At 64.1% G+C, this 56424-nt stretch carries 55 protein-coding genes (2 of these 55 running past the window's edge); 33 read left to right on the top strand and 22 right to left on the bottom strand.

What is annotated here, in order from left to right; all coding sequences use genetic code 11:
• The 6 genes from D0B32_RS05990 to D0B32_RS05965 form a co-directional block, all read left to right on the top strand.
• Nucleotides 1–142 carry the 3' portion of an ATP-grasp domain-containing protein gene (locus D0B32_RS05990; protein ID WP_259294891.1) on the top strand. 1286 nt of this gene lie to the left of the window's left edge, so 142 of the gene's 1428 nt are visible here — the last part of the coding sequence; the start codon falls outside the window, past its left edge; the stop codon is at nt 140–142.
• Complete coding sequence (gene mch, locus D0B32_RS05985) at nt 117–1148, top strand: methenyltetrahydromethanopterin cyclohydrolase (RefSeq protein WP_117332719.1); 1032 nt, start codon at nt 117–119, stop codon at nt 1146–1148. Before D0B32_RS05990 ends, mch begins: the two co-directional genes overlap by 26 nt.
• Nucleotides 1145–2182, top strand: coding sequence for a RimK family alpha-L-glutamate ligase (locus tag D0B32_RS05980; RefSeq protein ID WP_117332718.1), 1038 nt, complete (start codon nt 1145–1147; stop codon nt 2180–2182). Before mch ends, D0B32_RS05980 begins: the two co-directional genes overlap by 4 nt.
• Nucleotides 2175–3077 (top strand): triphosphoribosyl-dephospho-CoA synthase, encoded by a 903-nt coding sequence (locus D0B32_RS05975; RefSeq protein WP_117332717.1) that lies wholly within the window; start codon nt 2175–2177, stop codon nt 3075–3077. The genes D0B32_RS05980 and D0B32_RS05975 overlap by 8 nt, the downstream gene beginning before the upstream one ends.
• 184 nt (nt 3078–3261) lie before the next feature.
• Nucleotides 3262–3771: a formaldehyde-activating enzyme gene (fae, locus tag D0B32_RS05970; RefSeq protein ID WP_117332716.1), complete on the top strand. Its 510-nt coding sequence runs from the start codon at nt 3262–3264 to the stop codon at nt 3769–3771.
• 100 nt (nt 3772–3871) lie between these two features.
• On the top strand, nt 3872–4291 hold the full coding sequence (locus tag D0B32_RS05965) for a hypothetical protein (protein ID WP_117332715.1): 420 nt from the start codon (nt 3872–3874) through the stop codon (nt 4289–4291).
• A 172-nt stretch (nt 4292–4463) separates the two neighbouring features.
• On the opposite strand, the gene D0B32_RS05960 is transcribed toward D0B32_RS05965, so the two are convergent.
• The gene (locus D0B32_RS05960; protein WP_117332714.1) at nt 4464–5000 is read right to left on the bottom strand and encodes a dihydroneopterin aldolase; all 537 of its coding nucleotides are present in this window, start codon (nt 4998–5000) and stop codon (nt 4464–4466) included.
• A gap of 566 nt (nt 5001–5566) precedes the next feature.
• Between D0B32_RS05960 and D0B32_RS05955 the strand changes: the two genes are divergently transcribed.
• The 3 genes from D0B32_RS05955 to D0B32_RS05945 all read left to right on the top strand — a co-directional run bounded on the left by D0B32_RS05955 (nt 5567) and on the right by D0B32_RS05945 (nt 9729).
• Nucleotides 5567–7660: a sigma-54-dependent Fis family transcriptional regulator gene (locus tag D0B32_RS05955; RefSeq protein WP_117332713.1), complete on the top strand. Its 2094-nt coding sequence runs from the start codon at nt 5567–5569 to the stop codon at nt 7658–7660.
• Nucleotides 7657–8235 (top strand): flavoprotein, encoded by a 579-nt coding sequence (locus D0B32_RS05950; RefSeq protein WP_117332712.1) that lies wholly within the window; start codon nt 7657–7659, stop codon nt 8233–8235. The genes D0B32_RS05955 and D0B32_RS05950 overlap by 4 nt, the downstream gene beginning before the upstream one ends.
• Before the next feature lie 114 nt (nt 8236–8349).
• On the top strand, nt 8350–9729 hold the full coding sequence (locus D0B32_RS05945; protein ID WP_117332711.1) for a DUF6513 domain-containing protein: 1380 nt from the start codon (nt 8350–8352) through the stop codon (nt 9727–9729).
• Between the two features lie 22 nt (nt 9730–9751).
• On the opposite strand, the gene rpe is transcribed toward D0B32_RS05945, so the two are convergent.
• The 7 genes from rpe to D0B32_RS05910 all read right to left on the bottom strand — a co-directional run bounded on the left by rpe (nt 9752) and on the right by D0B32_RS05910 (nt 16863).
• Nucleotides 9752–10471 carry a ribulose-phosphate 3-epimerase gene (gene rpe / locus D0B32_RS05940; protein WP_117332710.1) on the bottom strand — a complete coding sequence of 240 codons (720 nt, stop codon included), beginning with the start codon at nt 10469–10471 and terminating at the stop codon, nt 9752–9754.
• 44 nt (nt 10472–10515) lie between these two features.
• Nucleotides 10516–11553 carry a class II fructose-bisphosphate aldolase gene (gene fba, locus D0B32_RS05935; RefSeq protein ID WP_117332709.1) on the bottom strand — a complete coding sequence of 346 codons (1038 nt, stop codon included), beginning with the start codon at nt 11551–11553 and terminating at the stop codon, nt 10516–10518.
• A gap of 47 nt (nt 11554–11600) precedes the next feature.
• Entirely contained in the window at nt 11601–12473 is an 873-nt protein-coding gene (locus D0B32_RS05930; RefSeq protein WP_117332708.1) for a phosphoribulokinase, read from the bottom strand.
• Nucleotides 12474–12551: 78 nt separating this feature from the next.
• On the bottom strand, nt 12552–13679 hold the full coding sequence (locus D0B32_RS05925) for a class 1 fructose-bisphosphatase (protein WP_117332707.1): 1128 nt from the start codon (nt 13677–13679) through the stop codon (nt 12552–12554).
• Between the two features lie 28 nt (nt 13680–13707).
• Nucleotides 13708–14733 carry a CbbX protein gene (cbbX, locus tag D0B32_RS05920; RefSeq protein WP_181969725.1) on the bottom strand — a complete coding sequence of 342 codons (1026 nt, stop codon included), beginning with the start codon at nt 14731–14733 and terminating at the stop codon, nt 13708–13710.
• A 71-nt stretch (nt 14734–14804) separates the two neighbouring features.
• Nucleotides 14805–15233 (bottom strand): ribulose bisphosphate carboxylase small subunit, encoded by a 429-nt coding sequence (locus D0B32_RS05915; RefSeq protein WP_117332706.1) that lies wholly within the window; start codon nt 15231–15233, stop codon nt 14805–14807.
• Between the two features lie 136 nt (nt 15234–15369).
• The gene (locus D0B32_RS05910) at nt 15370–16863 is read right to left on the bottom strand and encodes a form I ribulose bisphosphate carboxylase large subunit (RefSeq protein WP_117332705.1); all 1494 of its coding nucleotides are present in this window, start codon (nt 16861–16863) and stop codon (nt 15370–15372) included.
• A gap of 519 nt (nt 16864–17382) precedes the next feature.
• Between D0B32_RS05910 and pqqA the strand changes: the two genes are divergently transcribed.
• The 3 genes from pqqA to D0B32_RS05895 all read left to right on the top strand — a co-directional run bounded on the left by pqqA (nt 17383) and on the right by D0B32_RS05895 (nt 18945).
• Nucleotides 17383–17457 carry a pyrroloquinoline quinone precursor peptide PqqA gene (gene pqqA / locus D0B32_RS05905; protein WP_013342881.1) on the top strand — a complete coding sequence of 25 codons (75 nt, stop codon included), beginning with the start codon at nt 17383–17385 and terminating at the stop codon, nt 17455–17457.
• 101 nt (nt 17458–17558) lie between these two features.
• A complete protein-coding gene (locus D0B32_RS05900) occupies nt 17559–18158 on the top strand; it encodes a DUF447 domain-containing protein (RefSeq protein WP_117332704.1) in 600 nt (199 codons plus the stop codon).
• Nucleotides 18159–18201: 43 nt separating this feature from the next.
• Entirely contained in the window at nt 18202–18945 is a 744-nt protein-coding gene (locus D0B32_RS05895) for a (5-formylfuran-3-yl)methyl phosphate synthase (protein ID WP_117332703.1), read from the top strand.
• Between the two features lie 29 nt (nt 18946–18974).
• Here the strand turns inward: D0B32_RS05895 and D0B32_RS05890 are convergent, their stop codons facing one another.
• The 3 genes from D0B32_RS05890 to D0B32_RS05880 all read right to left on the bottom strand — a co-directional run bounded on the left by D0B32_RS05890 (nt 18975) and on the right by D0B32_RS05880 (nt 21940).
• Entirely contained in the window at nt 18975–19565 is a 591-nt protein-coding gene (locus D0B32_RS05890; protein WP_117332702.1) for an aspartate kinase, read from the bottom strand.
• Between the two features lie 84 nt (nt 19566–19649).
• A complete protein-coding gene (locus D0B32_RS05885; RefSeq protein WP_117333477.1) occupies nt 19650–20795 on the bottom strand; it encodes a hydantoinase/oxoprolinase family protein in 1146 nt (381 codons plus the stop codon).
• 50 nt (nt 20796–20845) lie between these two features.
• Nucleotides 20846–21940, bottom strand: a complete 1095-nt coding sequence (locus tag D0B32_RS05880) for an ATP-grasp domain-containing protein (RefSeq protein ID WP_117332701.1) — start codon at nt 21938–21940, stop codon at nt 20846–20848.
• 14 nt (nt 21941–21954) lie between these two features.
• Here D0B32_RS05880 and D0B32_RS05875 point away from each other — a divergent pair, with 14 nt between their 5' ends.
• The 12 genes from D0B32_RS05875 (at nt 21955) to D0B32_RS05820 (ending at nt 33674) form a co-directional block, all read left to right on the top strand.
• Complete coding sequence (locus D0B32_RS05875) at nt 21955–22728, top strand: HisA/HisF-related TIM barrel protein (RefSeq protein ID WP_117332700.1); 774 nt, start codon at nt 21955–21957, stop codon at nt 22726–22728.
• Between the two features lie 316 nt (nt 22729–23044).
• On the top strand, nt 23045–24397 hold the full coding sequence (locus tag D0B32_RS05870) for a formylmethanofuran dehydrogenase (RefSeq protein ID WP_117333476.1): 1353 nt from the start codon (nt 23045–23047) through the stop codon (nt 24395–24397).
• Nucleotides 24394–26106 (top strand): formylmethanofuran dehydrogenase subunit A, encoded by a 1713-nt coding sequence (locus D0B32_RS05865; protein ID WP_117332699.1) that lies wholly within the window; start codon nt 24394–24396, stop codon nt 26104–26106. Before D0B32_RS05870 ends, D0B32_RS05865 begins: the two co-directional genes overlap by 4 nt.
• Before the next feature lie 99 nt (nt 26107–26205).
• On the top strand, nt 26206–27177 hold the full coding sequence (gene fhcD / locus D0B32_RS05860) for a formylmethanofuran--tetrahydromethanopterin N-formyltransferase (protein WP_117332698.1): 972 nt from the start codon (nt 26206–26208) through the stop codon (nt 27175–27177).
• A complete protein-coding gene (locus D0B32_RS05855) occupies nt 27174–28019 on the top strand; it encodes a formylmethanofuran dehydrogenase subunit C (protein ID WP_117332697.1) in 846 nt (281 codons plus the stop codon). Before fhcD ends, D0B32_RS05855 begins: the two co-directional genes overlap by 4 nt.
• 85 nt (nt 28020–28104) lie before the next feature.
• Complete coding sequence (locus D0B32_RS05850) at nt 28105–28677, top strand: cytochrome b (protein WP_117332696.1); 573 nt, start codon at nt 28105–28107, stop codon at nt 28675–28677.
• Complete coding sequence (locus D0B32_RS05845; protein WP_117332695.1) at nt 28674–29672, top strand: alpha/beta fold hydrolase; 999 nt, start codon at nt 28674–28676, stop codon at nt 29670–29672. The genes D0B32_RS05850 and D0B32_RS05845 overlap by 4 nt, the downstream gene beginning before the upstream one ends.
• Nucleotides 29669–30580: a pyrroloquinoline quinone biosynthesis protein PqqB gene (pqqB, locus tag D0B32_RS05840; protein WP_117332694.1), complete on the top strand. Its 912-nt coding sequence runs from the start codon at nt 29669–29671 to the stop codon at nt 30578–30580. The genes D0B32_RS05845 and pqqB overlap by 4 nt, the downstream gene beginning before the upstream one ends.
• A gap of 137 nt (nt 30581–30717) precedes the next feature.
• Nucleotides 30718–31488 carry a pyrroloquinoline-quinone synthase PqqC gene (gene pqqC / locus D0B32_RS05835; RefSeq protein WP_117332693.1) on the top strand — a complete coding sequence of 257 codons (771 nt, stop codon included), beginning with the start codon at nt 30718–30720 and terminating at the stop codon, nt 31486–31488.
• Nucleotides 31485–31775, top strand: coding sequence for a pyrroloquinoline quinone biosynthesis peptide chaperone PqqD (pqqD, locus tag D0B32_RS05830; RefSeq protein WP_117332692.1), 291 nt, complete (start codon nt 31485–31487; stop codon nt 31773–31775). The genes pqqC and pqqD overlap by 4 nt, the downstream gene beginning before the upstream one ends.
• A gap of 4 nt (nt 31776–31779) precedes the next feature.
• Entirely contained in the window at nt 31780–33000 is a 1221-nt protein-coding gene (gene pqqE, locus D0B32_RS05825) for a pyrroloquinoline quinone biosynthesis protein PqqE (RefSeq protein ID WP_117332691.1), read from the top strand.
• Nucleotides 33001–33011: 11 nt separating this feature from the next.
• Complete coding sequence (locus D0B32_RS05820; protein WP_117332690.1) at nt 33012–33674, top strand: response regulator transcription factor; 663 nt, start codon at nt 33012–33014, stop codon at nt 33672–33674.
• On the opposite strand, the gene D0B32_RS05815 is transcribed toward D0B32_RS05820, so the two are convergent.
• Entirely contained in the window at nt 33644–34672 is a 1029-nt protein-coding gene (locus tag D0B32_RS05815) for a histidine kinase (protein WP_117332689.1), read from the bottom strand. The genes D0B32_RS05820 and D0B32_RS05815 overlap by 31 nt on opposite strands.
• 227 nt (nt 34673–34899) lie before the next feature.
• Here D0B32_RS05815 and D0B32_RS05810 point away from each other — a divergent pair, with 227 nt between their 5' ends.
• Nucleotides 34900–37296 (top strand): TonB-dependent receptor, encoded by a 2397-nt coding sequence (locus D0B32_RS05810; RefSeq protein WP_117332688.1) that lies wholly within the window; start codon nt 34900–34902, stop codon nt 37294–37296.
• Nucleotides 37297–37336: 40 nt separating this feature from the next.
• Here the strand turns inward: D0B32_RS05810 and D0B32_RS05805 are convergent, their stop codons facing one another.
• Nucleotides 37337–38503 carry a beta-propeller fold lactonase family protein gene (locus D0B32_RS05805; RefSeq protein WP_117332687.1) on the bottom strand — a complete coding sequence of 389 codons (1167 nt, stop codon included), beginning with the start codon at nt 38501–38503 and terminating at the stop codon, nt 37337–37339.
• A gap of 215 nt (nt 38504–38718) precedes the next feature.
• On the opposite strand from D0B32_RS05805, the gene D0B32_RS05800 reads away from it, so the two are divergent.
• The 5 genes from D0B32_RS05800 (at nt 38719) to gph (ending at nt 42397) form a co-directional block, all read left to right on the top strand.
• Nucleotides 38719–39486, top strand: a complete 768-nt coding sequence (locus D0B32_RS05800; RefSeq protein WP_181969724.1) for a TonB family protein — start codon at nt 38719–38721, stop codon at nt 39484–39486.
• 26 nt (nt 39487–39512) lie between these two features.
• A complete protein-coding gene (locus D0B32_RS05795; RefSeq protein WP_117332685.1) occupies nt 39513–40346 on the top strand; it encodes a MotA/TolQ/ExbB proton channel family protein in 834 nt (277 codons plus the stop codon).
• A complete protein-coding gene (locus tag D0B32_RS05790; RefSeq protein WP_117332684.1) occupies nt 40337–40759 on the top strand; it encodes a biopolymer transporter ExbD in 423 nt (140 codons plus the stop codon). The genes D0B32_RS05795 and D0B32_RS05790 overlap by 10 nt, the downstream gene beginning before the upstream one ends.
• A gap of 124 nt (nt 40760–40883) precedes the next feature.
• On the top strand, nt 40884–41666 hold the full coding sequence (locus tag D0B32_RS05785) for an HAD family hydrolase (protein ID WP_117332683.1): 783 nt from the start codon (nt 40884–40886) through the stop codon (nt 41664–41666).
• Nucleotides 41663–42397, top strand: a complete 735-nt coding sequence (gene gph / locus D0B32_RS05780) for a phosphoglycolate phosphatase (RefSeq protein WP_259294890.1) — start codon at nt 41663–41665, stop codon at nt 42395–42397. The genes D0B32_RS05785 and gph overlap by 4 nt, the downstream gene beginning before the upstream one ends.
• Before the next feature lie 16 nt (nt 42398–42413).
• On the opposite strand, the gene D0B32_RS05775 is transcribed toward gph, so the two are convergent.
• The 3 genes from D0B32_RS05775 to D0B32_RS05765 form a co-directional block, all read right to left on the bottom strand.
• On the bottom strand, nt 42414–44270 hold the full coding sequence (locus D0B32_RS05775; protein ID WP_117332682.1) for a PQQ-binding-like beta-propeller repeat protein: 1857 nt from the start codon (nt 44268–44270) through the stop codon (nt 42414–42416).
• Between the two features lie 205 nt (nt 44271–44475).
• On the bottom strand, nt 44476–45552 hold the full coding sequence (locus tag D0B32_RS05770) for a lipoprotein signal peptide (RefSeq protein WP_117332681.1): 1077 nt from the start codon (nt 45550–45552) through the stop codon (nt 44476–44478).
• A 91-nt stretch (nt 45553–45643) separates the two neighbouring features.
• Nucleotides 45644–47152 carry an MFS transporter gene (locus D0B32_RS05765; RefSeq protein WP_117332680.1) on the bottom strand — a complete coding sequence of 503 codons (1509 nt, stop codon included), beginning with the start codon at nt 47150–47152 and terminating at the stop codon, nt 45644–45646.
• Nucleotides 47153–47440: 288 nt separating this feature from the next.
• Here D0B32_RS05765 and D0B32_RS05760 point away from each other — a divergent pair, with 288 nt between their 5' ends.
• On the top strand, nt 47441–48580 hold the full coding sequence (locus tag D0B32_RS05760; protein WP_117332679.1) for a porin: 1140 nt from the start codon (nt 47441–47443) through the stop codon (nt 48578–48580).
• Nucleotides 48581–48721: 141 nt separating this feature from the next.
• On the opposite strand, the gene D0B32_RS05755 is transcribed toward D0B32_RS05760, so the two are convergent.
• A complete protein-coding gene (locus tag D0B32_RS05755; RefSeq protein WP_181969723.1) occupies nt 48722–49696 on the bottom strand; it encodes a DUF3667 domain-containing protein in 975 nt (324 codons plus the stop codon).
• Nucleotides 49697–50070: 374 nt separating this feature from the next.
• Between D0B32_RS05755 and D0B32_RS05745 the strand changes: the two genes are divergently transcribed.
• Complete coding sequence (locus D0B32_RS05745) at nt 50071–50580, top strand: hypothetical protein (protein ID WP_147329499.1); 510 nt, start codon at nt 50071–50073, stop codon at nt 50578–50580.
• Here D0B32_RS05745 and D0B32_RS05740 read toward each other — a convergent pair.
• Nucleotides 50577–51227 carry a peroxiredoxin-like family protein gene (locus D0B32_RS05740; RefSeq protein ID WP_117332675.1) on the bottom strand — a complete coding sequence of 217 codons (651 nt, stop codon included), beginning with the start codon at nt 51225–51227 and terminating at the stop codon, nt 50577–50579. The genes D0B32_RS05745 and D0B32_RS05740 overlap by 4 nt on opposite strands.
• 106 nt (nt 51228–51333) lie before the next feature.
• On the opposite strand from D0B32_RS05740, the gene D0B32_RS05735 reads away from it, so the two are divergent.
• Nucleotides 51334–52218: a LysR family transcriptional regulator gene (locus D0B32_RS05735; protein ID WP_117332674.1), complete on the top strand. Its 885-nt coding sequence runs from the start codon at nt 51334–51336 to the stop codon at nt 52216–52218.
• Between the two features lie 48 nt (nt 52219–52266).
• On the opposite strand, the gene D0B32_RS05730 is transcribed toward D0B32_RS05735, so the two are convergent.
• The 4 genes from D0B32_RS05730 to D0B32_RS05715 form a co-directional block, all read right to left on the bottom strand.
• A complete protein-coding gene (locus tag D0B32_RS05730) occupies nt 52267–53478 on the bottom strand; it encodes an MFS transporter (RefSeq protein WP_117332673.1) in 1212 nt (403 codons plus the stop codon).
• Between the two features lie 119 nt (nt 53479–53597).
• Nucleotides 53598–54587 carry a zinc-dependent alcohol dehydrogenase family protein gene (locus D0B32_RS05725; protein ID WP_117332672.1) on the bottom strand — a complete coding sequence of 330 codons (990 nt, stop codon included), beginning with the start codon at nt 54585–54587 and terminating at the stop codon, nt 53598–53600.
• Between the two features lie 42 nt (nt 54588–54629).
• Complete coding sequence (locus D0B32_RS05720) at nt 54630–55733, bottom strand: alkene reductase (RefSeq protein ID WP_117332671.1); 1104 nt, start codon at nt 55731–55733, stop codon at nt 54630–54632.
• A gap of 389 nt (nt 55734–56122) precedes the next feature.
• Nucleotides 56123–56424, bottom strand: partial view of an alkene reductase gene (locus D0B32_RS05715; protein ID WP_117332670.1) — the final stretch only. The gene runs 841 nt beyond the window's last position; the window shows 302 of its 1143 coding nt (coding positions 842–1143); its start codon lies beyond the right edge, outside the window; it ends in the stop codon at nt 56123–56125.

Raw genomic sequence — 56424 nt, 5'->3', positions numbered from 1 at the left:
GCAACCGGTCTGCACGCTGCTCGTGCGCGCCGCTTCGCTTGACGCCGTGCGACAGGCGCTCGCCGCGCAGCGCGTGCTCGTCCTGCAACGCATCGAAACCTGCCATGAGCCCGACTATGCCTTCATCCAGTGCCACTCCTGATGCTTCGTCAACGCCACCGGCCGAAGCGGCCGCGCTGAGCGTCAACGCCCTCAGCGAGCGTCTCGTCACGCGGCTGGTAGAGGACGCCGCGCGCTTCGGCGCCAGCGTCAGTCACACGGATGCCGGCACCGTGCTGGTGGACGCGGGCGTCGCGGCACCCGGCAGCGTTGCGGCCGGCGTGCTGATCGCCCGCATCTGCATGGGCGGCCTCGGCCATGTGACGGTGCGCGAGAGTCTGGATATGCAGGCCCTGTGGCCCAGCATGATCGAGGTGCGGACGTCGTGGCCGGTGCTCGCTTGCCTCGGCAGCCAGTACGCCGGGTGGAGTCTGTCCGCGACCAAAGAGCAGACCGGCGGCAAGAAGTTTTTCTCGCTCGGCTCCGGTCCGGCACGGGCGCTCGCCGTCAAAGAGCCCCTCTTCGCCGAGCTGAATTATCACGACAGTCACACACGTGGCGCGCTGGTGCTGGAAGTGGACCGTCTGCCGCCGCAGGTGGTGATCGACAAGGTGCTGTTCGACTGCAACCTCTCTCCCGCGCGGCTGACACTCGTCACCACACCGACACACTCTGTCGCGGGAACGGTACAGGTGGTGGCGCGCGTCGTCGAAGTGGCGTTGCACAAGACGCATGTGCTCGGCGTGCCGCTCAGCGAAGTGGTGGAAGGCGGCGGCTCGGCGCCCTTGCCGCCGCCCGCGCCGGACGGCATTCAGGCGATGGGCCGTACCAACGACGCGATTCTTTACGGCGGCCGCGTGCATCTCACGGTGAAGCACGACGCGGCAGCCAAACAGCTCGCCGCCGAGTTGCCCGCTTCCACCTCGCGCGACTACGGCCGGCCCTTCGCGGACATTTTCACGGCCTTTAACTACGACTTCTATCAGATCGACCCCGCGCTGTTCGCGCCCGCCGAGGTCTGGGTGAGCAGCCTGGAAAGCGGCAAGACCTGGCACGGCGGCCGCGTCGACGCGGCCTTGCTGCACGATCAATGGAATGCCCAGCCATGAACCTGCCGCTGCCTGACGTGGACCCTGCCGGCCTGCGACCTGCGCTACGCGTGGCGATCATGACCGACGAGACCGGCTGGCATACGGGCCGTCTCAAGCGGGCGTTTCGCGCCCGCGGCGTGGAGGCGCGCTGTGTCGATCTGGCCGATTGCCGCATCGACACCACGTGGCAGCCGCATGGCCTGATGCTGCCCGGCTACGGCCATACGCTGCCCGATGCGGTGTTCGTGCGCGGCATCGCGGGCGGAACCTTCGAACAGGTCACCTTGCGGCTCGGCATCCTGCACGCGCTGCGTGAATCCGGCGTGCCGGTCTACAACGACGCGCGGGCGATCGAGCGCAGCGTCGACAAATCGATGACGAGCTTTCTGCTGCATCGCAACGGCGTGCCCACCCCGCCCACCTGGGCCGGGGAATCCGCCGCTTTCGCGCAGCGCGTGGTGATGCGCGAGGCGGCGGCGGGACGTCAGGTGGTGCTCAAGCCGCTGTTCGGCTCGCAGGGACAGGGGCTCAAGCGGCTCGGTGCGGGTGGAGCGCGCGGTGCGGGCGCACTCACGCCGCTGCCTTCGCTCGAGCCGTATCAGCAGGTGGCTTACCTGCAGCGCTTTATCGACGGCGCGCAACCCGGCTTCGACTGGCGCGTGCTCGTGATTGGTGGACGGGCGGTCGCGGCGATGCGGCGCGTCGGCGGCAATGGCTGGATCCACAACTTCGCGCAGGGTGCCGTGTGCAAAGCGGCGGACCTCGATCTACCGCTCGCCCAGACCGCCGTGCGCGCCACCCAGGCGCTCGGCCTCGATTACGCCGGGGTCGATCTGATTCCCGATCCCCACGACGCGAGCCGCCCGCTGGTGCTCGAAGTCAACGGCGTGGCGGCGTGGCGCGGCCTGCAATCGGTCACCGCGGTCGATCTGGCGGCGGCGCTTGTCGACGATCTGCTGCAACGCAAGCTGCCGGCGTCCCGCCAGGCTGCCGCCGAACGCGCAGCAACCGGCGACGGCGCCGTCGTGCCGCTCTACGGACGTCATGGCTGAGGCCGCCTGCTTCCTGACGTCCGCGCAGGTTCGCGGCGCGTTCCTCACGGCCTGCCGGCTCGACGTGGAAACCGCCAAGCCGGGCAACGTCAGCGTGCAAAGCGCCGGGCACGGCATGCAGGCCGACCAGTTCATCGCCAGCGCGGAAGCGGCCGCCGCCGCGCTGCTGAGGCGCGGCGCACCGGTCGGACAACGTGTGCTCGATGCAGTCACGCACACGCGCGATGCCGTGGGCTGCAATACGAATCTTGGCATCCTGCTGCTCGTCGCGCCGCTTGCCGCGGCGCTGGATGACCTCACGGAACCGCTGACGGCGCAACGCTGGCGCGCGGCAACGCAAGCCGTCCTCGAACGGCTCGATCTCGACGACGCGCGTCTCGCCTACCGCGCCATCGCGCTTGCCAACCCGGGCGGTCTGGGCGAGGCGCCCGAGCAGTCGGTTCACACTGCACCCACCGTCGACCTGCGCGCGGCGATGACGCTTGCCGCCGGGCGCGACAGCATCGCCCGTCAATACGCGGACGGCTTTCACGACATCTTCGGTAGTGGACTCGCCGCGTTCCGCGAAGCCCCCGTTGCTCAACCGCACGTCGCCACCCTGAATGTGTTTCTCACCTTCCTCGCCGGTTGGCCCGACTCTCACATTGTGCGTAAGCAGGGTCCGGCCGTGGCGCAAAGTGTCACGCTTGCGGCACGTGAACGGCACACGCCATGGCGCACGCAATGCCTTCATGCGCCCGCACAAAATCCGCTGGACGCGGCTGTCCAAAGGTTGAATGCATGGGATGCCGAACTGAAAGCTCAGGGCATCAACCCCGGAACCAGCGCGGACCTGACTGTCGCGACACTATTCGTCGGCATCTGTCTCGGCTTTGCCGCAGCGCACGCGCATTAGTGCGTTCTCTTCGCCGAGCCTCGCTCTCCACCTGCCGCGCTGGCGAGCAAACGTGCATTGGCACGGTTCCTGTTAGTCAATGCCACTGCGCATCAACCGCCGCGCGGCGTTCGTACAAACAGGAGCGTCGCCGCAGCATGTCAGTCAGTCGTGCAGTCACTATTCCACTCATCGGAGGAACAGAATGGCCAAGATCAATCGCGTCCTGATAGGAGAGTCGCTCGTCGGCGACGGCAATGAGGTCGCACACATCGACTTGCTGATCGGACCGCGCGGTTCGGCTGCGGAAATCGCCTTCTGCAATGCGCTCACCAATAATAAGGACGGCTTCACGTCGCTACTGGCGGTGGTCGCCCCCAACCTGCTCACCAAACCGAACACGATTCTGTTCAACAAGGTGACCATCAAGGGCGCCAAGCAGGCCGTGCAGATGTTCGGCCCCGCGCAACATGCGGTCGCACTCGCGGTAGCGGACAGCGTCGAGGACGGCACGATTCCGCAGGACGAAGCCGACGACCTGTTTCTGTGCGTGGGCGTGTTCATTCACTGGCAGGCCGACGACGACAAGAAGATTCAGGAGTACAACTACAAGGCGACGCGCGAAGCGATCAAGCGCGCCGTGGCTGGCGAACCCAGCGCCGCGGAAGTGGTGTCGAAAAAGAGCAGCGTGGCGCATCCGTTCGCGGCGAACTGATGACGCATGGGTGCGTCTGAATGCGGCGAGGGTACGCTGTCACAGCGGCCCTTCGCTGTCACACGCACCCTCTCATAGAAAGATGAGATAGAGAGATGAGATGACCATACGATGTCGAGTGCTGGCGGCCTGCGCCTGCGTGGCGCTTGCCGCGCCGCTCGCCTGGGCGGAAGGCGACGCGCCCATCACACCGGCGACCGCGCCGGCGCCAGCGGGCGGCTATAACTATCCCACCCAGGGACGCGTCGAATACGTGTTGAGCTGCATGGACGACAACGGCCACGATTTCGCCAACGTCTACAAATGCTCGTGCGTGATCGACAAGATGGCGACCACGCTGTCCTACGAGGATTTCGTCGATCAGTCGACCTTCTCCAAGTACGCCACGCTAGGCGGCGAAGGCGGTTCGGAGTTTCGGGTCGATCAGGCTAAAGCGCAGACGAAGAAATTCCGCACGCTGCAGGCCGAGGCCTATCACAGTTGCGGACTGGGGCACGACAAGACGGCGTCGGCGAAGTGAGTCGCCCGTGATGAACGGCTTGATGACCTGCTTGATGGCTGCTTGACGAGCGGCTGACGAGGCCTTGTTAGGGGCAAGTTGAGTGGCCAGATGCGCGCCAGGATTCGCGCCCAAAAGAGCGGGGCTCGGCCCGCTTGACCGGCGCGGTCCGCCCCGATCATCAGCCCGATCGTCAGCCCGGGATCATCCCCGCCCCGAGCGACGCGTAACCCGCGAGTCCCGCCGTGGCCTGCGGGACGTCACCGCGTTGCCGCTCGATCTGCACGCCCACCGCCGACACATCGTCGAACTTCGCAGGCTTGGCAAGCGCCACCCGCACCCAATGCGCGCCGAACTCCGTGATGAGCAAACGCGCCACCGCCTCCGCGAGGGCTTCGAGCAGACGCACACCGTGCGACGCAAGCAACGCATGCAATGCGCTGCGCACCGCTGCGTAGTCGATGGTGTCTTCGATGCGATCGGTCGTGCACGCACGAATCGCCGGCACGCCGATGGCGAGATTCATCCGCACCGGTTGCGGATCATGCAGTTCGCTGCTGTCGATGCCGATGATGGTCTGGCCGACAAAGTTCTCGATGAACACCACGTCCATCCGCACGGACCGCATGCCGGCAGACGGCGCGTCGAACGGCGCAGCGGTGCCCGCGCCGTCGGCCTCGGTACTGGCAGCGGAAAAACGGGCGAGGCGAACAGCGTCGATACGATCCATGATGAACTCCGCCGCAGTGCGGCAAATAATTAGCTAAACCAGTAGCGAATGAAAGCCAAGCAAAGAAAGCCAACCAAAACCAGGTGAATGACTAATGCGTCACGAATAAAAAAGGCCAGTGAATTAACCAGCGCACGCAAAGACATGCAAACGCGGCATTCGGGTAAACGCAAAGCGGACAGCCTGCAATCGCACGCGAAACTACACTCCGGCGGGCCGGCACAGCCGGCGCAAACAAGCGGCACAGTCTGCGCCAAACCCGGCACACGCTGTTCGCTGCTTCAGGCAAATAAAATTCGAAACGGCGTGGGTGACATAAAAGCAAAAATCGGGCGCAGCCAGTAGGGTTATTGCGACTACTTATTGAACCTGGGCGACATCCGGCGTAGAGTTTTAAGCCACTGCCTGATATAAGGGTGGTCACTCGGTGCGCATACGGACCCAGAAACCGCGGCGCCAGGGGAAGACCCTATCGAAAAAGCGACACTCGTACGGGCATGGTCGAGCAAAGCACCCAATGCAATGCGAACCGGCTGGCGCGAACTGCCGCAACGGAGACAAACCCCATGTCGTTGCTCACTGACAGCTCTTTGCACGTCCGTGAAGTTCTGAACGTCGTCAATCATCAATTGGCGACTCGCCCGACCAGCGAGCCCGTAGCGCAATCGTGGGCACGCTGCATGAACGAATTCCAGCTCGACCCGTCCCGTTTCGTCGCTCCGCCGGTCCTGACGGACTACGAACTAAGTGCGCGTCGCGAAGCCATGGGCGACCTGATTGCGTGCTCGAAGCTCGAAATGACCACGCTGTATCAGCAGCTCGCCGACCCCGAACTCGCGGTAGTGCTGGTCGACGCCGGCGGCATGATCGTCCATCAGGTATCGTCCGTGCCGTTTGCCGAAGCGGTCGCCGCCGATGGCTTTCGCGTGGGCGCCCTGTGGAGCGAGCGCGAAGCCGGCACCAACGGCATGGGAACGTGCCTCGCCGAACGCGACTGCATCGCCGTGTGCCAGCACGAGCATTTCTATCCACGCTATACGTCGCTCACCTGCTCCGCCGCGCCGATCTTCGACGACAGCGGCGAAATTGCCGGCGTACTGGATGTGACGAGCCGCTCCAAGCTGCTGCAACAGCATTCGCTGGTGCTGGTCGGCATGTCGCGGCAGATGATCGAAAACCGCCTGCTGGATGCGCGTTACCGGCACGCGAACATGATCCACTTTCATAGCCGCCCGGAATTCGTCGGCACCCTGCACGGCGGCAAACTCGCGGTGGCCGACGACAGCACCGTGCTCGCCGCGAATCGCAGCGCCCTCTTTCAGCTCGGCTTTCGCAGCCTGAGCGAATTGCGCGGACGGCGCATCGAGGAAGCCTTCAACGCGTCGCTCGAAGACATGATCGCGCGCAGCATTCGCGGCTCGTTCCATCCGGTCACGGTGTACAGCACCAACGCGACCAACCGCTTCTTCCTCGTTGCGCAGACGCCGCAAAACAGCGCGGAACGCGGCACCCGTATCGCCGTGAGCGCACCCGCGCCGCGCGCCGCGGTTGCCGAAAAACGACCGGCACCGGCGCGGCTCGACCAGATCGCGCATCTGGAGTTCGGCGATCCACGTATGGCCTCGCAGATCCAGCTTGCCGCACGCGTCGTGCAGCGCAAGATTCCGATCGTGCTCCGCGGACAAACGGGCACCGGCAAGGAAGTGTTCGCGCAGGCCCTGCACAGCATCAGCCCGCATGCGTCCGGTCCGTTCGTGCCGGTGAATTGCGCGTCCCTGCCGGAAAACCTGATCGAGAGCGAACTGTTCGGTTATCGCGCGGGCGCCTTCACCGGCGCGCAGCGCGAAGGACGGCGCGGCAAGATCGTGCAGGCCAACAGCGGCACGCTGTTTCTCGACGAAATCGGCGACATGCCGCTCGCCTTGCAGGCGCGTCTGCTGCGCGTGATCGAGGAACACGAGGTCACGCCGCTCGGCGCGGAAACCACCATCAAGGTCGACTTTCAGCTCATCAGCGCGAGTCACCGCAATCTGCTCGAACTCGTGCATAGCGGACAGTTCCGCGAGGATCTGTACTATCGCCTGAAGGGCGTCGAACTGAATCTGCCGCCGCTCAGCGAACGGGTGGACAAGCTCGCGCTGATTCATCATCTGCTCGAAAACGAAACCAATAACGACCCGCCCGATCTGAGCGCCGAGGCCGAGCACGCGCTGCTCACGTACGCGTGGCCCGGCAATATTCGCCAGTTGCGCCACGTATTGCAGATGGCCGTCGCGCTTTGCGATGGCCAACCTATTCGCTGCGAGCATCTGCCCATCGAAATTACCCAGCGCAGCCCGGAGAGCAGTGCCACCGCCGCCCTGCGTGCAGCGGTGCTCGATCTCGATCCGCATCCCGCGGACGAAGCGGACCTCTCCGCGCTCAATGCGATCCAGTTGAACGAACGCGGCACCGTGCTCACGTTGCTCGACGAACATCGCTGGAACGTCAGCAACGTGGCGAAGGCGCTCGGCATCAGCCGCAATACGCTTTACCGCAAGATGCGCCGGCTGCACATCCGTCTTTCACACGACGGCAGCGCGCTCGACGGCGAGCCTTCCGACGAGATGTCGTCCAACGATTCGCCTAACGAAACATCGCCGCCCATCACGCACGCATGACCCAGGCGCCTGCCCGTCGTCTCGAGGATTTCAAGCCCGATGCGCGCTTTGCGTGGTGCGTGACGGGCTCGGGTCATCTGCTCGACGAGTGCGTCGCGCTCGCGCTCGAGATTCCGCGCGTCGACCTGTTCCTCTCCGCCGCTGCCGAAGAAGTCCTGCCGCTGTACGGTTGGCCGTTGCCGAAGCTGCGCAAACACTTCCGCGTGTTGCGCGACAACAGCGCGAGCGGCGTGCCGGTCGGCATGCTCTATCACGGCATGTATCACACGGTGGTGATTGCGCCGGCCACCAGCAACACGGTGGCGAAATGCGCGTTCGGCATCTCCGATACGCTGCCCACCAATATGTATGCGCAGGCCGGCAAGCAATGCATCCCAGGCATTGTCTTTGCATGCGACACGGAGCCGACCGTGGTCACGCAAAGTCCGAACGAATGGGTCGAACTGCGGCCGCGCGCCATTGAACTCGAGAACGTCGAGCGGCTCGCGCGCTTCGAATACACGACACTGGTGCGCTCGCTGGATGAACTCAAGGCCGCGCTCGGTGAGCGGCTGGCGACGCTGCCCGTGCCATGAGACGGTGGTTCTGCTTGTTTCGATCGTTGCGCTGCCTCGGTTCGTTGTTTTAATGGTGTTCCTTAAGTTCGTCGCGCACGTTGCGCGCGTTGCAGCCGCTGCCTGCGTACTGACATGGACCATATCGTCTTCCTGACTGGCCGGCTCGCCGAAAAGAACCTGATCCGCGTGCTCGAAGGCATGGCGCCCACGCCCTTCAGTTGGGAAATCCGCGAGATCGGCCTGCAGGTGGCGGCATTGATGACCGCCGACATGATTCGCCGCCGCGTGCCCGCGCCGCTCGCGGCACAACGCGTGATCGTGCCGGGCCGCTGCCGTGGCGATCTCGACGCGCTTTCCGAACACTACGGCGCGCGTTTCGAACGCGGTCCGGAAGAGGTGAAGGATCTGCCGCAATTCTTCGGCCGCGAGACGCAGCCCTTCGATCTGTCGCGCTACGAGACCGAGATTTTTGCCGAGATCGTCGACGCGCCGCGCCTCGATCTCGACGGCATCGCGAGGCGTGCGCGCGAGTATGTGGCGCAGGGCGCCGATGTGATCGACATTGGCTGTTTGCCCGAAACACCGTTTCCGCACCTCGAAGATGCGGTGCGCCGGTTGAAGGCCGAAGGCTTTCGCGTGAGTGTCGATTCGATGCGCAGCGAAGAACTGCTGCGTGGCGGCCAGGCGGGTGCCGACTATCTGATGAGCCTGAATCTCGATACGCTGTGGATCGCCGATGAAGTGCCCGCCACGCCGATCCTGGTGGCGCGCGAACCGGGCGACCCCGCCTCGCTCGACGCCGCGATCGACACGCTCGTTGCACGTGGCCGCGCATTTCTCGCCGACCCGATCCTCGATCCGATTCCGTTCGGGCTTGCCGCATCCGTCGCACGCTATGTGCGTCTGCGCGAACGCTATCCGTCCATCGGCATCATGATGGGCGTTGGCAATGTGACCGAGCTGACCGAGGCCGACACCAGCGGCATCAACGCGGTGTTGCTCGGCATGGCCGCGGAGTTGCGCGTGAATGCGGTGCTGACCACCTCGGTCAGTCTGCATGCACGGCGTGCGATTCGCGAAGCCGATGTCGCACGCCGCGTGATGCACGCCGCCCGCGAGGCGCATGTCCTGCCGAAGGGCATCAATGGCGATCTTGCTACGGTGCATGTGAAGCGTCCGTTTCCGTATAGCGCGGCCGAAATCGACGACGTGGCGCGCGGCGTGCGCGACCCGAACTTTCGCGTTCAGGTGAGCGCCGAGGGCATCCACGTCTATAACCGTGACGGTCACCAGGTGGCGGGCGATCCGTTCGCGCTCTACCCGCAACTGCATCTCGAAGCCGATGGCGGCCATGCGTTCTATATGGGCGTGCAACTCGCACGCGCGGAGATTGCGTGGAAGCTCGGCAAGCGCTTCGATCAGGATCAGCCGCTCGATTGGGGTTGCGCGGCTGACCGGCCGGAACAGGATCTGATGGTGTGGTGCGCGCCGGGCGAGACCAAGAAGCGGTGAAAGGCGAACGCGGCATACGTCTTCAGCGCATCAGATCCAGCGCTGCAGTGAGTTCCGTGGCTTCCCCTACCTGTTCAAGCTCGTCGCGCATGGCCCTGATCGCCAGCGCGTAATCCTGCGCACCGAATACCGCGGAGCCCGCCACGAACACGTCCGCACCTGCCTGCGCAATCTGCGCGATGTTCGACGCCTTCACGCCGCCGTCCACTTCGATCTGCAACGGGCGGCCCGTGCGCTCCACCGTTGCGTCGACCCATTCGCGCAAGGTTCGCAGTTTGTCCAGCGTCTCCGGAATGAACGCCTGGCCGCCGAAGCCCGGATTGACCGACATCACGAGTATCACGTCGAGCCGTTCGATGACGTGGTCGAGCACCGAGAGCGGCGTGGCCGGATTGAGCGCGAGTCCCACCCGTGCGCCGCTCTTCTTGATGAGTTCGATGGTGCGATGCACGTGCAACGAGGCCTCGGGATGAAAGCTGATGGTGTTCGCGCCCGCCTCCGCAAAGCTCGTCACCAGCGCATCGACGGGCATGGTCATCAGATGCACGTCGATCGGCACGGACGTGTGCGGCCGGATCGCGGCGCACACGAGCGGGCCGACCGTGAGGTTGGGCACGTAGTGATTGTCCATCACGTCCAGGTGAATCCAGTCCGCGCCCGCCGCGGTGACGTCGCGAATCTCGTCAGCAAGACGAGCGAAATCTGCCGACAGCAGCGAAGGGGCAATCAGGAAGTCGCGCATGGGCGTCTCCTCGTGAACAGGTTGATGGCGTGCCGATGCAGAGCCTAGTGATAACGGTGGGCCATTGCATCGAGCGGCAGCGGTTTGATGCGTGCGGCCTGTCCGGCGCAACCGAAAGCTTCGAAGCGTTCAACGCACAGCGCGCTGGCCGCCGCCGTGGCCGCTTTCAACGCGGCGCGCGGATCGAATTCGGAGCGCGCGCTTGCCAGCGACTTGCGCATCGCGCCGCTCATGGCGAGGCGGATATCGGTGTCGATATTCACCTTGCGCACGCCATGCCTGATGCCGCGTTGTATCTCTTCGACGGGCACGCCGTAGGTGGTGGGAATCTCGCCGCCATATTCGCGGATCACCGCGAGCCACTCCTGCGGCACCGACGACGAACCGTGCATGACGAGATGCGTATTCGGAATACGCGCGTGAATCTCGACGATGCGGTCGATGGCGAGGATATCGCCGGTGGGCTGACGGCTGAATTTATACGCGCCGTGCGAGGTGCCGATCGCAATGGCGAGCGCATCCACGCCGGTTGCCTCGACGAAAATCTGCGCCTCGCGCGGATCGGTGAGCAGGTCGTCGCGCGTGAGCTGTCCTTGCGCGCCGACGCCGTCCTCCTCGCCCGCCGTACCCGTTTCGAGCGACCCGAGGCATCCCAGTTCACCTTCCACGGACACGCCCACGGCGTGCGCCGCATCCACCACGCGACGGCTCACGTCGACGTTGTACTCGTAGGCCGCCGGCGTTTTCTGGTCCGGCAGCAACGAGCCGTCCATCATCACCGACGTAAAGCCCGAACGGATGGCCTGCTGGCACACCGCCGGGCTCGCGCCATGATCCTGATGCAAGACGAGAGGGATATCCGGATGCGCTTCGAGTGCCGCCAGCACGAGGTGACGCAGATACGGCTCGCCCGCATATTTGCGCGCGCCCGCCGAGGCCTGCAGGATCACCGGACTGGCGGTGGCTTCCGCGGCCCGCATGATGGCCTGGATCTGCTCCATGTTGTTGACGTTGAACGCGGGCACGCCGTAGTCGTGCTCGGCCGCGTGATCCAGCAATTGCCGCAAGGCGATGAAGGCCATGACACACTCCTCGAAGTCGAAACGAATCGGGTCATCAGCGCAGCGCTTCAGGCGCGCGCACGCCGGTCGATCAGTTGCAGGATCATCGGCGTGAAAATCAGTTGCATGGCGAGGCCCATCTTGCCGCCTGGCACGACGATCACATTCGGGCGCGACATGAACGAATCGTGCAGCATGGTCAGCAGATACTGGAAGTCGATCCCCTTCGGCCGCGCAAAGCGGATCACCACGAAGCTCTCGTCCGGCTGCGGGATTTCGCGAGCCGTAAACGGGTTCGAGGTATCCACGGTCGGCACGCGCTGGAAGTTCACGTGCGTGCGCGAGAACTGCGGGCAGATGTAGTTCACGTAGTCCGGCATGCGCCGCAGGATCGTATCCACCACCGCCTCATGCGAATAGCCGCGCATGTTCTGGTCGCGATGCAGCTTCTGGATCCATTCGAGGTTGATGATCGGCACGACGCCGATCAACAGATCGGCGTGGCGCGCAATGTCGATGCTGTCCGTCACGGCCGCGCCATGCAGGCCTTCGTAGAACATCAGGTCGGTGTCCGGCGTTACGTCCTCCCACGGCGTGAAGGTGCCGGCATCCTGCTTGTAGAGGCGCGTCTCGCCTTCATCGTGCACGTAGTGACGCAACCGGCCAGTGCCGTTTTCCGCGTAACGCGCAAACAGCGTTTCGAGTTCTTCCAGCAAGTTGGCTTGCGGACCGAAATGGCTGAAGTTGGTGATGCCGTCGCGCTCATGCTGTTTCATCGCCTCGCGCATGCCGTTGCGGTCGTAGCGGTGAAAGGCGTCGCCCTCCACGATCTGCGCCTTGATTTTTTCGCGCCGGAAAATATGGGTAAAACTCTTCATCACGGTCGTGGTGCCGGCGCCGCTCGAACCGGTCACCGCGATGATCGGGTGTTTGACTGACATGCGCTTGTCTCCGGATAAGATGTTCTGATCGGGCCATGACGCTGAAAGGTCATTGCGCTGCCAAGGCGCGCGGGCCGCTCAAGCCGTGAATCCAGGCAGAAACAGCGAACGCCGGCTAAACAGTGGCGACGTAAACGGCTGATCTTCGCCGCGGTCGTATTCGCCGTGATAGCGGCCAATGCGCTCCACCTCGTGCCTCGAACCGAGAATGACCGGCACCCGTCCGTGCAGCGAGCGAGGCATCACATCGAGAATGCGTTCGCGCCCGGTAATCGAAAGACCGCCCGCCTGTTCCACCAGAAAACTCATCGGATTGGCTTCGTATAGCAACCGCAACCGCCCTTCCATAGCCGGCGTCTTCGAGTCGCGCGGATACATGAAGACGCCGCCGCGCATCAGGATGCGATGTACTTCGGCCACCATCGAAGCGATCCAGCGCATGTTGAAATCATCGGCGCGGCAACCGCTGCGTCCGTCCTTGCATTCCTGCACATAGCGGCGCACCGGCGGTTCCCAGAAGCGTTCGTTCGATGCGTTGATCGCGAACTCGACGGTGTCCTCCGGAATGCGGATATTCGAATGCGTGAGCACGAAGTTGCCGATCTCACGATCCAGCGTGAAGCCATGCGTGCCGGTGCCGACGGAGAGCACCAGCATCGTCGACGGTCCATACACCGCGTAGCCGGCCGCGACCTGTTCACGGCCGGGCCGCAGAAACGCGGATTCACCAACCGCTTCATGCGCCTCGTCCGGATTGGCGTGGCTGCTGCCTTCCACGTTGCGCAGCACCGAAAAGATCGAGCCCACTACGCCGTTGATGTCGATATTCGACGACCCGTCCAGCGGATCGAAGGCCAGCAGATAGTCGCCGCGCGGGAAGCCCTGCGGAATCGCATACACGTGCTCCATTTCCTCGGACACCATCGCGGCAAGCAGGCCGTCCCATTCGCATTGCTGCACGAAAATCTCGTTGCTCGCGACATCGAACTTCTTCTGTTGCTCACCGTGTACGTTGATGCTTTGCGCGTTGCCGTAATGGCCGCCCAGCGCACCCTTGGTGAGCATCGAGGAGATTGCCTTGATAGCCGCTGCCACGTCGATCAGAAGCGCCGACAGGCCGGCGTTTTGTACCGTTCCCGCGGAACCAGGCTGGCGGTCGAGCGTGTCGATCAGAAACTTCGAGAGGGTCGTACGTCCGTCTTGCATGGCGATCTCCTGAGGGATTGGGATTCGTTCAGCCTGGTGGCGCCAGCACGGCACGCCTTGCGTGAGGGGACGTGGGCCCGCCGTCCGCGGTGGCGAGCGCTTCGGTGAACACGCGGCTCGCGCGCACATCGGCGGCGTCGATCAGCGTGAGCGCCGCGCCGTCGATGGGGGCGCCGCCCTGCATCGCCGTGGCAAACAGGCGATTGGCCTGGCGCAGCCGCGAGCGGTCGAGCGCGTTGCGCACCGAGCGGGCGTTGGCAAAATTCGGCTGGCGCGTGCGCAGCGCCAGATACTCCGCGAAGGCGCGCCGCGAGTCGGCATCGAAACGGTAATGCATCGTGGCGAGCATGCGCTCGGCAATGTCGAGCAGTTCCGCGCCGTCGTAATCGGGAAACGTGATGTGATGCGCGATTCGCGAACGAAACCCCGGATTGCTCTCGAAGAACACCTCCATGCGCGCCGCGTAGCCCGCCAGAATCACCACCAGATCGTCGCGCTGGTTCTCCATGGTTTGCAGCAGGATTTCAATGGACTCCTGACCATAATCGCGCTCGTTCTCCGGGCGGTACAGGTAGTAGGCTTCGTCGATGAAGAGCACGCCGCCCATCGCACGTTTCAACACCTCGCGCGTTTTCGGCGCGGTGTGGCCAATGTACTGGCCCACCAGATCGTCACGCGTCACCGAAACCAGGTGATTGCGGCGTATATAGCCAAGCCGGTGCAATACTTCGGCCATGCGTAACGCCACGGTGGTCTTGCCGGTGCCGGGATTGCCGGAGAAGCACATATGCAGGGTCGGCGCGCCGCCGGCGAAGCCGAGCGAAGCGCGGGCGCGCTCCACCAGCAGATGCGCCGCCACTTCGCGAATCCGCGTTTTGACCGGCGCGAGCCCGACCAGATCGCGGTCGAGTTCGGCGAGCACCTCGCCAATGCCGGAGTCGCGATAGAGCGCCGCCAGATCCACCTGCGGCGCAGGCGCGGCTTGCCCGTGCGCAGTTAGCGGCGGCGTATCAGCCGGTGGTGCATTCACGTCCATGACGACAGCTTCGCTCATGACCTCTTCCTCTCTCGCGCAGCGTTGCATCGAACTGCGAACTTCCAGCACGCCAAACGACGTGCCGCCGCTCAACGCGCGGGCGTATAGCGCTCGCCGGATGGCCGATCACCCGCGTAACTCGCGAGGCCGTAGCGCTGCACCCGTCCTGGGCCGTCCTGACGTGAGAGGCGAAAGCCCGGCTCCACGTCCGGACGATTGACGATGAACGACAGGCGCATCGTCTCGAAGCCGCGCACCGAGTCGAACGCGTTGACCTTGATGTAGTGCTGCGGCCACGTTGCGCGACACGCTTTCACTTCCTGCAACACGCCGGCCGCGTCGTGCAGATCGAACATCGGCAGACCCCACATCTCCCAATACGTGTTGCGTGGATGCGGGTCGTCGGTGTATTCGACCGAGCAGGCCCAGCCCTGGCGCAACGCATAGTCGATCTGCAGGCTGATCTCCTCGTCGGTCAATTCCGGCAAGAAGGAAAACGTCCCTTGAGTAATACGCATGACGTACCTCGTCGATAAATGCTGTGACCGAAACCCGCACAGGAAACAGCGAGAAAACCGGCACAACGAAATTCCGCGCAGTGCGACCGCACTGCCGCTCTTCCTGCCTTGAACGTCCTCAGAAGCCGCCCGCCCCTCACACCGCGGTGGGCGTTGCAGCGAAATCCGGCGTGTCGGTGGACGCGTAATTGAAGGTCACGTCCCGCCATGTATCGAGTGCCTGCTTGAGCGGAGTACACCAGCGCGCGGCGGCTTCGAGCACGTCCGGTCCCTCGTGCACGAGATCGCGGCCCTCATTGCGCGCTTTCACCATTGCTTCGAGTGCCACGCGATTGGCCACCGCGCCCGCCTGAATCCCCGCCGGATGGCCGATGGTGCCGCCGCCGAACTGCAGGATCGCGTCGTCGCCGAACAGGTCCAGCAGTTGATGCATCTGTCCCGCGTGGATGCCGCCCGAAGCCACCGGCATCACCTTGCGCAAACCCGCCCACGGTTGGTCGAAGAAAATGCCGCGTGACAGATCGACCTCGTTGCGCGCTTCGCGGCACACGTTGTAATAGCCCTGCACGGAGAGCGGATCGCCTTCGAGCTTGCCCACCGCCGTACCCGCATGCGCATGATCGACACCCGCCATGCGCAGCCACTTCGCGATCACGCGAAACGAAATGCCATGATTGCGTTGCCGCGTGTACGTGCCGTGCCCCGCGCGATGCAGATGCAGGATCATGTCGTTGCGGCGCGCCCAGCGTCCCATCGACTGGATCGCGGTCCAGCCGATCACCAGATCGATCATCACGATGCACGAACCCAGTTGCTTCGCGAATTCGGCGCGTTCATACATTTCCTCCATCGTGCCTGCCGTGACGTTCATGTAATGGCCCTTCACCTCGCCGGTCTCGGCCTGCGCGCGGCTCACCGCTTCCATCGCAAACAGAAAGCGGTCGCGCCAGTGCATGAACGCCTGCGAATTGATGTTCTCGTCGTCCTTCAGAAAATCGAGGCCGCCGCGCAAGCCCTCATACACCACGCGGCCATAGTTCTTGCCCGACAGGCCGAGTTTCGGCTTGACAGTGGCGCCGAGCAGCGGCCGTCCATATTTATCGAGGCGTTCGCGCTCGACCACGATGCCGGTGGGCGGCCCCTGGAAAGTCTTCAGATAAGCAACAGGTATGCGCATGTCTTCGAGACGCAGCGCCTTGACCGGTTTGAAGCCGAACACATTGCCGATGATCGACGCCGTGAGGTTCGCCACCGAACCCTCTTCGAACAGATCGAGTTCATAGGCGATGTAGGCGAAGTACTGCGGCTCGCTCGCGGACGGCACCGGCTCGACGCGGTACGCCTTGGCGCGGTACATGTCGCATGCGGTCAGGCGGTCGGTCCACACCACAGTCCAGGTGGCCGTGGACGATTCGCCCGCCACGGCCGCCGCTGCTTCTTCCGGCTCGACGCCCGGTTGTGGCGTGATGCGAAAGAGCGCGATGATGTCAGTGTCTTTCGGTGTGTAATCCGGCTGCCAGTAGCCCATCTCGCGATACTTCATGACGCCCGCGGCGTATCGTTCACGCGGGTTCGCCGCATCGCGCGGCTTGTGTATGGCGTCGATCACCGGTTGACTGAAATCGTTCATGACGTATCCTCGAATGTGAACGGGCGCGCTGAACAACGAAGCGCTTGGTTGCACTGTAGGCATGAACGCAGCCATTGAAAATTCACGATTTTATTTGGCAGACTTAATCGATCCTTTATCAATCCCTTCGCAGTCAAGAGAACGGCAAGCGGATGCGTACACTGGTAAACCACGAATCACGAAACGTGAAGCGAATTTTCCACACAGACACTTTCGTTCAGTGGAGAATGGGTTGTAGGGCAATCGTGAGCGACGTGTGACAGATAGCCGGAACCCGGCAGATACGCTTGACACACTTTGCTGCATTCCCGGAACACTGCCCGGCGCGGCTCATCGCGTCGCGCGAACCGTCTGCGCCAGCGCAATTCGGCAAACGCTGTATTGCGGCGCGGCAATACGCAACCCACGCTGCGGCATGCAAATCCCGGCATGGAGCTTGCATAGATTCTTTCGCCAATGAAGTCCGGCACCACGCTGGGCCGACGGCGCAACGCTGTACTGACACAGGAGGAAGCACCTATGCAGTGGACCACTCCGAGCTACACCGATATGCGTTTTGGTTTTGAAATCACGATGTATATCGCTACGCGTTAAGCCCGCGCGGGCCGCGCCACGCGGCCCTTCTGCGGATTCCTGTATTAATCGCTAGTTGAACGGCCGGCCTTTCGGCGCTGCCAGGACACGCGTTCCCATCCATGATTCACGAAACGATCGTCACCACGGCAGCGTGCGATGGCCGTCCTCATATCGCGCCGATGGGAGCCCGCTACGAAGAGGATTGCGTCATCCTCTCGCCTTTTCGTCCGTCCGTGACGCTCGACAATATCCTCGCATCGCATTGCGCGGTGCTGAACTTCACCACCGACGTGCGCGTCTTCGCCGGTTGCGTCACGCATTGCGCCAGTGAGTGGCCGACCCTTGCGGCGAGCCGCGTCGCGGGCGTGCGGCTCGCTGCGTCGCTCGCGCACGCCGAGTATGAACTCGTCGACGTGCGCGACGACAAGGAGCGCCCGGTGCTGCGCCTGCAATGCGTGCACCGCGAAACCCATGCGCCATTCGCGGGTTTCAATCGTGCTCAGGCCGCCGTGGTGGAAGGCGCGATTCTGGTGAGCCGTCTTTTCATGCTGCCGCCGGAAAAGGTAGACCGCGAAATGGCCTACCTGCAGATCGCCATCGACAAAACCGCCGGCGAAGCCGAACGCATCGCCTGGGGGTGGCTCACCGCCGCCATTGCGCGGTATCGCGAGGGCCTCGGTTCTGCCGGCGGCTCGAGCGCCGAACTCGTTTCGCACTAGTCTGTCCTCTCTGTAGTCTGTCCCGTCTTTTCGGAGAATCTCCATGACCGCATTGCTCGCGAGCGTCCGCTCGGACGACGAGGCATTCGACGCCGCCCAGGCCGGCGCCGAACTGATCGACCTGAAGGAGCCAAACGAAGGCGCGCTCGGCGCCCTCTCCATTAGCGACATGACACGGATTGCCCGGCAGTTGCGCGCACGTTATCCGGTCAAGCCGATCAGCGCGACGATTGGCGACGTCGCGGCGGACGCGCACGATGAGATCGCCGCACGCGTCATCGAAGTGAGCGATGCCGGGGTGGACTACGTGAAGGTGGGGGTCATGCCCGGCCCTTCGGCGCGGCGCTGCCTCGAACAACTGGCCAATCTGCCGGCGGCGGTCGTGCCGGTGCTGCTGTGCGACGGTGGGATGGATGGCGAACTAGTGGCCTATGCGGCCACGCTCGGCTTCGTGGGCATCATGTTCGACACCGCCGGCAAGGACGGCAGCAATCTGTTCGATCACGTGGATAGCGGCACGCTCGCGCAATGGCTGCGGCTCACGCGGGCGCGGGGCGGCATGAGCGGCATCGCAGGGTCACTCGGCTGGGCACAGTTCGAGCAGATCCGCGCGCTCGCCCCGGACGTGGCGGGTTTTCGCACTGCCCTGTGCGTGGATGGACGTCGCTCGCGGCTCGATCCGCAGCGCGTCACGCAATGGGCCGCTGCGCTGCATGGTCCAGCGCGTTCTTTGGGCAGCGTGGCCGGCGCGGCAGATGCAGCCGGCGCGGGAGCGGCGCGTATTTGAAGCCTCGCGGTAAAGCAGAAGCAACGCCGCTACGTGACCGGCATATTCAATAGCCGGTCACGCATCGACGCGACATTGTCCTTGTTGAACAGCTCGACCACGTAGTTGGCTTCACTCACGTAGTCGACGAAACGGCGATCGACCACGCCCGCTGCTGCCAGGGTTTCGAGCCGCTCGTTCTCGGGAATCGGGCAGGACTTCACCACGATCAGGCGCTCGGCGTTGAGCATGGTGGAAAGCCACGCGGCAAGGCTGTCCGAGGTGGTGTCCCAGTTGCTCATCGCATCCGGCGTGTCGCGCATCAGCGCAGTGGGCACCCAGACTGCGATGTGACCGTCACGCAGCGCGCGGCGGATTTTCGCCTCACTCGACGCCAGCACGAGTTCAGGCACGATGCCCTGCATGAGAATCGCGTACTGCGTCATGGCGAGCAGACACATGTTGTGCGCGGCGAGGTCGTCGAAGCGCCACTCGCTCTGGTATTGGCGCACCTTGTCCGCAAAATCGCCGCCACCGGGCACGATGACGATGCGTCCGCCGCCCACTTCGCACAACTCGGTGAGCCATTGCCGCAACATCGGCTCGTGACTCAGGCTGCCCCCGATCTTGACCACCCACATGATCGTTGTCCTCATGTCCGCTCGTTGCAGTGCGCGTTCCGCACACGCCTTGACGCCTGGTAGCGCGGCCTCGAATCTGGCGCCTCAAGCTGCCCGTGCTGCTGCACTTGCTCCCGCGCTGCGTACCTCGCCATGACCAGCCGCAGCAAGCAACGCAACCGCGACACTCGGCGCACATGTCGCAGCCCAATCCTGCTGACTTGCGGGCACGCCGGCCAGCACGCCGAAATCAATGTACTCGCACGCCTCCACATTCTCCGCATTCTGTCCCAATGCGCCCGCCAATGCCGCCACGAGGAAGCGCCCACAGCCCGCGCCGACCAGCGGCGCACCGGCAAGCTCAGGATGCGCCGCCACGACGCGTGCGAGATTCACGCCAATCTCGTGCAACTGCAAGGCGCGCCAACGTTGCGCAAACGCGCGCCACGCTTGAGCGCTCGCCTCGTGCGCATCGCGGCCAATCATGCGCGCGATCCGCGTGCGGCTTGCCGCTTCCGTCTTCGGTCCTTGATCGGCGCTCGGATGCGCGTCGTAGTGCGGGGCGAGTTCGCCTGTGAGGCGGTAGACGTCCGCCGTGGTGGCAAACCACTCGTTCATCACGTTGACCGCCGTGCCCGCGAATTCGATGCGCTGCGCGAGGCCGCACAGCGGCGTGCGGACCACACCCTGATAGACGAGTTCGCCCGTGGCGAGCCGTCCTGCGTCCGTGCTGGCGCGTGCGGCGACGCTGCCCGCCGAGACCGGAATGATGTCCGTGGTGGTGCTGCCGATGTCGATCAGCAACGCATGCGGCACGCGGGTCGCGACCCAGCGTGCGGTGGCCAGCCAGTTGGCCGAGGCGACGCTGCGCCAGGCCGCTGCGCAATCCTGCGCGGCGAGCCAGCCGGCGTCGCCTGCATAGAATCGCAAGCGTGCGCCGAGCCGCCGCGCCAACGCGGCTGCAATGGCTTCTACGCCATGCGCGCGGTCTTCGAACAGGTCGACCATCTCGCCGGTCATCGTCACCGCGTGTTGTGCGGCGTCACTGTCTGCGTCCGGCCAGCGCGCGAATACTGAGTCGATGGTGCGCTCCAGATGATCGAGTCCCTGCCATAGCGGACACGCCCATTGGGCGACCTCGACGATAGCGCCGCTCGCATCGGTCCTCGACACCTTCACGTGCGCACCGCCGACATCCCAGCCGAACACCGCTACACCCTGGCGTATTGCATCGCCCACGTGAGCGGCCATGTCGACGCCAGGGTTCCTGGCCGGACTCTGCGCGGCGCGGATCGCATCGCTCACGGTTGCACCCCGCACGCCGATTGCTCAGGTTCCGCCGGCTCCACCGCTCCTGACACTTGCGTCGATCCCGCGCCCGCCTTGCGCGCCGCCTTGCCGCATCGGTCGAGGCGCACACCGTGCGCCGCCAGCAGCGTGCGCGCGAGATCACCGCCGAGCGTCGTGGACAGCCCCGCATACGCCACCGTCAAACGTGGATTGACCTCGATCACCACCGGGCCACGCGTGGGATGCCACACCACGTCGATGCCCACGAAGCCGCGCAGTCCCGGCAATGCCTGCGCCACGCGCGCCGCGAGATCGGCGAGTCGCGCGCCCTCGTCGCCGGCCAGCTCGATCTGGTTCACCGTCACGCCGTCGAATTCGACGATGCGCGGTTGCCCCGCCGCCGCGCCTTCGCTCAAACTGATCTGCTGCCGGTTGATGCTGACGAGTTCGACGCCCTCGCTGCGGCAGATCAGTGAAAGGCTGAGCGGCTCGCCTTCCACCCACGCCTGTAGCACGGGTTTGCGTCCAGCGGCCGCGCGTGCGTCATATTCGATGCAGGCGTCGGCGAAGCGGTCGAACACGAAGGTATCGAGACCGCCCGCGCCGTCATCCGGTTTGACGACCCAGCGGCCGTCCTGCTGTGCGTCGTTTTCGCCCGGTTCGACAGCGGGGGTGGTGGAAATACCGTGTGCCGCGAGGCATGCGGCGGTCGCGCTCTTGCTGGACGTCACACGAATGGATTCCTTCGAACAGCCAAGCCAGCGCGCCGCGCCCACCGCATCGTAGAGTTGCAGCAGCAGCCCGTCGCACTCCGGCGCGATGATCCAGGCGTGATCGTGTTCACGCGCCGCGCGCGCGACGAAGGCCGTCATGGATTCCCCTTGCCGCGCCCTACAATGAGCCAGCGTGGGGTCGACGCTCTCGAAGCGCGAACTGGCGAAGCTCACGTCCACGCCGTCGAGTTCGCGCAGGTCGTTCACCAGCGCGTCGCGCATCAGCCGGCCTTCGACGATCAGGGCGCTCAGGTCGGCGAGGCTTCCGGCATCCGCATGGTCTGGGTCAATGCCGCCGCCGGTGAGATACTCGAACACAAAGATCTTGGTCAAAGGAACGCGCCCCCATGCAGGTGATACCGGTTCTCGATCTGCTCGACGGCCACGTGGTCCGCGCGGTGCGCGGCGAGCGGACCGCCTATCAACCCGTCCGCTCATCGCTCGCCGCCGGCAGCGAGCCGCTTCAAATCGCCCGCGCGCTGCTCGCTGCCAGCGGCGCCCAGACGCTCTATATCGCCGATCTCGGCGCGATCCTCCAGCAAGGCGCCCATGTCGAGACGCTCGCTGCCCTGCGTGCCGCGCTACCCGGCACTGAAATCTGGCTCGATGCCGGCTACGCCGACTACGCGACGATGCAGGCGCTGTTCGCGCGCATCGACGCGGCCGGTGAACACATCCAGCGCTCCGATGACATTCGACCTGCCACGCTCACACCCGTGTTCGGCAGCGAGTCGTTGCACGAGCTCGATGCGCTACGCACTGCCGAATCTGCCGGGCTCGCTCCGATCCTCTCGCTCGATCACCGCGCCGGCCGCCTGCTCACCGCGAACTCATCCACGCGTTTCACCACGCTCGAAGACACCCGCGCATGGTGGCCGCGCAGGGTGATCGCGATGACGCTCGATCAGGTGGGCAGCTACGACGGCCCTGACCTCGCCACCCTGCAACGCATCCAGCATCTCGCCCCGCCGCATACTGCCGTGATCGGCGCGGGCGGCATCCGCAATCAGGACGACATGACGAGCGCGGCGCACAGCGGCGCAACGGCCTGGCTGGTGGCGTCCGCGCTGCATGATCGCCAGATCGGCATGGCTGACGCCGCGGCCCTCCGGGGGAGCTGATACAAATTCCATGCCAATCGCCGCAGAGGGCGTAACGAGAATGAAGTGACAGGCAAGCGTCGCGCTTGGTGACACTCTGCTCCAGAACGATACACAACCTGTACAGCGCCGCGCGTCGCGGAGGTCCGTTGCGTGGCGGAGAAACGCGCGGCCAGATCACGCGCGCCTTTGTCGATCTTCTCGAGCGCAAGGCTGCATGCGAGTCTTGCGATACGTTGCGCGCCGCACTGGCGCGACTTGATCAATGGCGGCATGGGTCGGAGTCGCGAGGAGTCGCAAGGCGTCGATCGGCATGGAGCTTGCTAAAAGCACGGCCATGCACCTTTCGCCGACCGACGCATCGCCCACCCACCCACCCATCGCGGCCACGCCTCCTGCGTCGTCGATCACGCACGACTGGACCTGTCCGTTCTGCCCGCTGCTGTGCGACGACCTCGTGATCGAGGCGCACGGCGACGGCTCGCTCGCGGTGCCCGACACCGCGTGTCCACGGCTCGCGCAAGCACTCGCGTGCTTCACGGGCGTGGATGAAAAATGTCCGGCCAGCGTCGACGGCCACGAGACGGATCTCGACACGGCGCTCGCCAGCGCCGCTTCGTTGCTGGCCGACGCGCGCCGTCCCTTGTTCGGCGGCCTCAGCACGAATGTGGCCGGCGCCCGCGCGCTCTACGAACTGGCCGCGGGCTGCGGCGCCATCCTCGATCATCTGCACGGCGACGCGCTGAGTGCCGGCACGCTTGCCTTGCAGGATCGCGGCGCATTCTTCACCACGCTTTCCGAAGTGCGCACGCGCGCCGACCTGCTGGTGTTTTTCGGTTGCCAGCCGTCGCAACGTTACCCGCGTTTCTTCACGCGCATGCTGGACGGCACGCAGCACGAGCGCCAACTCGTGTTCGTCGGGTGCGCGCCGGACCCGGCCGCGAGCGGCTTTGCGCAAGCGCACTGCGAAGCGATTCTTCCGGACACCGATCCGTTCGACACGCTCGCGCTATGGTCCGCGCTGTGCGAAGGACGCGCGCCAGACGCGCTGCCCCACGATCACACCGGCGCAGCCGACGCTCTCGCCGGCCTGCAGGCACGCATTGCCGCCGCGCGCTATACCGTGGTGGTCTACGAGCCCGCGGCGTTGCCCGCTCCGCATGCGGCCCTGCTGATCGAGGCGCTGCATCGCATCGTCAAGAGCGCGAATCGCGAGGTGCGTGCCGCCTGTCTGGCACTCGGCGGCGACGATGGCGCGCTGACCGTCAACCAGACCGTCACGTGGCTCGCGGGTCTGCCGCTGCGCACGCGTGTTTCGATGCCCGCGCGCAACGCTGGCGGTGAGGCGCTCGACTACGATCCGTACCGTTATCGCACCGCGCGGCTGCTGGCCAACGGCGAAGTGGACGCGCTGCTGTGGGTTGCGAGCTTTGCGCCACCGGCCTGGCCGCAGGCGCTGGATCAAACCCTGCCGGCGATCGTGCTCGGGCATCCCGCGCTGGCCGCGACGGCAAAGGCGCGTGGCCCCCATACCGTGTTCATACCGGTGGCCACGCCCGGGATCGACAGCAGTGGTCATCTGTTTCGCGTCGACACGTCAGTCGTGTTGCCGCTCGCCGCAGCGCGCGGCGCCGCGCTGCCTTCGGTGGCCGAGATCGCCACGCGGCTCGCCGCACAGGGCCAGCCATGAGTCTCATCAGACTCAAGGGCGGCACGCTCTTCGATCCGGCCAACGGCGTGAATGGCGAGCGGCGCGATCTGGCCTTCCGCGACGGCCGCATCGTCGACGAACCCGCCAGCACGCCCGCCGAGCACGAGTACGACGCCACCGGCATGATCGTGATGGCAGGCGGCATCGATCTGCACTCGCATATTGGCGGCGGCAAGACCAATCTGTCGCGCCTGCTGCTGCCCGAGGATCATCGCGACGATTCCGCGCGCAACCCTGCGTACGAGGCAGTGCAGGATTCAAACGGCCGCTACCTGCGCCTGCCCTCGTGCGGCGTCTGCACGCCAGGCACGCTCGCCACCGGCTACCGCTACGCCGAAATGGGCTACACAGCCGCGTTCGAACCGGCCATGATGCCGTCCAACGCGCGCCACACGCACCTCGAAATGGGCGACACGCCGATCATCGATCACGGCGCCTACGTGATGCTCGGCAACGACGAGCTGTTCCTGCAGATGCTCGCCGCCCGCGACGATTTCGAGCGGCTGCGCGATTACATCGGCTGGACCATTCACGCCAGCAAGGCGCTCGGCGTGAAAGTCGTCAATCCGGGCGGCATCTCGGCCTTCAAGTTCAACCAGCGCTCGCTGAATGTCGACGAGCCGCATGTGCACTACGGCATCACGCCACGCGAGGTGCTGCACACGCTGTCGCGCGCCTTGACGGAGCTGCGTGTACCGCATCCGCTGCATGTGCATGCGAGCAATCTCGGCGTGCCCGGCAACCTCGATTCGACCATTGCGACGATGGATGCCGCCGACGGCCTGCCCATCCATCTCACGCATATCCAGTTTCATAGCTACGGCACCGAGGGTCCGCAGAAATTCTCGTCGGGCGCCCGGCAGATCGCCGAAGCGGTGAATGCACGGCCCAACGTGTCGATCGACGTCGGCCAGATCATCTTCGGCCAGACTGTCACGGCTTCCGGCGACACCATGATGCAGTTCCGCAACGCGCCACTCGCGCGGCCGCACAAATGGGTGCTGGGCGACATTGAATGCGACGCGGGCTGCGGCGTGGTGCCGTTCCGCTATCGCGAGCAGAGCTATGTGAATGCGCTGCAATGGATCATCGGGCTCGAAATCTTCCTGCTGGTGGAGGACCCGTGGCGCGTCGCGATGACGACCGATCATCCGAACGGCGGCCCGTTCACGAGCTATCCGCATCTGATCCGTCTCTTGATGGACAAGTCGTTTCGCGACGAGCAGCTTGCGAAGCTCAACGCCGACGCCCAGGTGGCCAGCACCCTGTCGCAGTTGCAACGCGAATTCACGCTGTACGAGATCGCCATCATCACGCGGGCGGGACCGGCGCGTCTGCTGGGCCTGCGCGATCGCGGCCATCTCGGCGTGGGCGCGGCGGCGGACATCGCCGTGTACCGCGACGAGCCGGACCGCGAACGCATGTTCACTTCGCCCGCGTACGTGTTCAAGGACGGTACGCTAGTGGCGCGCGACGGCACCCTCGTCGCCACGCCCACGGGTGGCATCCATTACGTTGCGCCGGAATTCGACCGCGGCATCGAGAAGACGGTGCGCGCCTATAGCGACAGCAACCTCGCCACCCGCTTCACGCACGCCGCCATCAGCGACGACGAGATTTGCCAGTGCTGTCGCGGCGGGAAGTTGTTGTCGGTGGAATGTCTGACGAGCAGTCTGGCAAGCGGATAGTTTGGAAGTCCAGAATAACCAGGTAAAACGGAAACGCCGGGAAAACCCGCACAAGCCTGCCGAAAACCCGAGGTTCCGCACGAGGTAAAACCGCATACGATGAGTGACACGGCGACCCTGACGATCAACGGCACCACGATCGACGCCACCTTCGCGGAAGCGTTTCCGATGAAGGCGACCCGGCTCGTCATCACCGCCCACACGCCAGCCTGGGCGATGCACGCCGCCACTTCGCTCACCGGTTTTGCGACCTCGGTGATCGGCTGCGGCTGCGAAGCCGGCATCGAAGCCACGCTGAGCGCGGACGCTACGCCCGATGGCCGGCCCGGCGTCGCGGTGCTGCTGTTCGCGGTGTCGTCGAAAGAACTGGCGAAGCAGATCGAGCGGCGCGTCGGGCAATGCGTGCTCACCTGTCCGACCACGGCCGTGTACGGCGGCATCTTCGCCGAGACGAGCCGCGCTCCGCTCTCGGATCGCGCGCCGCTCGGCGCCGCGCTGCGTTTTTTCGGCGACGGCTGGCAGATTTCGAAAATGCTCGGCACGACGCGTTACTGGCGCGTGCCGGTGATGGACGGCGAATTCGTCTGCGAAGAGAGCGCGCTCACCGTCAAGGCCGTGGGCGGCGGCAACCTGATTCTGCTGGCGCGCCATATCGATGCCGCGCTCGCCGCCGCCGAAGCCGCCGTGGCGGCGATGCGGCGTCTGCCGAACGTGATCATGCCGTTTCCGGGCGGCGTCGTGCGCTCGGGATCGAAGGTCGGCTCGAAGTACAAAGGCGCGAGCGCATCCACCAACGACGCGTTCTGCCCCACCCTCACGGGCCTCTCCGCGCGCAGCGAGCTGAGCGCGGAAGTGGGCAGCGTGCTCGAAATCGTGATTGACGGGCTCACGGATGCGGACGTCAGCGCGGCGATGACCGCCGGCATGGCGGCCGCCACGGGCATCGGTCGCGCGGCGGGCCTGCTGCGGATTTCAGCGGGCAATTACGGCGGCAAACTGGGCCCGTACCACTTTCATCTGCGCGAGCTCGCAGCGGGGCTCGCGGCGGACCTCGACGGGAGCCACGCATGAGCGTTCGCATCACGCTGCGGGTCAGGACGGCGCCGGGCTTTCGCGTCGACGCCTCCGCCTTGCTGCCAGTGCCCCTGGCAGCCATGACGGTGGCGCAGATCGAGGGTATCGTGCTGTCAGCAGGTCACGACTCGTGCAAGGTGGGCGACGTATTCGACGTCACGCGCAGCGACAGTCCCACTGCAGACGAAACGCCCGACGCGGGTGCAACGCTGGTCATCGAAAACGCGGCAGCGTGGCTGGATCGCGTCGGCGCGCGCATGACGGAAGGCCACCTCATGGTGCAAGGAGCGGCAGGCGACTACAGCGGTTTCCAGATGACCGGCGGCGTATTGCAGATCGAGGGCGATGCGGGTCACTTCACGGGCTGCGAAATGCGCGGCGGCCGCCTGACGGTGACCGGTCATAACGGCGACTTTGCCGCCGGGGCGCTCGCGGGCGACATGGAGGGCATGACGGGCGGCACGCTCATCATTCACGGCAACACCGGGGCGCGACTCGCGGATCGCATGCACCGCGGCCTCGTGCTGGTGGGCGGCAATGCGGGCGATTTTGCTGCGGCGCGTCTGGTGGCGGGCACCATTGGGATTGCGGGCGAAGTGGGCGCGCATTATGCATACGGTATGCGGCGCGGCACGCTGCTTCTGGCGCGGCGCCCCACGCACGTGCCGACCACCTTCACCGAAGGTGGACGCGGCTTCGACGTGTTCTGGGCGCTGCTCGTGCGCAGTCTTGCCGAGGAAATAGCGCCGTTTTCGCACTGGCGCGATGCAGCCTTACCAACGCGCTACGCGGGCGATCTCGCGGTGGATGGCCGCGGCGAAATACTGGTCATGAACTAGCCGCCGTATCCCGCAACGCCGTGACACAGGCAGTCCCGCGATTACGCAAGATTCAAAGAAACATCGGATAACGAAGGAGACAGGCATGACGTTGGCGCATTCCCCGCCCGCATCACCCACATCACCCACCGGCGCACCGGTGGCGCGTTATGCGGGCACGATGATCCTGCTGCACTGGCTGATTGCGCTCGGCATCATCGGCCTGCTCGCGCTCGGGCTGTATATGGTCGGCTTGCCCAAAGGTTTGCCGCTCAAGGGGACGCTGCTCAACCTTCACAAGTCGGTGGGACTGACGGTTTTCCTGCTGGTGCTTCTTCGCATCATGGCGCGTGTGGCCCTCCACCGGCCGCCCTTGCCGCCGATGCGACCGTGGCAACGCGCCGCCGCGCGCATCACGCAGGGCCTTTTATACGTAGCAATGGTCGCGATGCCGCTGTGCGGCTATCTCGGTTCGTCGTTCAACCGCTTTGGCACGCGCTTCTGGGGTTTGCCGCTGCCGCAATGGGGCTGGGACGACGCCGGCCTGCGCACGCTGTTCTTCGGTTTGCATCAGGCCATCGGCTACGCGCTCATCGTGCTGATTGCGCTGCACGTGGCCGGCGCCATCAAGCATCAGTGGATCGATCGCGACAATCTGCTCGCGAGGATGCTGCCATGACGCGGGACGCCTCGATGACGCACGGCACGCTGCGCACGCGCGATGGACATCGCGTGGCGTATGCAGTTGCGGGTGCGGTGGATGGCGTGCCGGTGGTCGTGCTGCATGGCGGACCCGGCAGCGGCAGTCAACCGGGCGTGCTGCGGCTGTTCGACCTCACGCGCTTCCGGATCGTGATGATCGACCAGCGCGGCACGGGTGCCTCGACGCCGCACGGCAGCGTGCGCCGTAACCGCACGGATCGCCTTGTTGAGGATATCGAAGCGATCCGCACGCGGCTTGGCTTCGAGCATTGGGGCGTGCTGGGCGGCTCATGGGGCGCCGCGCTCGCGCTCGCCTATGCGGGCACGCATCCACAAGCCGTGACGGGCGTCGTGCTGCGCGGCCTGTTTCTCACCTCGACGCGCGAGGTGCGCGGCCTGTTCGTCACTTCGCGCAAGCGCGCGCTAGGCGCATGGTCGCGGTTGTATGACGCGGCGCACAGCGATCGCCCTGATGCGTTGCTCGCCTGCTGCCATGCGCTTTTGCAACCGCGCGGCCACGCCGACGCAACGCGCCAACATAAACTTGCGCGCGCGTGGCGCAGCTATGAAAACGCCGTGCTCGCGAGTGCTTCCTCTCACCGCTCGCGACCGTCTTTAACGAACAACACAGGCTCACGTCGAAACGCCCGCAAGCTGATCGGCAAGTACCGCATCCAGGCGCACTATCTGATGCATCGTTGCTGGCTCGGCGAAACCCGTCTGCTTGCGCTCGCCCGGCGCGCTGCGGCAGCCGGTGTGCCGATGGCCGCCGTGCATGGTTCGCGCGATCCGGTCTGCCCGCCGCGCAATCTGCAACGCCTGAGCCGCGCGGTGCCCACCGCACACGTCGAACGGGTGCGTGCCGGCCATCTGACCAGCGACCCGGCGCTGCACGCACGCGTGGCGCACGCACTCACGACGATGTTCCTTCCCACGGCTCACGAGGGGCGCTCGCTGCGCCGCGCGGCATGAAAATCAAGGTACTCGGCTCATCGGCAGGCGGCGGATTCCCGCAATGGAACTGCAATTGCCGCAATTGCGACGGCGTCAGGCGCGGCACCTTGAAGGCGACGCGCCGCACGCAGTCGTCCATTGCGGTGAGCGCGAACGGCGAGGACTGGCTGCTCGTCAACGCCTCCCCGGACCTGCTGGCGCAGATCGCTGCGCATCCCGAGTTGCAACCGGCACGCCGCGCGCGCGACAGCGGCATTGCCGCCGTGCTCGTCATGGATGCGCAGATCGATCACGTCACCGGCCTGTTGATGCTGCGTGAACGGGACACGCCATTGCCGCTCTATGCAACGGATGCGGTGTGGCAGGACCTGTGCAGCGGCTTTCCGGTCGCGCCGATTCTCTCGCACTACTGTGGTGTGGAGCATCGGCGGATCGCACTCGATGGCGCGCCACTCGTCGTCGATGCGCTCGACGGCGTGCAGATCGAAGCGCTGCCGCTCTCGAGCAAGGCGCCGCCTTATTCGCCGCATCGGCATGCTCCCGAACGGGGCGACAACATCGGCCTCGTCATCGCCAATCCGCACAGCGGCAAACGCGTGTTTTACGCGCCGGGGCTCGGTGCGATCGAGCCACATGTGCTCGCCGCCATGCGCGAGGCCGACCTGCTGCTGGTGGACGGCACGCTGTGGACCGGCGACGAAATGATCCGCCTCGGTCTTTCAAAGAAAACGGCTGCGGATATGGGCCATCTGCATCAATCCGGGCCGGGCGGCATGATCGAAGTGCTCGATCCGCTGGATGCGCGCAAGGTGCTCATCCATATCAACAACACCAATCCGATTCTCGTCGAGGACGGTCCCGAGCGCCGCATCCTGGCGGAGCACGGCATCGAAGTCGCCTACGACGGCTTGACGTTCGAATTATGAGGTTATGAGGTAAAGGGCACAGCTCAACAGCAAGGCCATGCAGTAGCTTGGGGAAACAAGGCAAGGCAAGGCACGGCAACGTAAAGCCATGAAACCGCAGTCGACAACATGGCCATGACGCAGACAACGGAGAGGGCATGAACGCGAAAGACACCGTAGGTACGGCGCACCCGCAGCAGGATCAGAACCCGGACCACCTCGGCAAAACCGGCGGCGACGAACAGGCCGCCTGGTCGCGCGAGGAATTCGAAGCCCAGTTGCGTGCAAAAGGCACGGCGTATCACATCCATCATCCGTTCAACGTAAAGATGAACAGCGGCGGTTGCTCGCGCGAGCAGATTCGCGGCTGGGTGGCCAATCGCTTTTACTATCAGATCAATATCCCGCTGAAGGATGCCGCCGTGCTGTCGAACTGCCCGGATCGCGAAACGCGCCGCCGCTGGGTGCTGCGCATTCTCGATCACGACGGCTACGGCGACGAAGAAGGCGGCATAGAAACGTGGGCCCGTCTTGGCGACGCCGTGGGCCTCTCGCGTGACGAATTGTGGTCGCTGAAATGGGTCACGCCCGGCGTGCGGTTTGCGGTGGACGCCTACGTGAATTTCGCGCGCCGCGCGCCGTGGCAGGAATCGGTGTGCTCGTCGCTCACGGAAATGTTCGCGCCGCAGGTGCATCGCGACCGGCTCGCCAGCTGGCCGGAACACTATCCGTGGATCGAGCCATCGGGCCTCGCGTATTTCCGTTCACGCATCACGCTTGCGCAGCGTGACGTGCAGCACGGGCTCGAAGTCACGCTCGCCCACTTCACGCGGCGCGAACAGCAGGAACGCGCGCTCGAGATCCTGCAATTCAAGCTCGACATTCTGTGGACCATGCTCGATTCGATTGAAAAGGCCTTTCCGCAATGAACGATCTGCCTCGCGCCGGCGGCGCCACCTCCACCGCCGATCGTCTGACGCTCAGCAAGCTGTTCCGCCTGCAATGGGAGCCTGCGCAGAACGCGCACGTGCTGCTCTATCCGGAAGGTATGGTGAAGCTCAACCAGAGCGCCGCGGAAATTCTCAAACGCTGCGACGGCACGCGCGACATGAACACGCTGATCGCCGATCTGGAGCAGGCGTTCAGCGCGACCGGACTCGGTCCCGAAGTGCGTGCCTTCGTCGCCGACGCGCAGTTGCGCGGCTGGCTGGAGTAGCGCGATGACCGATCTTTCCCAACCGGTTGCCAGCGGCGAAACCCAGCCCACGCCCGCGGGCGTCGCGCCACCGTTGTGGCTGCTCGCGGAGCTGACGTATCGCTGTCCGCTGCATTGCGCGTTCTGCTACAACCCGGTGGACTACACCGATCACAGCCGCGAACTCAGCACCGAACAGTGGCTTGACGTCTTACGTGAGGCACGTGCGCTGGGCGCCGCGCAACTCGGTTTTTCGGGTGGCGAGCCGCTCGTGCGCGACGACCTCGAAGTGCTGGTCGCCGAGGCGCGCAAACTCGGCTTCTACACGAATCTGATCACCTCCGGGGTCGGCCTCACTGAGCAACGCCTCGGCGATCTGAAGGCAGCCGGTCTCGATCATATCCAGTTGTCGTTTCAGGATTCGACCCAGCAACTCAACGACTTTCTGAGCAGTACCCGCACCTTCGATCTGAAGCAGCGGGTGGCCGCGTCGATCAAACGGCACGGCTTTCCGATGGTGCTCAATTGCGTGCTGCACCGCTACAACCTGCCCCACGTCGACAAGATCATCGACATGGCGCTGGCGATGGGCGCCGAATACCTGGAACTCGCGAATACGCAGTACTACGGCTGGGCGCATCACAACGAAGCGCAGTTGATGCCGACGCGCGAGCAGCTCGACGAAGCCGAAGCGGTGGTCGAACGCTACCGTCGCACGCACGGCGAGCGCTGCAAGATTTTCTTCGTGGTGCCGGATTATTTCGAGCGACGCCCGAAGCGCTGCATGAACGGCTGGGGTTCGGTCTTTCTCGGTGTCGCCCCGGATGGCGCGGCACTGCCCTGTCACGCGGCGCGCAGTTTGCCCGGTCTGGTGCTGCCGAACGTCAAGGAAACGCCGTTGCGCGAGATCTGGTACGAGAGCGATGCCTTCAACCGCTTTCGCGGCTTCGGCTGGATGAAGGAGCCGTGCCGCAGTTGCGACGAGAAGGAGCGCGATCTGGGCGGCTGCCGCTGCCAGGCGTATCTGCTCACCGGCGATCCCGCCAACGCCGACCCGGTTTGCGACAAGTCGCCCGCGCACGAGAGCGTGGTGAAACTCGTGAACGCAGCCCGGCTTGCGCCCGCCGCCACCGAAGCCCGCGAGCAACCCATCCTGTTTCGCAACGACGCCAATTCGCGCAAGCTCGCATCCAGCGCGCGCGGCAATCAGACAGTCAATACCAACACGAGCGGCCACGACCACTGAGGAGACTGACTATGGCAACGGGAGACATCTGCGTCTTGCTGGTCGACGATCACGCGGTGGTCCGCGAAGGCTACCGCCGTCTGCTCGAACAGAATGCCGACGTGCACGTGTGCGGCGAAGCCGGCGATGCCGCCCAGGCGTATCAGCGGTTTTGCACGCTGCGCCCGGACGTGGTGGTGATGGACGTGTCGCTGCCGGGTGCAAGCGGCATCGAGGCGATGCGACGCATGCTCGCCCGTGAGCCTGATGCGCGCGTGCTGATTTTCAGCGTGCACGAAGATGCGATCTTCGTGCGGCGTGCCCTCGATGCCGGCGCGCTCGGTTACGTCACCAAGGCCAGCGCGCCCGATGTGCTGGTCGAAGCGGTGCGCACCATCGCCCGCCGCGCCAGTTATCTGAGCCCGGACGTTTCGCACGCGCTCGCGCTGCGCAACGCGTTCAGCGAAGGGCCGCCCGGACGGCAGTTGTCGGCGCGTGAATTCGAGGTGCTGCGCCTGCTCGTGCAGGGCTATACGCTGCCGAGCATCGCGGAGAAACTCGGGCTCAGCCAGAAGACGGTGGCCAATCACCAGTCTGTGATCCGGCAGAAGTTCGGTGCCGACAACGGCGTGCAACTCGCGCAGATGGCGAGCCGCCTCGGGCTTCAGTTCACCGGGGCCGCGAGCCCTGCCTGAGCCGGCACCCGCGCGCAGAACAGAAAACCGCCCTGCGGCTGGCTCGCCACGTGGAATTCCCCGCCGAGCGCTTCGACGCGCTCGCGCATGCCAATCAGACCCAGTCCAGCGCGCGGCTTTTCCAGATCGACGCCGGGTCCGTCGTCGGCCATCGTCACGACGATTTCGTCAATGCCGCTGGCTTCCACCCGGTCTTGCGTACCGTGCTGTCCTTGCGCTGCGCGCGGCGCCCGCACCATGAACACTTCCACGCGTGAGCTGCGGGCGAACTTCGACACATTGGTGAGCCCTTCCTGCACCAGCCGGTAAAGCGTGATGGTCAGCGCATCGCTCAGGCCGTCAAAATCCCCTTCGATGGTGAGCGAGAACGACGCCTCAGGCAGCCGCTCGCGCCAGCCGTCGAGACAATGTTCGAGCGCGCTCGGCAAGCCGAATTCGTCGAGGCCGATGGGCCGCAGGCGCCGGATCATCCCGCCAATCTCGCGATAGACGTGACTCGCGCTTTGCATCAGCCCGAGCGCAACGCGATGAATCTCCGGCTCGCCCGTGTTCGACAGATCACGGATGCGCGCGGCATCCAGTGAAATGGCGTTCAGATATTGGCCCAGTTCGTCGTGCAGCTCGCGCGCCAGGTGGCGCCGCTCGATTTCCTGCGCCTGCAACGCCTGATTGGCAAGCCGCCGGTTTTCCGCGAGCAGCCGCTCGGCCTGCTCTTCCAGCGTGCGGCGACGGCTCACCTCGTGACGCGCCTCGCGATAACGGCGCCACGCAAACCACGCGAGGCCGATGGACATCACGCACAACGTCCCCGGTAATTCGTCGAGCTGGAAGCGTTCGAGGCCGCGCGTCCAGGTGTAGGCGCGCTCGCTGAAATTGAAGGTGATGCCGAGGATCGCGGCGAGCACTGTCACCGCGAACACCCATGCAAGGTCGCGCCGCACGGTTGAATGTGGCGGAACGGGGTGCGTTGCAGGAGGGTTGGAGAGATTGCTTGCCATCACATTTGCGTTCGTCACGTTCGCATTCTACTCAAGCCGGTGAAGTGCCACGCCTGCCGACGGCGCGTTTGGGAACGCTTCCCCTGGAGATCGGGAAAAGCTCCCGGGTCGCGCGCGGCCGCGTATGCGAAGCTTTACATACACCGAAAGAAAGCGCCATGTACCGCGTCGTGCCATTGCGCTGCTGCGCTAACGAAAATAACGTCGATCCGGCAGGAGACAAAACGATGAACCGGCCTTCCCGCTTGCGCCGCAAACCTCAGCCATCGAGCCTGCCTCGTTTCCGGCGGCGCGCCGGGCTCACGCTCTGCTTTGGCGGTGCGCTCGCGAGCCTGTCGGTCGCGGCCTGGGCGCAGGCCGATACCGCGACGCCCGCGGTGGGCGCCTCGTCTGCGGCGGCATCGTCGAGTGCGCCGGCTGGCGCTTCAGGGACCAGCGCGGGCAACAGCGCGGCCAACAACGCCGTGACGCTGGCGCCGATCGTCGTGGTCGGCACCACGCCGCTGCTCGGCATCGGCACGCCGCTATCGCAGGTGCCGGCCAACGTGCAGACTGTCCGCGCGCACGACATCGATCAGCAGCATCGCAGCACCCTGATCGACTACTTCGCCAAGAACCTGCCGAGCGTCGACATCTCCGACGCCCAGGGCAACCCCTACCAGATCAACATCAACTACCGCGGCTTCACGGCCTCGCCGCTGCTCGGCACACCGCAGGGTCTTTCGGTGTTCGTCGACGGCGTGCGCGTGAACGAACCGTTTGGCGATGTGGTGAACTGGGACCTGTTTCCGCAGCAGGCGGTGGACACGATCCAGTTGATTCCGGGCTCGAACCCGACCTATGGCCTCAACACACTCGGCGGCGCCATCTCCATCACCACCAAGAATGGCCGCTCGGATCCGGGCGGCGAAGCGGAAGTGACGGCGGGCTCGTGGGGCCGCAAAACCGCGCAGGTGGAACAGGGCGGCACGATTGGCGACAACCTCGATTACTACGTGACCGCCGACGCACAAAACGACGACGGCTGGGCCGAACGTAATCCGAGCCGTCTGCGCCAGGCCTTCGGCAAGCTGCGCTACACCGACGCGGACACCACGATTTCATTCTCCGCGGGCGGCGCGGACAACGATCTGCAGGGCACGCAGACCATTCCCCGTTCGTTTCTCTACAATCCTAAGCAACCCTATACGTTTCCGGATCAAAACGAAAACAGTGTGGGGTATGCGACGCTTTCCGGCGATCACTTCTTCAACGATCACGTCGAACTGAGCGGCAACATCTATTACCGGCAGTTCCTCAACACCAATATCAGCAGCAACAACAACACGGACTACGGCTCGTTGAATCCGGATGGCACGGTGGATACGTTACAGGCCACCAACGCGAAATCCACCGTTTCCACCGACAGTTACGGCGCCAGCCTGCAACTCACGTTGCTGGGTCAACTCTTCGGCATGAAGAACCAGTTCGTCGCAGGCGTGGCCGCCGACCTGGCCAACTCGCATTACACGGAATCCGAGCAGGACGCGTTTTTCACGCCGACCCGCGCGACCATCGGCATAGGCGACTTCGAGCAGCAAACCAACGCCCGCACCCACGACGGCAACTACGGCGTCTACTTCACCGACACGCTCACCATCACCCAGCAATGGGCGCTGACCTTCGCCGGACGCTACAACTGGGCGGTGGCCGATATCGGCGACGAAAGCGGCCAGCAGCCCCAACTCGACGGCCACGATACGTTCTCGCGCTTCAATCCGGCGGTGGGCATCAACTGGAATCCGGTCAAGAACTTCACCGCCTATGCGACCTACAACGAAGGCATGCGCACGCCGACCGCGATCGAGCTGACCTGCGCCGATCCGGCCGCGCCCTGCTCGCTGCCAAACGATTTCGTCGCGGACCCGGCGCTGAAACCGGTCATTTCCAAGACCTTCGAAATCGGCGCGCGCGGCAACTACGGCAATCTGCTGACGTGGAGCGCGGCGGCGTACACCACCAACCTCGACAACGATATCGAGTTCATCAGCAGCGCAACGAGTACCCAGGGCTATTTCCAGAACGTCGGCCAGACCCGCCGTCAGGGTGTCGAAATGGCAGGGCACAGCCAGATTGGCCCGGTGGGCATCACCGCCAGCTATAGCTATGTGGATGCCACCTATCGTTCTACGTGGGTGGAAAGCAGTCCGAGCAATTCGAGCGCGGACGCCAACGGCAACATCACCGTGAAATCCGGCGACCACATTCCGGGGATTCCCGCCAACACCGTCAAGCTGCGGCTCGATTACGCGCCCATGTCACGCTGGAACATCGGCACCAACCTCACCTGGCGCGGCGGCATCTACGCGCAGGGCGACGAAAACAACCAGGACGTGAACGGCAAGATTGCGGGCTATTTCCTGATCGACCTGGACAGCTCGTTCCAGGTGACCAAACAGCTACAGATCTTCGCCACCATTTCGAACCTGCTGAACAAGCAGTACGAAAGCTTCGGCGTGCTCGGCGAGAATTTCTTCAACGGTCCGAACCATACCTTCGACGGCGACAACCCGACCAACGAGCAGTTCGTCGGACCGGGCGCGCCGCGCGGCTTCCTGGTGGGCCTGCACTACGCGTGGAAGTAGCGCAGTACGAACCACGACGGCACGAACAATGACGACACGCTCAGTGCGATTCGATCGTGCCGTCGCTATGCGGATAGGTGACGATGCCCCAGGCCAGCGGTAGATCGCCAATCTGCTTGATGGATTGAAAGTTCTCCGCGTCGAGCACATACACGGCGTCGGAACGCCCGCAGGCCACCAGCAGCTTGGAGCCGTCCGGTGTGAAGCTGAAATGCCAGCAGCGCGCGCCGACCGGCACGTCCGCGACATGCTCGTAGCTGTGGCCGTCGAACACCTGAATGGTCTTGTCGCGCGACGCGGCGACGAAGAGCCGCTTGCCGTGCGGCCCAAACGCGACGCCGTATGGTCCGAGTTTGGTGTCGACGGTTTTGGTGACCTGGAAGGTGTGTGCGTCGATCACCACGAACTTGCTGAGCGATTCGAGCGTGACGATATAGTCCTTGCCGTCAGGCGAGAGCCGGATGCCGCGCGGGCGACCGCCTGGCGTGAGCTTCACGGTTCTGACCGGCGTGCCGGTGCGGGACTGGTAGACCGAGACCGTGTCGTCGCCTTCGTTGGTGACGAGAATCTCCTTGCCGTCACGCGAAAATTCGATGCCCTCGGTTTCGTGGCCGCTCGTCACCGAACGGATGACGTGCCACGTCTTCATGTCGATGATGGCAATTTCCGCGGGTGGTTTGCTGGCGTCATCGTCGTCGCCGCCTGGTTTGCCGCCGGCCGCTTTGTCCCCGCCCTTGTCGGCATTGGCGCCGCTTCCGGGGGCCGCGCCCTTTGCCGCCGGTGGGCCGCCCTCTTCGCCGGGTTCGTAAGTCACGTAGGCGTAGCCGTTGTGCACCCGCACATATTCCGGATTCTGGCCAATCTTGACCCGCTGCACGACCTCGCCTGAGGCCGTGTCGATCACCGCCATGTCGCCGGTATTCTTGTTGGCCACCAGCAGACGTGTGCCGTCCGCATTCAGGCTCAGGCCGCGCGGACCGTCGGCGCCAACGGGAAAGGTCTTCGTCAGCGTCATCTGGCCCAGATCGATCACGCCCACCCCTGCTTTCTCGCTCGTCACATAGGCCGTCGGCGTGGCCGCCCAGGCCGTGCTCGCGGCGAACGCGATCGCGGTGAGGGCGCTCGCCGTTTTCGCGGTCACGGTGGTGGTGAAAGCACGGGGCAAGGACCGCCGCGCTGCGGCAACAGGATTGTTTGTCTCCAGCATTGTTGTACTCCGTAGTGGAATCGCCACGCCGCGAACATTCGCGTCATCCAAGCAAAGTAGCCCATTGGAGTGTTGTTTGACAACGGACATCGGACGGGAGATTTTCCCGAATTGGGCTGGGTAGCTCCGCGGCCGTACGCAAGCGCCGCGCACAGGCGGAAAATGGCCGTGGAGGTGGCCACTGCGAGGCCTCGACCATCATGCAGCAGTTTGCGATGGCGACAACTGGACACGGTACATTCGATGCGGCCCGGCGGCGTATCGGTGTCACCCTCGGCATCACGCTCGGTATCGTAATAGCCGGGCATGTGGTGCTGCTCGCGTGGTTGCTGACGGCGCGGGACAGGACCGTCGAGCGGACGGTCGAAGCGACGACCATCGTGGCCGCGCTGTTGAGGGATGAGCCGGCGCCCGTCACGCATGATGTGCCTGCTGCGCCCGCTGTGCCTGCCGTGGCCGCGCCCGAGGCCGCCGCTGCAAAGCCCGCGCCGGTGCGAACCAATCCTGCGCCGCAACCTCACGTGAAGCAACCGCGCGTGGCAACCACGCATGCGCCTCGTGTTGCGATTGCCCCCACACCCTCGCCGTTGGCACTCCCATCGCAGGAAACAACCCCCGCATCCACCGCGCCACCCGTTGCTGCCGCGTCCTCCCCCGTGGCGACCGCCACCCCCGCAGAACGCGCCGCACCGGTTTCCGTTGCGCCGAAAAACGTAGCACATGTCGACTGCGATATCCCGAAGCCGGACTATCCCGACCTTTCGCAGCGCCGCAACGAAAGCGGCACGGCCATCGTGCGATTCGTGGTCGGCTTGAGCGGCCATATCGAAAGCGCGCAACTGGAAAAGAGCAGCGGCTTTGCGCGGCTCGACGACGCCGCCCTCGCGGCCATCCACGCGGGCGTCTGTCAACCGTACCGCGAAAACGGCGCAGCGGTGCGCGCCGCGTATTCGCAGTCGTTCGTGTTCGGATTGAGCAACTAGGCTCGTTGCGAGCCAAAGGAATCGCCATGCAACACTACGGCCTCGCCAATGTCTGGGAAACCGGGGATTTCGTCACGCGTGGCATCCTCTGCACCTTGCTGGTCATGTCGGTCCTCTCGTGGACCGTGATGCTCGTGAAGTTCTACAGCGTCATGCGGATCAAGCGTGTGAGCCGTCAGGCCGAAGCGCAGTTCTGGCGCGCGGATCGTTTCGAAGATGGTCTGAGAAGTCTTGGCGCCGGCGCGTCCGGCGGCTCCGCTGGATTCAGTGCTTCCGGCACGACTCAACGCGACAATCCGCTGCTCGCGCTGGCACTGGCCGGCGCGGAAGCGGCCACGCATCATCGGCAAACCCAGCCGCACCTGCACGACCGTATCGACGTGTCCGACTGGATCACGCGCCGCTTGCAGGACACGATGGACGACGCCATCGCCCGCATGCAAAGCGGCCTCGCGGTGCTCGCGTCGATAGGCAGCACCGCGCCGTTCGTGGGCCTGTTCGGCACCGTATGGGGCATCTACCATGCGCTCATCGTGATTGGTGAAACCGGCCAGACCACCATCGATCACGTAGCGGGTCCGGTGGGCGAGTCGCTGATCATGACCGCCTTCGGCCTGTTCGTGGCGATCCCCGCCGTGCTCGGCTACAACGGCCTGACGCGCGCCAACAAGTCCATCGTGGCGCGCTTGAGACGCTTCGCACACGGCCTGCATGCGTATTTCGTCACGGGCTCGCAATTACCGTCGAGCGGTGGTGCCGACCTGCGCGTGGTCGCGCGTGGCGTGCCTCGTACCGAATCAGGCAGCAGCGGCGAAAGCGGTGACGCCGCGCACGACGGAGGGACACTCAAATGGCAATGACGCCGTTTTCCGATGACGACGACAGCGGCCTGATGAACGAAATCAACATGACGCCCCTCGTCGATGTGATGCTGGTATTGCTCATCATTTTTCTCGTCACCATTCCCGCCATGCAGCACGCGCTGAAAATCGATCTCCCGCATGCGAGCAGTCAGCCGGATAACCTCAAACCCGCGCATCTTGACGTCGCCGTGGAGGCCGACGGTGCGATTCTGTGGGACGGTCACGCCGTGTCGGATGATGAATTGCGCGCCCGGATTGCCGCGGCCGCGCGCCTGAATCCGCAGCCTGAACTGCATCTGCGGGCCGACCGAAAGGTGGCGTACGAGCGTGTCGCCGATGTCATGTCGGCCGCGCAGGCTGGCGGCCTGACGAAAATCGGCTTCGTCACGCAGCTGCAAGCAAAGCCGTAACGCACCGTCACGCCCACTTAAAGGATGTCTTATCGGAGTCCAAAGAATCTCTGAGTTCAAACCGGTGTGCGCTTCCGCTATTGTCAGCCTTACCGTGGCGACACGAACTCACTGAGGACTGGACATGCAGGCGCTGATCTTCGATGTCGACGGCACGCTCGCGGATACCGAAACCGCGCATCGACAGGCTTTCAACGCGGCGTTCGCGGAGGCGGGTCTCGACTGGTTCTGGGACGAGGCGCTCTACACGCGTCTGCTTGAGGTGGCGGGCGGCAAGGAGCGCCTGCTGCACTACTGGCGCGTCGCCGATCTGGACGAAGCCAACGGCGCCTGCGTGAAGGAGGTGATCGACGCGATCCACGCCATCAAAACCCGGCACTACGCCGCTCATGTGAGCGAGAGTGGTTTGCCGCTGCGACCCGGCGTGGCGCGTCTGATCGCCGAAGCCCAGGCGGCCGCGCTTCCGGTCGCCATCGCCACGACCACCACGCCAGCCAATCTGGACGCGCTGTTGCGCCCGCCGTTTGGCTCGGGCTGGCGTAGCCGCTTCGCCGCGATCTGCGACGCCAGCACGACGCAAGCGAAAAAGCCCGCGCCCGATGTCTACCTCGACGTGCTGCATCGGCTCGGCCTGCAAGGCGCGGACTGCATTGCCTTCGAAGACTCCGCGAACGGATTGCGCGCCGCACGCGCGGCGGGCGTGCCCACCGTCGTCACGCCGACCGCGTATACAGCGCAGGACGATTTCTCCGGCGCGCTGGCGGTGCTGCCGCATCTGGGTGAACCGCATGCGCCCGATGCGCCCGATGCGCCCATTAACTCACCCGTGCCCGATCAACAGAAGGGTTGGGTCGATCTCGCCACCTTGCGACAGTGGCATCGACACGCGTCCACCGAACGGGTATGACCATGCCGAGCCAATCCAGCCCGTTGCCTTTGCGAAACCATGGTGTCCTGATCGATCTGGATGGCACGATGATCGACACCGCACCGGACATCGTCGAGGCCGTCAACCGGATGCTCGACGCGTTGAGCGCTCCGCGCCTGCCGTTCGCCACCGTCAGCGGTTTTATCGGCCGGGGCGTGCCCAACCTGGTGCAGCGCTCACTCGCAGCCGCCGGTCTGGACAGGCAGATCGACGCTGCACACGCGCTCGACCTGTTCCAGCGCCACTATGCGCAGACCAATGGTCGTCTTGGCCGGGTGTTTCCGCAGGTGGCGGAAGGCCTTGGCGAACTGCAACGGCTGGGGTACCGGCTTGCCTGCGTCACCAACAAACCGCAGGCACTGGCCGCGCAGCTTCTGTTGACGAGCGACCTGTCCCACTACCTCGACGTGCTGGTGGCAGGCGATTCGATCGCACACATGAAGCCCGCTCCCGAACCGCTCTGGCATGCCTGCCGGCTACTGGACGTGGACCCGCATCGCAGCGTGCTGGTGGGCGATTCGCCAGTGGATGTGACGGCCGCCCGCGCCGCCGGGCTGCCGGTGTTCATCGTCAAATATGGCTATGCCGGTCCGGGTGGACCGGCGGCGCTGGCGAGCGATGGGCTGATCGACTCCATCGCGGCCATGCCCGCCGTCCTTGCGTCGCGAGAGGCGCGTACTCCGGAACTCAGGCTGAGCCAGCATGGCTGACCTCAACCTGGCATCCCTAACTTCCTGACAACAGGCCGAACACCGCGACGCCCGTGGCGGTTCCTACATACACCTTGCCGTTGGCGATCATCGGCGTGATGAACTTGTTGCCCTGCCCCACCTGATCGCGCGCATTGGCCGCCTGATTGCTGTTGTAGATCTCGGAGGCGAGATTAGCGGCGTTGTACGCGTGCAGCACGGCGATCGTGCCGTTTTCGACAGCCCACAGGATGCCGTTCGACGAACCGTTCGCGGAGATGCTCGGCGTCGAGCCAGGCGCGCCGAAGGTACCCGGTGTGTGACTGACCGGCGTGCTGGCCAGTTGTGCATTGGCGAGGCTGAAAGCCTTGATGCTGTCGCCAATCGCGCCGAAGTACACCGTATTGTTGAAGTACGCGGGCATGCCGAACTCAGGTCCGCCGAGCTGACCGTTGATCTGCTGGTAGATGTTGTTGCCGCTCGAACTGAACTTGCCCATCGAATCGCGGTTCACCACGTAGATGATCGCGTCCTTGCCCGCGCCGAGCGAAAGATGATGGACCGTGCCGCCGCTGTCGGCGAGATCCGGCAGCACCAGTGCACCGCCGGAGCCGAGGTCCTCGTCAGCCTGCGATTCGGCGGCAGTATTGGACATGGCAAAGTAATCGCCCACCGCAAGCCCGCTGGCCGTATTCAGCTTGATGAACGAATTGCCGTAGTCGCCTGCCGTGGGATTGCCGCTTGAATTGAGCGTGGTATCGAAGGTGCCGTTGGCGTCGAGGAAATAGATGGACTGGCCATCCGAGGCCATGCCCGCACCGCTCATCCAGATCGAACCTTCGGTGCCGTTCGGCGTGAGATTGAGCACGCTGCTTTGCTTGAGCGTGCTTGCGTTGTAGGCGATCACCCAGCCGTTGTATTGACCGTTATCGCAATGCGAGGTCCAGCCGGTGTAGATCTGGCCATTCAACAACAGCAGCGATTGACGTTCCGCGTATTGCGAAGGATTGAACGTCACCTGGCCATTGTTGCTGTATGGACCGGACCCTGGGTAGGTTGCCGCGACCTCGGTCGGGCCGCCGAACAATTCCGCGCCCGTGGTGATATCGAGCGCGTGAATGCGGTGGTGATAGCCGCCGGAGCTGTCCTTGGTCATCGCCACCACGTAGATCGCGCCATTCGGGCCGCGCGTACGGTCGATCACCGGCGTCGAGGTAATGCCGATCTGCGGCGTGATCTGGAAGCAACCCATGTCGTCGCTAGTGGTCTCGCCGCTGCCGATGGTCGAGACTTTCCACAACTGGGTGCCGGAGTCGGCGTCGAAGGCGTAGACGCTGTCGGCTTCCGTTGCGACGTACAGCACGTTATGCACCGCGCCGCCCACCGTCACCTTGGCCAGATAGAGGGGCTCGGCATCGACCTTGCCATCCACGGTATCGAAGCCGAGTTTGCCGAACGTCGTTGCATTGACGTTGGCGAGCGTGAGCTGGGTCTCAGCGAGTTGCTGGCCGGTGCGCCCAATGTCGTTGTGATACGTGGCGACGTCAACCGGAGTCGCGGCGGAGCCTGAACCGCTGCCCGTGGTCGAGCCGGTTCCCGTGCCGGAACCGGTGGTAGTGCCTGAGCCGGAGGTGCCTGTGCCCGAGGTTGAACCGGTGGTCGAACCTGACGTTGAACCTGAGGTTGAACCCGAGGTCGAGCCTGAAGTTGAGCCCGAGGTAGAACCGGAGCCGCTGCCGGACGAACCCGAACCCGAACTCGTTCCGGAGCCCGCGGACGCGCCACTGCTGCTATCGGCCCCGCTGCCGCCTCCTCCACCGCCGCCGCTGCATCCCACGAACATTGCGACGGCGAGCCACGTCAGAACCACATTGATACGAGCCAGGCCTTTCATGTGTCTCCCCTTCACAATCGAGCGGGCCCGTTTATCGGGTACCGTTTGAACGATTATCCGGCCTGATTGCTGTGCCAAACATTGCCGTTTACGATCGGCTGACGAAATGGCGGACAACACGGAGGCTTTGGCGGGAAAGAGGGTCCCACCCGCTCAGATTTACGACACATCCTGTCACGCAGCGCACGAGCCGACACGAGTTAGCTCACTGCACATGTAGATTCGCATCGAAAAACTTTAGCGCTGCGTTACCGATGTATTCATGTAGCTGAGCACGATCCACGCCTGCTGCGTCGATGCACGCTTCCGGCCACGTATCCCGGCCGTCCTGATCGCATTCGTTGACGAAAATCTCGTGATCGACGGCACCTGGCAGCACATCAAGATGGGCGTTGGGTGCGTAACGGGCTGCAAACTCGGCATTGTCCTTGGCCGGCGCCTGAGTGTCCCGCGCGCCAACGATGATGTAGGCCGGCACTTTCAACTGCTGCAAACCGGCCTCGTCCATGCCGAAGCCTGGTAGATCGCCGGGTGCCATCGCAAACGCCGCCTTGATACGGCTATCGTGGACCTTGAGCGCCGGCGAGGGATCGAGCGGCAGGTCTTTACGCAGCGAGGCCGGTATCAGCGGATCATTTTTCCAGCGGCGCAGGTAGCTGCGGTACTTTTCTTCGTTCACGGTTGCGCCGCCAATCCACAGCGACGTGAAGCCACCCTGCGAATGACCGGCCACGCCAATCCGGTCTGGATCAATATGCGGACCCCAGCGCCTGTCGTTTTCGAGGAACGTGATGTCCTTGCTGATGTCGAGCGGCCGTTGCCAGAGCTTGCTACGCGTGTACATGATGCTCACGTCGTAGGTATTCGCGCGGTAGTGATAGAGCGTCGCCACGATATAGCCGCGCGACGCCAGATATTCTGCAAACCATGCGTAGTAAAGACCATTGCTGCCATGCCCGTGCGAGAACATCACAAGGGGACGTTTCACGCTGTCCGCGACGATATCGGCGTCACGGTAGAGATGCAGATTGGTAAAGAACGGCATGCGCAGCGGCGCGGACGAGCTTGCCTGCGGCACCGCCGGATAGAACAACGTGAGCGCAAGAGCACGATGGCCCGGTGCGGGGTCGACATATTCGAGTTGTGTCATCCCGACCGGATAGGGCGCGCCCGTCCCGATCGTCTGCGCGTAGGTCATGCTGGACCACAGGGTCAGGCAGCCAGACAGCACGGCCACGGAAGCGCGAAACGCGCGGCGTTTCGTCGGAAGACAGGTCTTCATTTGCAACCTCCTCGCGCATCCGGCTTCGCGACGTGAGCCGGAACGTGGCGCAACGCATCCGCGCCATCATGCGAGTTATCCGCGGAGATTGCTAGTGCGCCGCGCTTCGCATGCTGCGATGTTCTGCGTAGTCCTCTGCATCGATGTCATAACCCGAGGGTTCCCAGCGGATGGCCAATAGCACGAGCAGCGCAGTCAGCGGCGCAATGGCGATCACCCAGAACACTTTGGTCCCGAGCGCCGCGGCCAGCACCGGAAACAGAAACAGCGAAACAGTGGACGCGGAACGCGTGAGCGTCTGGTTGAAGCCCACGCCGATTCCTCGCAACGAAGTGGGATAGCTGAGCGTGGCGTAGGTCATCGAATGCGAGCCGGGTCCGAAGCCTTGCCCGAACAGATAGCCGCCCAGCAGCAGGATGGCGAATACGACGAGTGACCCGCTACCCGGTTTGCCGATCAGCGCGAGCCCGATCAGCGAGACGAATTGCAGCGAATGCCCGAGCACGGTCATCTTCCATGCGCCGACCGTCGGCGCGGTGCGCACGCCAATCAATCCTCCGACGAAGGCAAACACGAGATTCAGCGCGAGCGCCGCGATGATGGTGGTGAGGGGGCCCTGATGGAAAAAGCTGGTGATGATCACCGGCAGGCCGAACACGATTGCGTTGTAACCGAAGGAAGAAGCGCTGCCGATCACCGCGGCGAGAATCGTACGATTGCGGTAGGTCCGGTTGAACAGCACGCCGAAATTACGCCATGACGCAGCGCGCGGCGCACTGCCTGGCTGGTCGCCGGACGCGTTGCCCTGTTCGACCACGGCATCCACGCCATACGAGCGTTTGAGAATACGCGCGGCCTCGTGGAGGTCACCCTGATTGGCCGCCCACACCGGCGATTCGCTGATATAGCGGCTGCGCACCAGAATGATGACGATGGCAGGCACCGCGCCGAATGCGAGCGTCAGCCGCCACAGCCAGCCAAGCTGGTGTGCAGGCAGGACCGCGTACAAACCGAGAATCAACAGATAGCACGTGCTGGTGGCCGCATACCATGCGGGACACCAGGCGGCCACGCTCGCGGCCTTGTTGCCCTTGCCGGCCACGCGCGAAAACTCGGCGAGAAACGCCATCGCCACCGGCAAATCGAGCCCCACCCCGAAGCCCATCAGAAAGCGCGCACCGCCCAGCACCCATGCATTCGGCGCGAGCCCGGCGGCAATGGCCGCGACGACGAAGAACAGCATGTCGGCCATGAAGACACGATAGCGTCCAATGCGATCAGTCAGATAACCGCCAAACAGCGCGCCGAGAATCGCACCAAACGTGATCGCGGAAGAGACGAACCCCACCTGCACGGGTGACAACGCAAACTGGCGCGCGATGTCCTTGATGCCGTACGCCAGCGAAGTCAGGTCGTACGCATCCAGAAACACGCCGCCCAGTGCGATGGCGATGACGACGCGCGCATTGCTTCCCTTCGCCGCTCCCGCGTTCACGATCCGCGAGACGTCTTGAGCAGAACGAATCACAAGGGGATGTGCGCCTCTTTTCGCTCTGGTTTGGGCATCGACTTCGGTCGACGCAACAACAACGCTGGACATGATGAGAGATTTCGCGCGAGTCGCTGAAGCGTTGCATGTTAGCCACGCGCGGCGTCCCTGCAAAACGATGAATAGAGATATGCAAATCTGCACATGACGCCCCCACGCGGGCGTGCGGCACTTGCGCGTGTCAACACACAAATGCCGATAACGATGTGAAAAAGCGTTAGATAGCGCGCTTTTCGTTCCTCCTTATCATGCGCAATCCTGGGCAGTGACGTGACCCGCAATATCAGCGTGCACATAAAACGGCCACGTCATCGCCTTCATCCAATCGGGGACTCTCTCTTGAACAAAAAAATCTTCACCACCGCCTTGCTGGCGGGTTTCGCCAGTGCGGCTCATGCACAAAGCAGCGTGACGCTGTACGGTTTGATCGACGCGGGCATCACGTATGTGAATCACGCCAACGCCAAGGCACAAAGCCTGTATCAGTACGGCGACGGCGTCTCTCAAGGTAGCCGTTGGGGTCTGCGCGGTGCCGAAGATCTCGGTGGCGGCCTGAAGGCAATCTTCACGTTGGAAAACGGCTTTAACTCGGGTACGGGCGCAGCCGGTCAAGGCGGTGATCTGTTCGGCCGTCAAGCTTATGTGGGTCTGACGAAGGACGGCATCGGCTCCCTGACGCTCGGTCGTCAATACTCGTTCTCGACCGACTACCTGGGCGGCTCGTACACCAACGGTGGCCAGACGGTTGCTGGTAACTACGGCTATCACATCAACGATATCGACCAGTTGACGTCGAGCCGTATCAACAACTCGATCAAGTTCAACAGCGCGAACTTCTACGGTCTGACGTTCGGTGCCATGTACGGCTTCTCGAACCAGGCTGGCTCGTTCGCAGGCGCGCCGGGCACGACCGGTTCGTCGTCGGCATACAGCTTCGGCCTTAACTACGTGAACGGCCCGCTGGGTATCGCCGCAGCGTACACGGACATCCGCTTCCCGGGTTCGGCATCGCCGACGTTCTCGACGACGCTCGCCAACGCAGCGATCACGGGTACGGCGAAGGAGTTGGCCACGACCGGTGTCGGCGCCAAGTACGCGATCGGCGCAGCTACGCTGTGGGCCCTGTGGACGCACACGGACATCGAGCAGGTCACAGGTCACATGACCACGTTCAACGCGTATGAAGCCGGTAGCAAGTACGCGTTCACGCCGGCACTGACGGGCGCCTTGGGCTACACATACATGCAGGCCAGGGATCTAACCAACGGTCACTGGAACCAGGTCGACGCCAGCGTCGACTACGCGCTGAGCAAGCGCACCGACGTGTACCTGCTCGGTATCTACCAGGACGCAGCGGGCAAGACGGCGAAGAATGCTGACCTGCAGGCACAGATTGGTTCGAGTGCCAGCAGCTATCTGCCGGCAGCGGGCGCGGATTCGCAGTTGGCCGTTCGTGTGGGTATCCGGCACAAGTTCTGATTAGGGCGCTTCATCGAGAGAGCCGAGGACGGTTCACTGCGCGTCAGGCACAAGCTTGTTCGTGGTGAACAAGCTCGGCTCGATCCCGCCATGTGACGTCTCTTTAACGTTGGCATGACTAAAAAAGCCCGCCGCCTCTCTTCAGAAAAGGCGAACGTGGACATCCGCCGACATCAGGGTCACGAGGCTGAGCGCCACACTGCATATCACCGCATAGGCGCCGGCCAGTAACAGCGAACGGGCGAACTGGGGCCACCAGCGCCCGCCGTGCACGCGTCTGAGCGCGGCAACCAGATACGCAAACAACAGCACGAGCGCATAGCCCGCGTATGAGCGCACGCCCGGCAGCAGGCACAGCAGAAACAGCACGAAAATGAAGGCGTGCAGATGTAGCGTGAACAGCAGGTGCACCCCATACGTCTGCCGTCTGCTTCGATACACCCACGCGCACATGGCGGCGAACACCGGCATCAAGACGAACAACGCATAAGGCAGGCGTTGCAGCAAATGCTCGCTGAAGGCCGCGAATCTGACGGGGTCGAACAGCTGACTCGTGAACGAAGCCGTTGCGTTGAGCACCTTCCGTGCGTCGGGATCGGTCTCGGACGCCGCCAGCGCCGCGATGGTCTGTGCCGGATGCGCGACGGGCTGATTGTCGATACGAAGCATGCGCGCTGGCGTCAACGTGCCGGACCAGCTCAGCAGCAGGAAAAACACAAAGCTCAAGGTCAGATAGAGCGACAGCGGCTTGACGTAGCGCTGCCGCCGGCCAACGAGGAATTCAACCGTGAGTTGCCCCGGCCTGAGGATGAGCAGCTTGAGCGTAGCGAACAGCTTGCCTTCGGCCGCCACGTGATGATGCAGGTACTCATGCAGGAACTCGCGCACCGTGGGCATTTCCAGCTCCACCTGTTGTCCACATTGTGCGCAATACGGGCCATGCACCAGCGCGGCACAATTCGGGCAGCGCTCCGGCAGTCCATGTTCCGCGTGCGCGGATTGCGCCGCTTGCGCCGCTTGCGCCTCTTGCGCCTCTTGCGCCTCTTGCGCCTCTTGCACCGCTTGCGTCGCTTGTGCCTCCTGGGCGGCATGCCCGGTATGCCCGACTTGAGACATGGCGTGACCCTGACCAGAGTGTGGACAGGTCGCATTCTGCGGCGCACGACTGATTGGCGTCAACTTCCCTGGCCGCTTGCACACCCTGGACGTGATGTCCTGCCGCGCCGATTAAAGTTTCCTTTCAATCCGCCGATATCCCGACACAACAACATCCAGGTCGGAATACGGAGCGGCATTTGAAACATACGAGGCGGGCTACATCCATCGTCGGAATCACGACTGCGTTCTGTCTGTACGGCTGCGTGACGAGCGGCCCACGGCCGGTCACATCCCAGGCGAATCCGCCTCCCGTTCGAAGCAACGTGGTTGTAGTCGCGCCGCCTCCACCCCGCGCGCCGGTCGCCGCAAGGCCGGTCGTGGTGGAACAGGTCGTGCCGGAACCCAACGACATCTATATCTCGGCCGCCGCCATCAGCGATATCGTGTTCGTGGGCGGCAGTACCTATATCTGGGTAACTGGACCGGACGGCCACCGTCATCGTCATTTCTACGGACACGGCGACCGGCGCGCGGAGATCTATCATCGCCGCGAAAATCTGCGTTCGATGGCGCCGTCGCATCCCGTGCATGCAGCCGTGCCGCACACGCTCCACGCGAATCAACCACACCCGCAGCGCGTAAGCGCAATGGGGCATGTGGATCACGCTCATCCGTCGTCGCATGCGGCGGCTGCCAATCCGCAGACACCGCAGCCACGTCACCCGGCTCCGCAAGCCGCTCGAGCCGCGCAGACTCGGCCGGCGCCAAGGCAAACCCAGGCACGCATGCAGGCACCCTCACCTGCGTCCACGCAAACCCGTCGCGATGCCTCCGCCGCGGATGCGCACGCGCATCACCGGCCCGAACAGAACGCCGCTACGACCAAAGCGAACTTCTCTTAAGGGGCGGCGTGTCGGCCGTGCGGTTGCGTCGGGCGTCGCGTGTTCAACGCCTTCAAGGCATCGAGAATCTGCTCACCGCCACAATGGTTGCGGTAGTCCACGTCGATGAAGGACAGCACGATGACGCCGTCGCGATCGAGCAGATAGGTGGCCGGCAACGGCACCAGCCACGTTTCCGGTTTGCCGTCGCGCGGCGGCACGTACCCTAGCCGCGTGTAGCGTTCCCGCAGACTCACGGGCAGCTCGAAAGCGAGTCCGTAGGCCCGGCTCGCCCTCATGTCCACATCCAGCAGCACCGGAATCGACGAGGTGTCGTTCGTTGGCGAGAACTTGCACGGCGGTTCGATGGCGAGCACGCTCGCGCCCAGCGCCAGCACGTCGCGATGCGCGAGCGCCAGTTCATTCGCCCCATCCTGCCCGTAAGTACACCAGCTTCCCCGACGGAACTGCAGAATCACGGGCCCGTCTTCCAGCACGTCCTCAAGCGCGATCTGTTTGGCGTCGAATGTGCTCAGTGTGAACAGCGGCGCGCGCGCACCGGCTCGCAGTGCTTGCGACGCGGCTCGCTCCGAAGCAGCAATGGTTAGTTCTGCAATGGGATCGATCGGGTCGGCACTCTGGGGTGTATCACTTCGTGCATTGGACATGGTCGCTCGCTACGCAGATAAAGCATCGTCAACGACACTGTAGTCATTTCGCGATCGGCAAAAAAGGAGCAAAATCGGATAACACTTATTCCACCGGAGGATCGCGATGGATCGCCTTGCGGCGATGGACATTTTCGTTCGCGTTGTAGATGCCGGCTCCTTCTCTGCCGCCGCACGACATCAAAACATCGGACAGCCTGCGGTATCGAAAGCGGTCGCGCAGCTCGAAGAATGGCTGGGCGTCAAACTATTGCTACGCTCCACCCGTGCACTGACACCCACCGAGGCGGGCGCCAGCTTCTATCAGCGCGCGCGCCGTGCCATCGACGAGGCAGACGAGGCCGTCATGGCCGCGCGTGGTACGGCGAACGCACTGTCGGGCAAGCTGCGTGTGTCAGCGGCGGTCTGTTTCGCACGGCTGCATATCGTGCCGCGTCTGCACGAGTTTCTGGAGCAGCATCCCAATCTGAATGTCGAGATGATGCTCGACGACCGCAACATCGACCTCGTGGATGAAGGCGTGGATATCGCGCTGCGCATGGGTGCGCTGGCCGATTCCAACATGACGGCGCGCAGGCTCGGCGAGGCACGCCGGCGTGTGATTGGCACACCCGAATATTTCAGCAAGCATGGCATGCCGAAAGTGCCCTCTGACCTGCTGGGCCATCGGGCCGTCATCTATACGCGTGACGGCGGCGGCGAAGACTGGACCTTCCGCAAGGCCACCGCGGAGATGTCGGTGAAACTGCAGGGGCGTGTGAAGATCACCGCGACCGAAGGCATTCGCGCCGCCGTGATCTCGAACATGGGCCTGACCATCACCTCAGAATGGGCGTTCACGCCGGAGCTGAAGTCCGGCGCGGTGATCTCGGTGCTGGATGACTGGCTCCTGCCCACCGTCAATCTCTCCGCGGTGTATCCCACCGGGCGAATGGCCAGTTCAAAGGCCCGGCAGTTCGCTGCATTTGCGGAAGCGTGTATTTCCGAGTGAAGCGAATGTTGCTTCGGGGCAGGTTTGCTGCGCGAGTTTGTCCACGGGTTACCCGCAGCAGCCCGCAACGAGCGCCGCTTTGTCCGCACGTTCCGTTGCTTCCGCGCGAGCGTCAAGCCGGCCGCTCAAGATGGTCAGACCCAGCGCGGCGAGCACGGCCACAGCGCCGATCCACGGTGTATCCAGCAGCCCCATGTGCGTGACGATGAGCCCGCCTGCGGACGCCCCACCGGCAACCCCGAGATTGAACGCCGCGATGTTCATGCCGGAGGCCACGCCCACCGCGTGAGGCGCGAACCGTTCCGCCTGTTTGACGACATACACCTGCAAGGCCGGCACATTGCCGAATGCCACCGCGCCCCACGCCAGCACGGTGAACAGCACGAACAGCTTGCTGTGCGCCGTCAAATCCAGCAGCAACAACACGCCCGCGAGGATGCTGAAGATGATCTTGAGCGCAGTGACCGCGCCATGCCGGTCCGCCAGTCTGCCGCCAAAGAAATTCCCCACCGCGACCGAAGCGCCATACACCAGCAAGACCGCACCCACGACCGCCGGACTGAACCCGGCCACCTGTTCGAGAATGGGCGCCAGATAGGTGAACGCGACGAGCGAGCCGCCATAGCCAATCGCTGTGATGGCAAACACCAGCAGCAAGCGCGGTTTGGAAAACAGTTCGGCCTGGCGGCGCATGCTCGTGGGCGGCGCCTGTTCGATATTGCGCGGCACGAACGCCAGCGCGCCAATCAACGCGACGAGACCAAACGCTGCGACAACGAGGAAGGTGGTGCGCCAGCCGAAATGCTGGCCGACGATCGTGCCGAGTGGCACGCCCGTGACGAACGCGACCGTCAAGCCGCTGAACATGGTGGCAATAGCACTCGCCGCTTTCTCTTTAGGCACGAGACGCGTGGCGATGACTGAACCCACGGAGAAAAACACGCCGTGAGCGAAACCGCTAAGCACGCGCGCCACCACCAGCGTTTCGTAGCCGGGCGCCCGCCAAGCCAGCAGATTGGCGAGCGTGAACAGCGCCATCAACGATACGAGCAGGATCTTGCGCGGCACCCGCCCCGTGATGGCGGTCAGAACCGGCGCGCCAATGGCTACGCCCAGTGCATAAAAGCTCACCAGCATGCCGGCGGACGGCAACCCGACATGCAGACTCTGTGCGATAGTCGGCACGAGACCCACAATCACAAATTCAGTAGTCCCAATGGCAAAGGCGCCTATCGTCAATGCGAGTAACGCTAATGGCATGATGTTGATCCTCGAAAAGCCCGACGTTGCGGGTCGTTCCAAACGTTGCGGCAAGAACGGCCGCGATGGCGTCCGACGTCGTGCCAGCGCACGCGTCGGACGCTTTTATTGCCTTGCGGCTATACGGTCACGACGATCTTGCCGAACTGACCGTTCTCTTCGAGGTAACGATGCACCTCGATCATTTCGTCGAACTTGAAGACACGGTCGATGATCGGCTTGAGCGCCCCGCTCGCGAGGCCCTTCGTCACGTATTCGACCGCTGCCTTACGGCGGGTTTCGTCGCCGCTGGTGAGCCAGATGTTGTGCGCTTTCACGCTCGCCATTTTGGCGATCATGTCCAGCACCGGAATGGGTGTCTCGCCTTCGGCCAGCGCGCCGTAGATATACGCGGCGCCCTGGAACGACAGCGCCGAAATCAGCCGTGGGAAGTTCGGTCCGCCAATCGGATCGAAGGCAATCCGTGCACCTTTGCCGTCCGTGATACGCATCACTTCAGCCACGAAATCCACTTCGTCGGTTGCGATCACATGCGCCGCGCCTGCTTCGATCAGCTTGCCTTTCTTGGCTGACGTCCGGGTCAGCGCGATGGAGGTCGCGCCCGCATAGTTGGCAATCTGAATCGCGGCGAGACCTACACTGCTGGACGCCGCGGGGACGATCACGAAATCGCCCTTGCCGACCTTGGCGTCTTCGACCAATGCGCCGTAGGCGGTGACGAACATCATCCACACCGAGGCCGCATCCACGAACGACAGCGACGGCGGGTGCTTCACCACCGCGTAGCCCGGCACCGTGATGACTTCGCCATACGTCCCATACTGGTTCATCGAAAACGACGGGATCACGCTGACCGCGTCACCCACGGCGACGTCCACGATGCCCGAGCCGACGGCCTCGACAGTCCCGGCGGCCTCATAGCCGAGGCCAGCGGGGAATTTCACCGGTTCGATGTAGACGTCGGTGCGCCACATGGCTTCGGCTCGGTTGATGCCGATGGCCTTGACCTTGATACGCACTTCGTCGTCGCCGAGCGCACGCTCGGGCGCCTCGATAAACTGAAGCACTTCGGGTGCACCGGCCTTGCTGAATTGAATGACGCGTGACATTAAGCTCTCCTGTATCGGGCGTATTCGAAACGCCGCTAGGGGTTAAGCGGATTTCGCGGTGTCGTACGCCGGGAAGTCCGAGTAGTGTTTTTCGGTGCCGCCCCAAAAGGCAGCCCGAACGTAAGGCGCAAGCGGCAGCTTGTGCTTGAGACGGTACGGCAAATCCGGATTCGACGTGAAGTGCCGCGCAAACGCCACGAGATCAGCGTCGCCGGACGCGATGATCGCCTCCGCGCTATCACCGTCGAATCCACCCGCTGCGATGATCGGCCCTTTGAACGACGGGCGCACATACTTCACCGCCACCGGCGCATGACCTTCGTGCAGTGTGTCGTCGCCCTTCACGCGCGGCTCTATCACATGAAGATAGGCGATTCCGTACTCGTTGAGAACCTTGGCCACATGCGTAAAGGTGGCTTCGGGGTCGCTATCGGAGATGCCGCCCCATTCTCCGGACGGCGAGATGCGCACGCCAACCCGGTCCGCGCCCCACACTGAAATGAGCGCCTCTACCGTCTCGCGCAGGAAACGGACGCGATTTTCAACCGACCCGCCATAGCGGTCGGTTCGCTGGTTGGTGCCGTCCTGAATGAACTGGTCGACCAGATAACCATTCGCACCGTGCAACTCCACGCCGTCGAAGCCAGCGTCTTTGGCGCGCTGCGCCGCCACGCGAAATTCCTCGACGATGCCGGGGATTTCCTCGATGTCGAGCGCGCGGTGCGGAGATGCCGGCACGAAACCGTCCTTCGTCACGGCCACGCCTTCGAAGGGCATCACCGAAGGCGCGACCGGCGCGACGCCGCCTGTCATCTCTACATGGCTTTGGCGTCCGCCGTGGATCAACTGCATGAACACCCGGCCGCCCTTCGCATGAATGGCCTCGGCAATCGTCTTCCAGCCCGCGGTTTGCGAATCGTCGAAGAAGCTCGCCGCGCCGTAATACGAGCGGCCCACGATGGAAATGCTGACACCCTCGATGATCTCGAGCCCGCCCTCCGACGCCCGCTGACCATAGAAGTCCGCCATCATCGGGCTGGGGATGTCGCCCGGCTGGATGGTACGCAGGCGTGTCATCGGCGCGAGAACGACGCGATGGGACAGCGTGTAAGCGCCGAGCGTGACCGGAGAAAACAAGTGAGCCATGATCTTTTCCTGTAGAGGTTGAGACGTGGAACCATCGCCTGAAGCCGAGCGTTGCAGTGGACTGTAGCCATTGCGCAGCGCGCGGTGCAGGTGCGCATTGGCATATCGCCCATTCCAGAGCAGGATGAGTCGCCGCGATGCAACGACGCACCGGCGTAACGACGCACCGGCGGACGCACCGGCGCAACCTCAATCTAGGCGCTGGGTTCGGCGAGTTCCTTTATGGCGACTGAGCGAACCTGATAAGTTCTGGATTCATTCCTGCCCACATGCGGGTTGCGTGGCCGGTTGTATCGCGGCTGGCATGCCAGCCGCGTCCCCTTCGCTTCGCAATCCTCCAACCGCACACCGCGCCACGGCAGCGTGCGGTTGTCTCAGCACCGGTCCACTCAAACCGCGTCGACGTCGGCCTCGTCCTCGGATCGAGCCGCAACGGCCTGCTGCTCCGCATACGTCGGGAAGTCGGAGTAGTTCTGTTCCGAGCCGCCCCAGAACGCGGCCCGCACATACGGCGTCAACGGCAGGTCGTGCTTCAGACGCAGCGGCAGATCCGGATTCGACGAGAAGTGCCGCCCGAACGCGACCAGATCGGCGTTGCCCGATTCGACTACGCTGATCGCGCTTTCGCGATCGAAGCCACCAGCGGCGATGATCGGACCAGAGAAATGCGGACGCAGATAGTTCACCGCGA

Origin of the sequence: Paraburkholderia sp. DHOC27, from assembly GCF_003429005.1 — a bacterium.
Lineage (GTDB): Bacteria > Pseudomonadota > Gammaproteobacteria > Burkholderiales > Burkholderiaceae > Paraburkholderia.
This window is presented reverse-complemented; position numbering and strand designations above follow the sequence as displayed.

What these genes read in the sequence shown, in the direction of transcription:
- mch (WP_117332719.1), top strand. Translation starts at nt 117, where the DNA reads ATGCCTTCATCCAGTGCCACTCCTGATGCTTCGTCAACGCCACCGGCC.
- D0B32_RS05980 (WP_117332718.1), top strand. Translation starts at nt 1,145, where the DNA reads ATGAACCTGCCGCTGCCTGACGTGGACCCTGCCGGCCTGCGACCTGCG.
- D0B32_RS05975 (WP_117332717.1), top strand. Translation starts at nt 2,175, where the DNA reads ATGGCTGAGGCCGCCTGCTTCCTGACGTCCGCGCAGGTTCGCGGCGCG.
- fae (WP_117332716.1), top strand. Translation starts at nt 3,262, where the DNA reads ATGGCCAAGATCAATCGCGTCCTGATAGGAGAGTCGCTCGTCGGCGAC.
- D0B32_RS05965 (WP_117332715.1), top strand. Translation starts at nt 3,872, where the DNA reads ATGACCATACGATGTCGAGTGCTGGCGGCCTGCGCCTGCGTGGCGCTT.
- D0B32_RS05960 (WP_117332714.1), bottom strand. Translation starts at nt 5,000, where the DNA reads ATGGATCGTATCGACGCTGTTCGCCTCGCCCGTTTTTCCGCTGCCAGT.
- D0B32_RS05955 (WP_117332713.1), top strand. Translation starts at nt 5,567, where the DNA reads ATGTCGTTGCTCACTGACAGCTCTTTGCACGTCCGTGAAGTTCTGAAC.
- D0B32_RS05950 (WP_117332712.1), top strand. Translation starts at nt 7,657, where the DNA reads ATGACCCAGGCGCCTGCCCGTCGTCTCGAGGATTTCAAGCCCGATGCG.
- D0B32_RS05945 (WP_117332711.1), top strand. Translation starts at nt 8,350, where the DNA reads ATGGACCATATCGTCTTCCTGACTGGCCGGCTCGCCGAAAAGAACCTG.
- rpe (WP_117332710.1), bottom strand. Translation starts at nt 10,471, where the DNA reads ATGCGCGACTTCCTGATTGCCCCTTCGCTGCTGTCGGCAGATTTCGCT.
- fba (WP_117332709.1), bottom strand. Translation starts at nt 11,553, where the DNA reads ATGGCCTTCATCGCCTTGCGGCAATTGCTGGATCACGCGGCCGAGCAC.
- D0B32_RS05930 (WP_117332708.1), bottom strand. Translation starts at nt 12,473, where the DNA reads ATGTCAGTCAAACACCCGATCATCGCGGTGACCGGTTCGAGCGGCGCC.
- D0B32_RS05925 (WP_117332707.1), bottom strand. Translation starts at nt 13,679, where the DNA reads ATGCAAGACGGACGTACGACCCTCTCGAAGTTTCTGATCGACACGCTC.
- cbbX (WP_181969725.1), bottom strand. Translation starts at nt 14,733, where the DNA reads ATGAGCGAAGCTGTCGTCATGGACGTGAATGCACCACCGGCTGATACG.
- D0B32_RS05915 (WP_117332706.1), bottom strand. Translation starts at nt 15,233, where the DNA reads ATGCGTATTACTCAAGGGACGTTTTCCTTCTTGCCGGAATTGACCGAC.
- D0B32_RS05910 (WP_117332705.1), bottom strand. Translation starts at nt 16,863, where the DNA reads ATGAACGATTTCAGTCAACCGGTGATCGACGCCATACACAAGCCGCGC.
- D0B32_RS05900 (WP_117332704.1), top strand. Translation starts at nt 17,559, where the DNA reads ATGATTCACGAAACGATCGTCACCACGGCAGCGTGCGATGGCCGTCCT.
- D0B32_RS05895 (WP_117332703.1), top strand. Translation starts at nt 18,202, where the DNA reads ATGACCGCATTGCTCGCGAGCGTCCGCTCGGACGACGAGGCATTCGAC.
- D0B32_RS05890 (WP_117332702.1), bottom strand. Translation starts at nt 19,565, where the DNA reads ATGTGGGTGGTCAAGATCGGGGGCAGCCTGAGTCACGAGCCGATGTTG.
- D0B32_RS05885 (WP_117333477.1), bottom strand. Translation starts at nt 20,795, where the DNA reads ATGGCCGCTCACGTGGGCGATGCAATACGCCAGGGTGTAGCGGTGTTC.
- D0B32_RS05875 (WP_117332700.1), top strand. Translation starts at nt 21,955, where the DNA reads ATGCAGGTGATACCGGTTCTCGATCTGCTCGACGGCCACGTGGTCCGC.
- D0B32_RS05870 (WP_117333476.1), top strand. Translation starts at nt 23,045, where the DNA reads ATGCACCTTTCGCCGACCGACGCATCGCCCACCCACCCACCCATCGCG.
- D0B32_RS05865 (WP_117332699.1), top strand. Translation starts at nt 24,394, where the DNA reads ATGAGTCTCATCAGACTCAAGGGCGGCACGCTCTTCGATCCGGCCAAC.
- fhcD (WP_117332698.1), top strand. Translation starts at nt 26,206, where the DNA reads ATGAGTGACACGGCGACCCTGACGATCAACGGCACCACGATCGACGCC.
- D0B32_RS05855 (WP_117332697.1), top strand. Translation starts at nt 27,174, where the DNA reads ATGAGCGTTCGCATCACGCTGCGGGTCAGGACGGCGCCGGGCTTTCGC.
- D0B32_RS05850 (WP_117332696.1), top strand. Translation starts at nt 28,105, where the DNA reads ATGACGTTGGCGCATTCCCCGCCCGCATCACCCACATCACCCACCGGC.
- D0B32_RS05845 (WP_117332695.1), top strand. Translation starts at nt 28,674, where the DNA reads ATGACGCGGGACGCCTCGATGACGCACGGCACGCTGCGCACGCGCGAT.
- pqqB (WP_117332694.1), top strand. Translation starts at nt 29,669, where the DNA reads ATGAAAATCAAGGTACTCGGCTCATCGGCAGGCGGCGGATTCCCGCAA.
- pqqC (WP_117332693.1), top strand. Translation starts at nt 30,718, where the DNA reads ATGAACGCGAAAGACACCGTAGGTACGGCGCACCCGCAGCAGGATCAG.
- pqqD (WP_117332692.1), top strand. Translation starts at nt 31,485, where the DNA reads ATGAACGATCTGCCTCGCGCCGGCGGCGCCACCTCCACCGCCGATCGT.
- pqqE (WP_117332691.1), top strand. Translation starts at nt 31,780, where the DNA reads ATGACCGATCTTTCCCAACCGGTTGCCAGCGGCGAAACCCAGCCCACG.
- D0B32_RS05820 (WP_117332690.1), top strand. Translation starts at nt 33,012, where the DNA reads ATGGCAACGGGAGACATCTGCGTCTTGCTGGTCGACGATCACGCGGTG.
- D0B32_RS05815 (WP_117332689.1), bottom strand. Translation starts at nt 34,672, where the DNA reads ATGGCAAGCAATCTCTCCAACCCTCCTGCAACGCACCCCGTTCCGCCA.
- D0B32_RS05810 (WP_117332688.1), top strand. Translation starts at nt 34,900, where the DNA reads ATGAACCGGCCTTCCCGCTTGCGCCGCAAACCTCAGCCATCGAGCCTG.
- D0B32_RS05805 (WP_117332687.1), bottom strand. Translation starts at nt 38,503, where the DNA reads ATGCTGGAGACAAACAATCCTGTTGCCGCAGCGCGGCGGTCCTTGCCC.
- D0B32_RS05800 (WP_181969724.1), top strand. Translation starts at nt 38,719, where the DNA reads ATGGCGACAACTGGACACGGTACATTCGATGCGGCCCGGCGGCGTATC.
- D0B32_RS05795 (WP_117332685.1), top strand. Translation starts at nt 39,513, where the DNA reads ATGCAACACTACGGCCTCGCCAATGTCTGGGAAACCGGGGATTTCGTC.
- D0B32_RS05790 (WP_117332684.1), top strand. Translation starts at nt 40,337, where the DNA reads ATGGCAATGACGCCGTTTTCCGATGACGACGACAGCGGCCTGATGAAC.
- D0B32_RS05785 (WP_117332683.1), top strand. Translation starts at nt 40,884, where the DNA reads ATGCAGGCGCTGATCTTCGATGTCGACGGCACGCTCGCGGATACCGAA.
- gph (WP_259294890.1), top strand. Translation starts at nt 41,663, where the DNA reads ATGACCATGCCGAGCCAATCCAGCCCGTTGCCTTTGCGAAACCATGGT.
- D0B32_RS05775 (WP_117332682.1), bottom strand. Translation starts at nt 44,270, where the DNA reads ATGAAAGGCCTGGCTCGTATCAATGTGGTTCTGACGTGGCTCGCCGTC.
- D0B32_RS05770 (WP_117332681.1), bottom strand. Translation starts at nt 45,552, where the DNA reads ATGAAGACCTGTCTTCCGACGAAACGCCGCGCGTTTCGCGCTTCCGTG.
- D0B32_RS05765 (WP_117332680.1), bottom strand. Translation starts at nt 47,152, where the DNA reads ATGTCCAGCGTTGTTGTTGCGTCGACCGAAGTCGATGCCCAAACCAGA.
- D0B32_RS05755 (WP_181969723.1), bottom strand. Translation starts at nt 49,696, where the DNA reads ATGTCTCAAGTCGGGCATACCGGGCATGCCGCCCAGGAGGCACAAGCG.
- D0B32_RS05740 (WP_117332675.1), bottom strand. Translation starts at nt 51,227, where the DNA reads ATGTCCAATGCACGAAGTGATACACCCCAGAGTGCCGACCCGATCGAT.
- D0B32_RS05735 (WP_117332674.1), top strand. Translation starts at nt 51,334, where the DNA reads ATGGATCGCCTTGCGGCGATGGACATTTTCGTTCGCGTTGTAGATGCC.
- D0B32_RS05730 (WP_117332673.1), bottom strand. Translation starts at nt 53,478, where the DNA reads ATGCCATTAGCGTTACTCGCATTGACGATAGGCGCCTTTGCCATTGGG.
- D0B32_RS05725 (WP_117332672.1), bottom strand. Translation starts at nt 54,587, where the DNA reads ATGTCACGCGTCATTCAATTCAGCAAGGCCGGTGCACCCGAAGTGCTT.
- D0B32_RS05720 (WP_117332671.1), bottom strand. Translation starts at nt 55,733, where the DNA reads ATGGCTCACTTGTTTTCTCCGGTCACGCTCGGCGCTTACACGCTGTCC.